This window comes from Psychrobacter aquaticus CMS 56 (assembly GCF_000471625.1).
GTDB classification, from domain to species: Bacteria; Pseudomonadota; Gammaproteobacteria; order Pseudomonadales; family Moraxellaceae; genus Psychrobacter; species Psychrobacter aquaticus.
In genome coordinates this window covers 57672-115342 of the sequence record NZ_AUSW01000034.1, presented here as the reverse complement: position 1 = coordinate 115342, position 57671 = coordinate 57672, and the positions used below count along the sequence as shown (strand labels likewise).

Genomic DNA, 57671 nt, shown 5'->3' with positions numbered 1-57671 from the left:
AGATTGTAGGCAGTAACCGTCATTTAAGCGCTATAACCGGAAGCTATAATAATGGGAAGTCTCATGACAAGACGTTCTTTCTTACAAGAGATAATATGCGGATATCTCTTGTATTATTCAAGTGTGGTTAAGAAATTAGTGATAAAACTTAACAATCGATCTATAGACGGTTAAAAATAGCCTCGTTATGTGTCTGTTTATGAAAAATATAGCAGGCACAGCAAGCAAGAAAAATTTGTATTAGTCCTGCTGTATGTCTTTTATATTGACTTGACTATAGACCCAATCAGCTAAGCAGGATTGTCAATATCAATAAAAGTCACCGGTAACCCAAACTGCTGAGCAATGATATCGCCCAATGCTTGAATGCCACCACGTTCTGTCGCATGATGACCACAAGCAAAATAATCAATGCCAAGCTCACGAGCGATATGCGTGGTACGCTCCGATATTTCACCAGAGATAAAGGCGTCACAGCCCATCACTGCGGCTTGCTCAATCATATCTTGCGCACCGCCAGTACAGATGCCAACGCGTTCGATGAGCTTGTCATTACCTTTTGTAATAGCATTACTGTTAACATGAGCATAATTGGCAGAGATATGTAATGGTGTGCGTCCTAAGGCTTTGGTAATCTGAGCAATAAGACTATCAGCATTCTGCGGTATACAAGTAGAGATGTTACCAACAGGATGTGATTCGCTAGGATAGAGTGCGCCTGTGATGTTCATATCTAGCATCTCAGCCAGTTTTGCATTGTTACCAACTACTGGATGCGCATCAAGAGGCAGATGATAACCAATCATAGAGATGCCATGTTGCATCAGTTTACGGATACGTCGACCTTTCATTCCTGTGATAGGGGCAGGTTCGCCTTTCCAAAAATACCCATGATGCACCATAATCGTATCCGCATTGGCAGCGATGGCGGCATCAATCAGGGCTTCACAAGCGGTGACACCAGTGATAATGCGCTGTACCGCTCGTCCACCGTCCACTTGTAAACCATTGGGTGCATAGTCTTTAAAAGCGCCTGCCGATAAGTAGTCGTCACAAAATTGCGTTAACTCCTGTACGCTAATGGTGATAGGCGGCGCGTCAGTTGCGATATGGTTGGCTGTCATTTTTTCTTTCCTTATCATTATTGCAGTAGAATAAGCACTCATAAACTTTGGATAATTTTTTATCTAACAGTTTTTGTCATGGCCATTTTAACATGAGGCTGTAAGAGTGTAGATAAGGCTAATAACTGAAATGGTACACGATACGTTACAATTTGGCGGTGTTGACGGTTATAATTTACCTACGTGAGCCTATCCAATAATTGCTATATAACGGTGTGGCTTTCGCGAGGGACTTGATTACTTATATTTAGTAAACCATTATTTCTTTATCTAATTTATTTTTGTCTGTTTGTATCAAATTTATAGAGGCTTTATATGTCGTCATCTCGGAACACCAGTAACAAGGCGTCTTTACTAAAATGGTTACCTTGGGTTTTATTGCTGATAGTGATTACAGCGTTTATCTGGTTGTTTACGAGCATGAATAAGACATCAGAGAACGCGTGGGAGCCACCACGGACGACACCTGCTGAACAGCAAGCGTCTGCTCCAGTTGCCGATACCCCAGCACCTATTTCCTCTTATCATAATGCAGTCGCTCGTGCATCGCAGTCGGTCGTCAATATCTATACCACACAAACGATGGCAGAGCATCCTTATATGGATGATCCGGTTTTGCGCCGGTTTTTTGAATATCATGGCGGGCCGTCACAAGAGCAGGGCAATACCAATTTAGGCTCGGGCGTGATTGTGTCAGAAGATGGGTATATCGTTACCAATGCTCATGTCATCGAAAAAGCAGATGAAATTACCGTTGCCTTTAATGATGGTCGTAAGAGCCGGGCTAAGGTGGTTGGTACGGATCCAGACAGTGATTTGGCTGTCATTAAAGTTGATATGACAGGATTGACACCATTAGGGTTCCGTAAAGATCCTATTCGGGTAGGCGATTTGGCATTAGCAATTGGTAATCCATTTGGTGTGGGGCAGACGGTCACCCAAGGTATCATCTCAGCGACAGGTCGTACTGGGCTGGGTGTAAACAAGTTTGAAGATTTTATTCAAACCGATGCGGCGATCAATCCCGGTAATTCGGGCGGAGCGCTGGTCGATGCTCGCGGTGAGTTGGTTGGCATTAACACAGTGATTTTCTCACGTTCTGGTGGCTCAATGGGTATTGGCTTTGCCATTCCTACTGCTATCGTTGAACAGGTCATGAATGCGCTGATTAAAGATGGCAGAGTGAGTCGTGGTTGGCTCGGTATTGAGATACAATCACAGTTGCGCGATCCGACGCAGCTTGAGACGTCCACGGGCGTAGAGGTTCTTAGTGTCGTACCGGAAGGTCCTGCTGCTAAGAGTGGACTGCGCATCGGTGATATCATTTTGACAATCGATGGTGTCGAGATGACAGATGCTAACACTTTGATTCAGTATGTTGCTCGCAAATCACCCAATACCAAGCTGAATGCACAGATATTGCGTCAAGGTAAAAATGCGCAAGTAGAGATATTGTTAGAGGAGCGTCCAGTACAAGAATCGATTGAGCGTCCAGTGGTCATGATGGAAGATGAGGGTATTGGTCAGCAAGGCTTACAAAGTATGCCGCAAGAAGAGGTCCCTATGATGTCAGAAGCAGAGCGTGACCGCATGCGTGAAGAGTTATTAAAGTTGTTTGAAAGAGATGGTGCACCTTTATAAAAACAACATTTAGCTTTTTATAAGCAATAAAAAAGCGCGCTATCTTTTGAGATAGCGCGCTTTTTGTTATAGGTGATTCTAAGTAAAGAAATATAACCATGACAACGTACGGCTAGGATAATATTTATTGTTTGAACCAACCACATTACTTTGCGAGCGGTTCATGATTGATATAAATCACCCCTTGGACACGGCAGCAGCAAGGGAGGATTTCATCTTCCTCAATCATAGCAAGTGGCGCAAATGGATAGTCAACCGTATGTGAGCTAGCAATGCGCTTGACTCGACAGCTGCCACAGTAGCCCTCGCGGCATTGATAGTTTACATCATGCCCTGTGCGTAGCAGTCCATCTAGCAGACTTTCGTCATCATGCAAGTAAAACTGCTTTTTACTGGTCATTACCCAAGTCATAGTTGATCCTATTGGGATATGTCTTTGCTATTACCGCTACTATTAACGCATAAAACGGTTACAGTTCAAAGTCATCAAAATCGCTGTCTGATAAATCAGAATCAATCTGACCCACCAAGTACGAGCTAATCTCGGTCTCTTGCGGCGCAACTTGCACGTTGTCTGATGACAACCATGTATTGATCCACGGAATCGGGTTTGATTTTGATTTCGGGAACGCCGCTGGCAAGCCGACCGCTTCCATACGCAAGTTGGTGATGTATTCGATATATTGGCACAGAATGTCTTTATTCAAACCAATCATCGAACCATCTTTGAACAGATAGCCTGCCCACTCTTTTTCTTGTTCGGCAGCTTTGCGGAAGATTTCGATACTGTCTTCATAGCACTCTGCGGCAATCTCAACCATTTCTGGATCGTCACGACCATTACGCATGAGGTTCAGCATGTGCTGTGTACCCGTCAAATGCAGCGCTTCGTCACGCGCAATTAATTTAATAATCTTGGCATTGCCTTCCATCAGTTTGCGCTCAGCAAAAGCGAACGAGCAGGCAAATGACACATAAAAGCGAATGGCTTCTAGGACATTAACCGCCATGATGCATAGATACATCTGCTTTTTCAGTGATCTCAAATCAACAGTAACTTGCTCGCCGTTGATGTTGTGCGTACCCGCACCGTACAAGCTATAGAGCTGTGAGTTGCGGTACAAATCATCATAGTACTGGGCGATATCAGAGGCACGGCCTAAAATATGCTCATTTTGCATGATGTCATCAAAGATAATATTGGGATCATTGACGATATTACGAATGATATGCGTATAGCTGCGTGAGTGAATGGTTTCAGAGAACGACCATGTCTCAATCCACGTTTCAAGCTCAGGGATAGACACTAGCGGCAATAGCACCACGTTTGGACTACGACCTTGGATAGAGTCGAGTAGGGTCTGGTACTTGAGGTTGCTCAAAAATATGTGCTGCTCATGCGAGGACAGATTGCTAAAATCGATACGATCACGTGACACATCAACTTCTTCTGGACGCCAAAAGAACGACAGCTGCTTTTCAATCAATTGCTCAAAGATCGGATGCTTTTGTTGGTCATAGCGGGCAATATTGACCGGCTGACCAAAGAACATTGGCTCTTTGAGCGCATTGTTTGGCGTTTGAGAAAAAATCGAGTAAGTCATGGGACTGCCTTTATAATTGATACGGTTATTAATGTGAATGTTAAAAATGCTGCTTTAAAAATACTGTGTATCGCTATTTCAAAATAAAATCGATACATGCATAACGACGTGCTACTGGTATAAATATTTCTTGCTTGCTGTTCGCAAGCGCGTGACAGAGGCTACGAAACTTTTATTCTAGAAACATGTATACCAGTAGCACTGTATCGATTTTACAGTGTATTGACGATATTATAGATTCTCTAGTGATATCTGTGAGGATTCTTGTCCATCATTCATATAGGCTTTGAACATCTCGCTCAGCTCACTATCATCTAATGCTTCTAATTCATCAAGTGCGCTCTTGCGCAGTGTACTCACATCAGCGTTTTCCAATGTTTTTTGTACTTCTTTTTTGGTCTGCTTCTTCACCTGCTTTTTGGGTGCTCTTGGCGCGTCTGTCTTTAACTCTACACTTGCGCTTAACTGCTGACGCACGTCGGCAATATCAACCTCGACTTGTACGATATGCGAGCCACCATCGTTTATGTCTGAAAATACGTTTGGGATAAACAAACCACCGTCTTTGATGATTGCGGTATATTGCACATGACCTCCGTTATTCTTATTGCTGTTTACGTGTTTTCATTATGGTTGACGCGTCGCTAGACTGTCATATACTTTGTTATTTTCTCTTTTGCCGACTGCTAATACATAAACGACCACCACGTCATCTTTGACGGTATATACCAGACGATAACCTATGGTGCGTAATTTAATTTTATAAGTATCTGTGTGTCCTGAGAGTTTTGACGCAGGCACATGAGGGTTTGATAATCGTTGCTGTAATTTTTTCTTAAACTGCTGCTGAATATTTGGTGCTATCTTTTTCCATTCTTTTAACGCTAACGGGTGAAACTCAAGACTATAAGTCATCTAAAGTTACCTTTACAGGTATCTGACCATCATTCATCCGGGCGCTAACAGTTTGGCTTAATGCCATATCGTCCATCGCTTCCATCATGCGCTCAAAAACGTCGGTTGAGACTAAGTACGCCACGGGTTTGTTGTGGTTTAAAATAGCAATCGATTCACCATCTGACTGTTTTATCAATGCCGAAGGATTGTTTTTTAGCTCTGAAATACTGGCTGTTTGTGTCGCAAATATTGGTTGCATGATTCATTCTCCGTTAAAATTATGCTCTAAATATAGGGATAATTTTAGCACGAAAATTAGGTCTTATTTGTTAATCTTTTTGCGTGTAATTTGTAGGGTGTGCCTTGCGCACCTTTAAACATAATTTCTATATCATCGGTGCGCTGGGCGCACCCTACAACTAATGCGCTGGTTGTATAATATGTAGTGCTTGGTGAAACATTTTGTGAATTTTTATCCATTTAGATTGACTACATTCAAAACTGGATTTGTGAGAGGAGTGGCGAAAAGACCAATCAAAGCTGTCAGGCAAATTGTCTGAAATGCCAATTATACCTGTTCGATAAAAACAGCTTAATATTTCGAAAGTAACATCATCTTTTTGATATATATCTTCATCTATAAAATTATAAATGACACTCGTGACTTCATCATTAACTTTATTTTTTTTAAATATTTGATAAAGATTTAGAATATTATCTTCTGATAAATTTCGTTGAAAGCTAGTTATGCTTATTACTTCTTCAGAATTTGATAATATATGTGTCATATACTGTAATGATGGATAAATGTCATACCACTCTTCATACAACCCCTTTAGTCTATCTTTAGAGTACTCTTTCTCAGCACGATAAATAGCACTCCATTCGACCAAATTTTTTTCAACTGACTCACTCAAACAGTAGTTTACAAAGTGTAGTATGTCTCTAGGTCTCCAAAAAGTTCTTTTAAGAAGATATTGCCATGCATCACCGTTTCTACTATTAGTTGAAGGGAATAAATGTTCAAATTTAATATCTACATTTGTATATTGATGCATAAATAGAAAAGAAATACGTTTGTTAACTACTTCTTTTAATAATTTATCTGTCCATTTTAAATTATATATAATTGACTGTAGCTTATCTTCTTGGAATCCACTAGATCTTGTCTTTTCCAGTGTTAATTGATATAAATCCACTCTCAAAGATACTAAGATTTTTACATTTTTTATATTTCTAAATTGCCTTATCTCTTCAATCAAACCTTTAATTAAGCTGTACTTCACCTCTATTGAGACCCAGTTTTCATCGAGCCTATCTATCAATAAATAATATGGTTTCTTACTATCGTTAAAAACATGTTTGTCCATTAAGTCGATAACTTTAGATAGGTGAGATATTTGTAGATTATTGACTATTTTTTGAGCTCTATGTTTTACCTGAATTTTTTGTTCTTCAGATAAATTTTGTCCTGCTGCTAAAGATAACTTATTTTCGAGAAATCCTGCTTCGAACTCTCCGCTTATATCACTAGAAAAACTTTTAACTATTTCTTCAATGTTTTCTACAGTCTCTACCCAATACTTGTCAGACCAAGTTTCTAAATAATTTAATGCGGTCTTTTCTTCAGGTCTGCGTATTAAATCTTTTAAGTCATTTATAAATTGAAAAAATTTATTTTTATCTTCTATATGGGGGTATTTTAGTTTGAGAAACTCAACAGTCAGAATATGACGCCAAAGATATTTATAAAACAGATCCAAATTTACATCGTTTTCTGTCAAAAATTTTATTATATTTGAATTGTCAATATATCTTAAAAACACACCTTCTAGATCAAGTAGTTTTGAGTGTTCTTTATCTATCGAGTTATTTACGGTTATTAATGATGCTGTTTTACCTGCTCCAGGTCTTCCTAAAATTAGTGCTTCGCTAGAGCTTGTATCTACTAATATTTCAATAATATTGTTATCAACATAACATTCTGATAAGAATTTAGTATCATTTTCAGCATCTAGTTGACCTATTTTCATATTAGGTCTTATTGTTATATTTTCCATAATAATTATTACCAATTATAAGTAATAGTTCATGTAGCGTAACTCCACTACGTCCATTCCCTAGAAAGTTTCATAGCACTAAACAGCGGACTTAACCCAAGAGCCAAACCCGCCGCCTATCAATAGCTTAAATCTTACAAGCCCCGCCAGCACAATCATCTTCCATATCTGCTTGGGCATCGTTCGCACCATCACGAGTATTATGGTAGTACAACGTCTTCACACCCATTTTATAAGCGTTTAGCAAGTCTTTTAGCAATATCTTCATCGGGACACGGCCGCCTTCATAACGAACCGGATCGTAGTTGGTATTGGCAGAGATACTTTGATCGACGAACTTTTGCATGACAGCGACCAGCTTTAGGTAACCGTCATTGTTTGGCATTTGCCATAGTAGCTCATACTGATCTTTTAGTTTGTCAATCTCAGGCACGACTTGCTTTAGGATGCCATCTTTTGACGCTTTGATAGAGACCAGACCACGTGGTGGCTCGATACCATTGGTCGCGTTGGCAATCTGACTAGAGGTCTCAGACGGCATCAAGGCGGTTAGGGTCGAGTTGCGTAGACCGTGCTCCGTGATCTCGCCACGTAGCGTTTCCCAATCGAGGTGTAGCGGCTCTTGGCAGATTTTATCCAAGTCGGCTTTGTACGTATCAATCGGCAAGATACCTTGCGAATACGTGGTCTCATTAAAGGCAGGGCACGCACCTTGCTCTTTTGCCAATTTGTTTGACGCTTTCAAGAGATAGAATTGCAATGCTTCAAACGTTTGATGCGTTAGACCAAGCGCGCTGTCGTCTGAATAGCGTACGCCATTTTTGGCAAGGTAATACGCATAGTTAATCACGCCCACACCAAGCGTACGACGACGCATACTGCCGTTTTGAGCGGCTTTGACTGGATAGTCTTGATAGTCGAGCAGGGCATCAAGCGCACGCACGATTAGCTCGGCTGGCTCTTCAATGTCGCTAACGTTTTCGACTTTACCCAAGTTGACCGCTGACAGCGTACACAGGGCGATTTCGCCTTCTTCGTCATTGATGTTATCCATCGGTTTGGTCGGTAGAGCAATTTCCATACATAGGTTTGACTGGCGAATTGGCGCAACCGTCGGGTCAAATGGGCTATGCGTGTTGCAATGATCGACATTTTGGATATAGATACGACCCGTACTGGCGCGCTCTTGCATCATCAGACTAAACAAGTCTGCGGCTGGAATTTGGCGGCTACGAATAGCAGGGTCATTCTCATACTTGGTGTATAACTCTTCGAACTTGTCTTGATCTTCAAAGAACGCATCATACAAGCCAGGGGTGTCACCTGGTGAGAATAGCGAGATGTCTTGACCTTTGATGAGGCGAGTGTACATCGTTTTGTTTAACTGGACGCCGTAATCCATATGACGGACACGGTTGTCTTCGACGCCGCGATTGTTTTTGAGTACCAGTAATGACTCAACTTCTAGATGCCATAGTGGATAGAACAATGTCGCAGCACCGCCACGGACGCCGCCTTGTGAGCAGCATTTCACCGCGGTTTGGAACAGTTTGTAGAATGGGATACAACCTGTATGCTGTGCTTCACCGCCACGGATAGGGCTACCAAGGGCGCGGATACGACCAGCGTTGATGCCGATACCAGCACGCTGTGACACATAGCGTACGATGGCACTGGTGGTCGCGTTGATTGAGTCTAGGCTATCACCACATTCGATCAATACACACGAGCTAAACTGGCGTGATGGTGTACGTACACCTGACATGATGGGCGTTGGTAGTGAGATTTTGAACTGAGACGTCGCATCATAGAAGCGTTTGACATAGTCTAGGCGATCTGACTTGTCATACTGGCTAAACAAGCACATACCGACCAGCATGTACAAGAACTGCGGGCTTTCATAGACAGTCTTGCTCACACGATCTTGAACGAGGTATTTACCCGCCATTTGCTCAACGGCAGCATACGCCAAATTCATATCGCGCCAGTGGTCAAGGTATGCTTCTAGCTCGTCAAATTCGGCACGGCTATAATCGGCCAAGATATGCTCATCATATTTGCCAGCGTCGGTCAGTTTTTTGACATGATCATAAAGGTGCGGTGGCGTGAATCTATTGTAAGCAATTTTACGCAGATGGAAGATCGCCAAACGTGCCGCTAGATACTGATAATCAGGCGTCGTTTCAGAAATAAGGTCAGCTGCTGACTTAATAATCGTCTCATGGATATCGCGCGTCTTAATGCCTTCATAAAACTGAATGTGCGATTTTAGCTCAACTTGCGACACAGACACGTTATCCAAACCGTGAGCTGCCCACGCTATGACCTTATGAATTTTATCTAAATCAATAGGCTCTAAACGTCCATCACGTTTGGTTACTTGGATTTTATCAATATGTGTCATGTTGCCCTCTTAAGTGGATTACTTATAATGATGCTGCACGGGTCATACTCGGCAAGCATTCTTTATAACGCTATAACATTCGGTCACGGTAGATGATTTTTTAGGCAAAAAGCTACCGCTACTCATAGTGATGGTTCAAATCACTGAGTACTACATATAGCGTGTTTGTTAGTAGGTAGGCACAATATAGCGGGAAAATTTTGAAAATACTATATTGATTTTAGGAAGAAACTATGTTGCTGGCTGTCCAAAATTTGGCAAAGGACGATGGGGTAAGGGTTAGACGCGATTGACCAAAATAATAAATTTTTTGTAAAAATTGGATGGTCGTTTGCTTTTTATTCTTTGGTAAATCATCGACCGATAGAGGCCGTCATGAGGATAATAATAAGGGCGCAGATTGTACAGCAAACCACAAAAAATCGCCACCCATATGAGTGACGATTTGGATAATGTAGGAAGCCATTTTTTAACTTATAAAACCATGCGTACAGTTTTGGCATTATCAAGTGACGCATAAAGTGCATTAACTTGCTCAGCGTCTGTTAAATATAAATTGACTCGTGCTGAGTGAAAGCGACCCGTTTTAGACGGTTTGACTTCGATAGAGGCCAAATCAAACTCTGGAAACTGACTGCCCAAGATAAGCTTTACTTCATTGAGCAAGCTTTCATACTCGCCTTCGTGACCAATGATGCTCAAAGGATAGTTCATTGGAAAGTCCCAAAGCTCAGGGTTCTGAATGTCTGTCTTTTTGCCCTTTAAAGCGCTTTTATTGGTTGCCAATTCGGTCACGTTAACCGATTTTTTACTCGCTTGTGCTGGGTTGCTGGTGTCTTTTGGATCATCGCTCATAATGTGGTCTCACTTTTTAAAAAATATTAGCTAGTAAACTATCGCTCTTAATATGGCTTTCAATTTAACATTGTTTTCGATAAAGCCAAAACGCTTAGACATGCTCAGTTTTTAAGAACTCAGCGCCCAGATTGTTGTCTTTATCAAGGGTAGTCGTTTTATTTCCTATTTATAGTGGTATATGAGGGATTATTCAAGTGCTGTGACGACTGTAGATTTTTAATAGAGCTAAAGAGGTTAAGTCACACCATTACGGTAAGTAGCCCTTTATCGGTGCGATATCAGACGGAATGTCTGTGTCTCCCAGTGCCTCTAACAAGTTGATCTCGATAGTACGCGACAATGCCGTAAGGGGCAGTTGATTGGCTGCCAAACCGAAAGGCTCTTCAAGCTCCTCACTAAGCGCATCAAGACCAAAAAAGGTATAGGCAATCACCGCGCAGATTAACGGCGTTGCCCAGCCTAGTGAAGCCACCAAGCCAAAAGGTAACATAATACAATACAGATAGGTCGTGCGATGCACCAATAGCATATAGGCAAATGGCAGTGGTGTATTATGAATGCGCTCGCAGGCCGCCAAGACAATGGTCATAGAGGTCAGACGTTCGTCCATGTTTTGTACCATGTGCTCTGACGTCAGTTGCTGACATCGAATGTCTCCAAGCTGTTTACCGAGCAAACGCATCAGGTAATCAGGCAAATTGTGCGCTTGGCGCATGCTGGCATGATGAATAGGGTTTACGAAGCGTTCGATATCCTGCCAAGGCTCAGTACCACGCAGACGATGGCGTACAGCATGAGCAAATGCGATGGTCAGGTGCACCATGCTTTTCTGAGCGGTATGTCCAGTTTCGTCTTCTTCATCTATAAAGGAGAGTAATTGGCGTGTTAGGCCGCGGGAGTCATATACCAATTGCCCCCAGAGTCCTCGAGCCTCCCACCAACGCTGATAGCTCGCGTTGTTACGAAACCCTAAAAACAACGATAAGGCGATCCCTAGTAAAGTAAAAGTTGCCGTACCATAATAAGGGAAGGAGTCGGGAACCCAATGCTGAATAATTGTGATGACAGTACTGAGGATGGTAACCAGTAAAATTTGCGGATAGATTTTTGGAATGATTGAACCGCGAAAAGCGAAAAATATTTTGAAAGGGTGGGGTTGTTGCCGAACAATCATGTCAGTTTCCTAGCGATCAGATATAGCCAATCCAGAATAAAAGAGCGACAGGTTAAATAGCGCCTTGCTGAGATAAATTTGCCTCAGAGGCAAGTGTGCTGCATACAAATCGAGTGACGCAAAACCTTAAAATCAAGATTTAAGTCCCGATAGAATGACATTAAAGGCGGCCAAAGCATTTGGTAATGCTTTTTGTGGATTAGGATTGGAGGCAATCCAAAGTGAGGCGTTCATAGCGGCACCATTTATAAGCATGGACGCGGCTTCTGGATCTACTTCCTTCATCGTTCCTTCTGCGATTAACTGAGTCACAATCTGCTTGGTAGACAATAAGCAGCGATTTTGACTGGGCCAAAGAGAGGGATCTCCTAAAACAGCAGGGCCATCCAACAAGATAATTCTCTGAATTTCTGGATCAAGCGCGCTTTCGATATAAGTCTGTCCCTCAATCATCAATCCTTGCCAAAGGTTATCGCATCCTTCTGTTTTGGTTTTGGCTTTTTCTACCATCTCCAAGTCTATTTCTTCAACGACGGCAGCAAACAACCCTTTTTTGTCGCCAAAATTGTGGTAAAGCGCACCTCTGGTCAGATTTACATCCGCAGTTAGCTTATCCATTGATGTATCTGAATAACCGTATTCAGCAAATGATTTTCTGGCGGCAGCGATTATGCTTCGTTTGGTTTCAGCCATTTTTAATGCACGTTTTGACATAGTGTTGTCTTCAAAATTAAAAATTAAAATTACATACGACACGTATATTAGCTTGACATACGTACCGTATGTGTTAAATTCACATACGTAATGTATGTTACATGATAGTGAGCACCATTAAAAGCGTTGAATGCGTTTCGATCTTAACGCTCAATCCATATTAATCTAAACGTGTTGGAGACTTTCATGAGTCACAGAAAAGCAATATTCCCAGAGGGCAGACATTCTCTTTATGAGAAGCATGGTTACTCTGCCGCCATTCAATCAAGAGATTTACTATTTGTTTCAGGTCAAGTAGGCAGCCTTCAAGATGGCAGTGTAGAGACAGATTTTGAAAAGCAAGTGACACTTGCCTTTGAGAATTTGCGTCATACATTAGAGGCGGCAGGATGTACGTTTGATGACATTATAGATGTTATGACCTTCCATACGGATCCTGAAAATCAACTTGATACAGTTCTGAAAGTCAAAAATAATATTTTCAATGAGTCTCCATATCCGGCTTGGACCGCGATTGGTGTCAACTGGCTTGCTGGGTTTGATTTTGAGATAAAAGTGATTGCTCGATTACCAAATAAAGTGAGCTAAATAGATAGCCCTTAAAAATAAACGCAAGCTTCTAGGGCGTGACCTCATTTTTAGTCCATTTAGATGATTATCGATTGAATTGAGGGCACGTCCTAGTGTAGTAAATTTTACCTAAGCTTTCTCAATGAAAAGGAGAAGAGTTTTGAATACTAAAAATCCGATACTATTTGCAGGTGCAACAGGCATTGTTGGTCAACAAGCAATAGAGTGGTTTCGCACGATTAATCCTAAACAAGCAGTTTATATTGGTGGCAGAAATATTCAACTCGCTGATGAAATCGCTCTCAAAACTGGTAATGCATCATCATTAGCAATCGATGCAGAACAGCCCAACTTAGGGATAGACGATAGTGTTGAGATCAGTGCTGTCATGATGCTTGCTCCAGATTCTGGTTCTCATGGTTTACGCCTTGCGCAAAAACGCAAAATACCTTATATGAATGTCGTGACTGGAATGGTTGAGATTGGTGCTGAGCTGGCAGAGTACGCATTGACCACCTCAGGTCCAGTATTGCTAGCCAGTCATTGGGCGGCAGGTGCTGCTACATTTTTAGCACTACATCTTGCAGAGCAATTTGACTCAGTCTCTACACTTAATATCGCTGTGGTGCTCGATCCAGAAGATATATATGGTCCAGCTGCTTTCGAAGATATGGAACGATTACAAGCAGGCGTCCCATCCGCATTTTCGTATGAGAACGGAAAAAGAAAGTGGTTAACTAGAGATGCCATCCATCATAAAATATCTACGATTGATGGTCGAGATGTTACAGGCACTTCCTTTGCCTCACTTGATACAGTAAGTTTACGAGCCGTAACGGGTGCAGAAAATATCAGGTTTGATATTGCCAGTGATATATCTTCTTTTAGAAAAGCAAAAAATAAGCCTGCTGCCGAAATCATTGTAACGGCAACGGGGAGTCATGGCGGGGCAGAGAGTACTCGCAAACTAGCCATTGAGTTTCATAAGGGTCAGTCTTCATTAACTGGGCTTTGTTCAAGCTTATTGCTGAACGAGCTTATTAAAAAGTGGCAATTAGATAATAGAGCGACATTGTACACACCCGAAAGTTTGGGAATAAAGCCCGAAGTATTTTTGAAGTTGCTTAAGGATTTTGGTGCAAGGATCGTTGAACTATGAGGCTAAATCGCTTCTATAATCACTGATAGTCTTCAACACGCACAAAAAAAGCTGAGACAGGCTCAGCTTTTTTATAGTATTTACCAGCTAGTATTCAAAAATTGTCAAACTTAGTCATTCTCTAAAAAAGAGCGCAAGTGCTCAGAACGTGAAGGATGACGCAGTTTACGCAAGGCTTTTGCCTCAATCTGACGAATACGCTCACGCGTCACATCGAACTGCTTACCGACTTCTTCCAACGTATGATCGGTTGGCATATCAATACCGAAACGCATTTTTAGCACGCGTGCTTCACGCTCAGTTAGATTGCCCAGCACGTCACGAGTCGCCTCACGCAGACCTGCCGCCGTTGCATCGTCTACAGGACTTGAGATAGTACCATCTTCGATGAAGTCTCCTAGATGCGAGTCTTCATCATCACCAATGGGCGTCTCCATAGAGATAGGTTCTTTGGCAATTTTTAGTACTTTACGGACTTTAACTTCGTCCATTTCTAAACGTTCGCCTAATTCCTCAGGCGTTGGCTCGCGTCCCATTTCTTGTAGTAACTGACGTGACACACGGTTGATTTTATTAATAGTCTCAATCATATGCACAGGGATACGAATCGTACGTGCTTGGTCAGCGATAGAACGAGTAATCGCCTGACGAATCCACCATGTGGCATAGGTTGAGAACTTATAACCACGGCGATATTCAAATTTATCCACCGCTTTCATCAGACCGATGTTACCTTCTTGGATAAGGTCCAAGAACTGTAGGCCACGGTTGGTATATTTTTTGGCGATAGAGATAACCAGACGTAGATTGGCTTCAACCATTTCTTTCTTTGCGCGGCGTGCTTTTGCTTCACCGACCGCCATACGGCGCGCCACGTCTTTCATATCGTGAATTTGCATATCGAGCTGTTGCTCGTAATCACGAATTCTGCGTTGTAATAAAATAACATCGTCGGTGACTTTTTCTAGCGTACCAGCAAATGCTGGCTTGCCCTTGATACGTTCAATCAGCCAATCGACATTGGTTTCATTGCTTGGAAAGGTTTTACGAAATTCTTCACGCGGCATACGTCCACGGCGAATGACCAAACGCATGATTTGACGCTCTTGCTTGCGCACGTCATCATAGACATCATGCATGATGGCCATGACTTGATCTGATAAGCGATTGTTGAGCTTCAACATCATAAATCGTTCTGCTAGGAGGGCATAAGCTGCATCAGCTTGTACGCTACCACGGCCATAATCTAATAGAGCTTGCTTGGCTTTGATAAACAGGTTTTCGATCTCTTCTAAACGCAAGCGGACTTCTTCTGGATCGATACCACTGGTTTCTTCTTCGGCTTCTTCTTCAACGTCGTCTTCATCGTCATCATCATCTAACGCCAGCGCTTTGACTTTTGTTTTGATGATCGGCGGATTTTCTTTTTCTTCTTTGATTCGCTCTCTTTCTTCTTTCGCGGCTTCTTTGGCTTCTTGCGCCGCGATTTTATCCTCTTCGGTTTCAGGATCTAAAAACCCAGTAATGACATCAGACAGTTTCTTTTCGCCATCTTGTACTTTTTGGTACTCATCAAGGACGAATTGTACCGTACCAGGCCAGTAAGACATCGCATGCTGCACATCACGAATACCTTCTTCGATACGCTTGGCAATGGCAATCTCACCTTCGCGGGTAAGTAGGTCAACCGTACCCATTTCACGCATATACATACGCACAGGGTCAGTGGTACGACCCGGTTCAGTCTCAACAGAAGCCAGTACGGCCGCTGCCTCATCCGCTGCCATGTCGTCATCACTTGAATCGTCGTTCATCAAGATGTCATCGGCATCGGGGGCTGATTCAAAGATTTTAATACCAACGTCGGTCAGCATTTGCACAATATCTTCGATCTGATCGCTTTCGGTAATAGAGTCGGGCAGTTGGTCATTCACCTCAGCATAGGTTAGATACCCTTGCTCTTTACCCATTTGGATTAAGGTGGCCAGTTGAGATGTGGACTTGGAAACTGACTTATCGTTCATAAATACTCGCTTACTTGCATCGGACATTTTTATATTGTGACTCGCTATCGCTGGCTGGGTGCGTTGATCTTATCAATCGATTGATCAAAATATGGCGTAGAGGTCGTCAGTAATATCAAAAATGAGTTGATATGAATAAAGGCTCAAAACACTACAATAACAATGCTAAAAAACAGCTAAAAATTAGAAAAGCTAAAAAGACTGCAAAATGGTATCTAAAAGCTGATACGTAAAAATAATACCTAAAATTTGTGCTCAACGATGCATGCTCACAATCGTTCACCAAGCAGTGCTGTCAATATACAGCGACACAGTTTAACACAGACCACAGTCGTCAAGCACGAGGTAGTAGTATCTACCGACCATTTTTTACTGATTATTTGCTGTCAGTCAAATGATTTAGGAGCAGCTCATGCTACTGGGTATAATCATTAATAGTGGGGGCAGCAGTGATGCTTTTAAAGGGCGTGCGCTGCAAAAGAAAAAACAAGGCCACAGATTATGATTGTACCGTGACCATCTGCGCTGATTGCTCCGCTTGCTGCGCGCGTAACCAATCGTTCAATAACTGGGATTGCTTACGAACAATCGCCAGTTTAATGTGATCGGGGTTTTTTATCAGCTCTTGCATCTTTTTTTGTAGATGCAGTTTGAGCAGTTGCATCACCAAATTGTCAATCATCTCATCAAGGCTCAAAATATTTCTTGCAGTCAACGTTTTATAAAATCCGCCCCAGCTACGACTAAGGGTTTCTTGGGTCATTGGTTTGACATTCGATAATATAAAATGTGCCGCGGCGTTGGCATCTTTTGGTAGATAATTGAGGCAACGTTTGATGGTGCCAACAATATCAATCAAGGCGCTGTCTTGCAAATCTTCCCAAGCCACTGGGCGCAAAATGTCGGGTGCGGCTTTTTGTTTAATATGTGCAGGCAAGTGTAAGTCATTGATGCCTGCTTGCCGCCAAATCGACTCAATCGGATCGTCTGTCAATGCACGCGGCTGAAACAAAAAACAAAGTTGCAACTGCTGGCTGATGGTCATATCTCCATCAAAATCGAGCAGTGCATCTTTGGCCTCAACGTTCTGACTGCGTTTGCCACCAAGCTTTTGATAAATGTCGTTGTTGAGCAAATAACGAAAACTACTGCCTTTGGGTAAGGCGGTGGTCAAAGCGCGCACTTGCGACATCAGCTTGGCTTTGCCTTCTGCCAGTCTTAGATCATAACGCTCACTCAAATAAGCAAAAATATACTGTGACAGCGGCATGGCATTAGAGATCTGCTCATGCATGGCATCACTGCCCTGACTTTTGATAAATGTATCAGGATCATGATTGTTTGGTAATGTCAAAAACCGCAGCTCTTTATCATCGGCCAGCACAGGGAGCGCAACTTCGAGCGTACGCCAAGCGGCTTTTTGTCCCGCACTATCTCCATCGAAACTTAAGGTCAAAGTCGGGTTAAGCGTCAATAATCGCGATATTTGGCTCTCGTTAATCGCAGTACCCATAGAAGCAATCGCGCCGTAGATGCCCGCTTGATAAAGGGCGATCACATCCATATAACCTTCGACTACCAGCCAGCTATTGGCGCGCTGCTGGCGTGACTCATAATAGCCATACAATACATGCTGCTTATGAAACACTGGCGAGTCGGACGAGTTGATATACTTGGGTTTTACTTCGTCATCAAGCGCCCGACCACCAAAACCAATAGTGCGACCTTGATTGTCTCGAATAGGAAAAATCACTCGATCACGCAATAGATCATAATCGCGCCCAGACTCTGAACTACGTACCAAACCGAGCGCCTTTAGTCCTGCGATATCTTGCGGAAACTGATGCTCAAGGTGCTGCCAGCCAAAAGGCGCATAGCCCAAGCCAAAAGTCTCAAAAATCTCTTCAGTAACGCCGCGTGACAAAAAATAATGCTTGGCGTGAGGATGGATGGTGAGATTGCGTTGATAGAATTGCTGTATTTGTTCTAATAGCTCGTACAGATTGCCATCTTCATCAGCATGGTTGTTCATACTGTGCGAATCTGTGTTCTCATCAGTATTGATCAGCCACGGGGGCGGATACCCATTGTCATTGCTGTTACTACTATCGTTACTGCCGTTTTGATAGTCTGAGCCATACGAGTCGGTTAGATAAGGCGCTGAATCATAAGCGTCTAGTGGTGGATAGTTATCATAGCTGTTATCGTCATTATAGGGAGGCGAGTCTGCATACGCTTGCGGATTCTGATGTATCTCGTGCTGATCTATGTTGCTGCGATTTGCATTGCTGTGAGCTATAGTTGGACTAGGTACAGGCGGCGGTGCAACAGGTTTGGGTGCACTGCGTTGGTAACTGACGTTTTGCTGTTCTTCTTTTGGCACTTCGATACCAGTCTGCTTTGATAGCTCATTGACCGCTTCGATAAACGTTAAGTTTTCATAGTCACGCAAAAAGCTGATGGCATTGCCACCGACACTACAGCCAAAACAATGATAAATGTTTTTTTGTGGGTTGACATAAAAGGATGGTGACTTTTCACCATGAAACGGGCAACAGCCTTTGTACTCATTTCCCGCACGTTTAAGCGTGGTATGACGCCCAATAATACTGATTAAATCAGCTTGGCTATTTAATTGCTCGAGGATATGGTTGGGGATGCTCATACAAAAAACAGTTTACCATAGGTCAATTATGTTGGGGCACAAAGTAGAGACAGAAAAATAAGGCCAACAGAGCGTTGACCTTATTATTTATGGCGTGCGATAGACGGTGTAAAGTCCATTAACGTGATTGAATCTGAGTTAATTAATCATCATTCATATCGGTATCAGAGGGTGTGAGCAAGATGCTATCACGGTCAGATTCAGGCAGCGTCGTGCGGCGTGTTGGGTTGATATTTTGTGGATCAACGTTGGCTTCTCTAGCCGTAGAGCCAGTGCTCGATTGGCTAGTGATTCTTTCCGCTGAAGCTTCAGGCAGGCCTAGACCGATATTGACACCAGTATTAGGAGCGGTAAAGTTATTGGCTGTAGGCGCAGCGTTCGTGCTAGGCAATCTTAATTGACCAGCGTTGCGAATTATTTGTGTCTTGGTTGCGCCATTGTACTCACCAGTCGCAACCGACGTGTCTTCCATGCTTGAGCGACCCAATTTACCAAAGGTGATTCTATTGAGCCAAGAGCTATCACGTTTGGTACTCAGTTTTACGCTACCGTTACTGGTCAGCATGTTTGGATAGTTGATCTGCAATAGTGTTTTATACTCATTTGCCAAGTCCGTCAGACCCAGTTTTTCATTGCTATACGCGAGGACGGCGAGAGCATCAGGGATAGATTCGCTAAGTGGATAGTACTGAAATACCCATTTGGCACGGTTTGCAGCGGCAACATAAGCTTCGCGCTCGATGTACCAATTGGCCGCACTCATCTCGCTTTCAGCAAACTGATTGTAAATAAAAGTCATGCGCTGAGCAGCATCGGGTGTATAAGGGCTGTTAGGATATTTATTAATAAGTTCTTGGAAATTGGCAAAGGCAATTCGTAAATAGGCTGTATCACGCTCGGCTTGGTTTAACTTAAACAGTTTCAAACCTTCAGACGACCCTTCCATATTGGCCACACCGCGCACATAATAGGCGTAACTGACTTGCGGATTAGAAGGATAGAGGCTAATAAATTGCTCAGCGCTGGCAGCAGCGGTTTCAAATTTACCACTGGCGTATTGGGCATACATCATATCGAGCAGTGCTTGTTCAGCATACTGTCCAGTAGGATAAAAAGTGCGTAGATTGGTCAGATCTTCGATGGCTTGTGTATAGCGACTTTTATCAATCTGGGCGATGGCGTCGTTATAATAGCCTTGCTCTGACTTTTCGGCAGTTTCCACCGCATCGACATCTTTACCGCCAGTCAGATTACTGAAAGTCTGACAGCCCACTAGGTTTATGCTTAGCGCCAGTAGGGTGATAGAGGACAGTTTGATAAATGTATTGCCAACAGCTTGCATACTTCTTCTCCGACACAAGTCGCATAATAGCAGCAGCGCTATTATGCTATATATTAATAATAAAAAATGATGCTTATGGCATCAGGTAACTGTCTAGTGTGCTTATCGTTATAAGCGGACTCATCATCAACATAATCTTTGCCAAATGCCGCTGTGCTTTACTTGGGCATTCAGTAAAAATCACATCTAATACCAATAAAACCATGGCCAATACTAATAAAATACAGTTATTTTAAAGATGTAGTGCCATAGCATACAGTAAAATATGGCTATACTTTATAGAATAACGTTTGCTTCGTCTATTTTTTCGCCATCTATATTGTAGTTAGGATATGTTAAACACGCATAAATAACTTATTTCAGCTTGGCATTTTAGCATGGGCAGCTGTTGTGAGCGATACAGAATGTCGCTGGTATTGGCAAATATACAGTAAATTACAGCAATGTCATGTTTTAGAGAGTTAGGGTTTGACGTTTGGCGCAGTGCTTTATCATCAAAAAACGACAGATAACAGACACCTTCTATAGGGCTTAAGCGCTCGGCATGGTACACTATCGCGATATTGCCTCCGTTTTTTGCCGACGATTATTTTATAATACGCCATGAATCAGCGAACGGCAGTCTTTTTTATAATACTACTTTTTAAAGTTGCCCTTTAGAGCTGCCTTACAAAATTCTGTTAGAAGTTTCACCATGTATAAATCCGCTATGAATAATAATACTATGACCACCAATTCATCACCGAATCAATCGCTAGATACTGATTCATCAGCACAAGAGTCACCAATGCCAAATGACGTTTTAAATAATAATGAATTACCTGACGACAATCAATCAGCGCTCGATGAACAAGCATATGACGATGTCCTTTCAAAAGAAGCGGTGTCAAAAGCTGCGATGCTAAAAGAGAGTGATGAGTTTGACGAAAGTACAGTCGATGAAGATGATGATGGTGATAGTGATGACATTGCTGATATAGACGATGATGAAGTATCCATCGCTGGTCAAGCAGTGCCAGTGGTTATTGATATGACGCATACAGTCACAGAAGATCAGGCAGGTCTGCGTATCGATAAGTTAGCATCATTGATATTCACGGATTTTTCGCGGGTTCAGTTACAAGGCTGGATCAGCGATGGCAGCTTGCTCTACAACGGCAGTGTGCAACGACCAAAAGTTCGCGTTAAGGCCGATGATGTTTTGCAGTTATCAACGACGTTGCAACAGCATAGCGAAGATCAGCCAGAAGACATAGCGATTGAAGTGGTTTATGAAGATGATGAAGTATTGGTCATCAACAAGCCTGTGGGTATGGTGGTTCATCCTGGCGCGGGCAATCAGACAGGCACTTTGGTCAATGCATTACTGTATCACTATCCACAGCAGCACCATCTGCCGCGTGCGGGTCTAGTACACCGGATTGATAAAGACACCTCTGGGCTGTTGCTGATTGGTAAAACCAAGCCCGCCCAAATGGCATTGATGGAGCAACTAAAAGATAAATCAGTCTATCGCCACTATCAGTGTGTGGTGGCAGGCGATCAGGCAAGCTTGATGCGCCATCGCCGCATTGATGCACCGATTGGTCGCCATCGCACCCAGCGTACCAAAATGACTGTCATGACGGCAGGACGTGAGGCGGTCACGCATTTGTTAAATGTCACTCCTCTTAATGGCAATTATTGTTTATTAGATGTGGGACTTGAAACTGGGCGAACCCATCAAATCCGTGTGCATTTAAGCCATATTACTTATCCGATAGTCGGTGACCGTATCTATGGTGGTCGTCGTCAATTACGCTCAGGTCTAACAGAAGCACAGCGCCAAGCGATCAGTAACTTTCCGCGTCAAGCCTTGCATGCTTATACATTGGGCTTCGTTCATCCAACGACTGGCGAAGACATTGAAGTTACAACACCACTGCCTGAAGATATGCAGCAACTAATTGCAGTGCTAAGTGACGGTTACGACGACGAATCCTTAATAGGGTAGATCAGCCATGATTAACACGCTTCCTATGACATTGCTCGCACAAATTGATGATGTGGCTATTTTTCAAACGGCTGCTTTTATTAGTGATAGTATTAATGAGCCTGACGCAAAGCATGACTGTATAAAACCCCAAAGTCAGGCCATTTATGGGGCGCTAAATCTGGGCTTGCATGTCAATGATGAGCCGGCAAAAGTATTGGACAACCGCATGCGTCTGCTGGCTGCCATCAATGAAAAATTAGCACACTGGTCATCAGAAAGTAAACCGCCTTTATGGATTAAAAGCTTGCATTGGGTCAATCAAGTTCACGGTAAGCAGATTCATGATATTGATATCACTGCGCTGAATATGAAACCCATGGCTGCTGATGCGATGATCAGTCAACAAGACGGTCTTGGACTTGCGATAATGACAGCGGATTGTGTGCCCATTGTCTTGTACCAACCAGCAAGCGGTCAGATAGCAGCGATTCATGCAGGTTGGCAGGGGCTGGCGTGTGGTGTAATACAATCGACTGTTCAGCGCTTTACCCAATCTGGATCTGTTAAAGCTTGGATAGGCGTTTGTATCAGTCAAGACAATTATGAAGTTGGCATGCATGTTCGCGACCAACTACTCAAAGGTTGTATAGACAATAAATCATTGACACCAGACGGTATCGACAGTTTTGATCGCTTGTATGTAGTGGATTCTGATATACCTCTAAACCATGATGACAATGCTCAGCATTTACATAAGACAGTTGATAAACCATCAAGTTGTGCTACATTAACCTCGGATAAAATTAAGCTAAACTTACCGAAATTAGCCGTAGACCAGTTAAGCGCCGCTGGCGTGATGTTAGGCAATCCATTACCCATAAGCTGTAGTTATGCTGATGAACATTATTATTCTTATCGGCGTCAGACGCATTTGCAGCAGCCAGCAACAGGGCGCATGGCACTGGTTATCGTGCGCGGTGCTGCTACATAAGAATTCGCTATCGACCAGCGGGAAATATCACACATGATTCATTCTTCATTCTTGTTACCGTTATTCAACCATTTACAGCCATTATTAGAGTTTGTATGAATATATCTGCCAAATCGTCTTTAACACCCACACTTACTGATAACATGCCTAATGTGTCCATTGCCGTTATTTTTCATAGCAATTATGGTCATACGAAGCGGGTTGCCGAAGCCATCGTCCAAGGTGCTCATCAGCAACTTCCAAAATCACAGGCCAAAGCTGTTGATGTTCACGATGTTGATTGGGAATATTTGGATCAGGCCGACTTGTTGGTTTTTGGTAGTGCCGTATACATGGGTAGCGTGACTGCTGAATTTAAGACCTTTATGGATGAGACCTCTAAGCGTTGGTATCAGCGCACATGGGAAGGTAAGTGGGCAGCTGCTTTTGCCAACTCTGGTGGTCTAAGCGGTGATAAGCTGGCGGTGCTACAGCAGATTTCTCTATATGCGATGCAGCATGGTATGAACTGGATAGGATTACCCTTGATGCCAACGGGTCATGAGCAACATGATTTGAACCGTCTATCCAGTTTTTTGGGTTTGATGACGCAGTCGCTTGATGGGCCACCTGAAGAAACGCCAGGATCTGGTGATATCGATACGGCCATATGGTTTGGGGATCATCTCGCTAAAACCATCATCAAACATCAACCGACTGTGTTAAGAAGCTAGAATAAGCGGATATTCAATCACTAAACATTGTTTATGGAACGCCAAAAAACAGACATCAAATTGATGTCTGTTTTTTTGTTTGTCTTATGGAGTGGTATTTTGATTGATAACCATTGGCGCGGGATGGGCTGTAACAGGAATGGGACTTTCAACAAATTGAAACGATTGACAACCTGTAGATAACAGTGCTGTTGTCAGTAAATAGACGAAGGTTAATGACTTCATAGTGGTATCTCGAGACAGTCGGCGAAATTAAAGCAGCGTTCATCATAAAAACGGTGTATTGCAAGTCTCGCTAAGGTATTAACATTATCGTTGAATTGCGCCTTGTGTGGAACAGTTTTCGCAATCAGTAGTGCCTATTTGTGAATATCAAACATACCTTAATAAAAAGCGCCTGACTATTTATCAAACGCTTCTTACAGTCTGACGTTTTATTCATTTATAAATCTTATAAGATAAAGCGTCTATTGAGAACCCGAAGACCATACTGGAGAACGGATAACACCTTGCCCAGATTTACCGAACGATTCGCCACCATTAAGCGATTTGATGGTCAGAACGCCTTTACCACCTTGCTTCGATGCGTATACCACACGCTTACCATTTGGAGAAAAACTTGGTGCTTCATCAATACCGGTATTGCCTAAATTGGCAGTTACCGCACCGCTGCTATTCATGATGGCGGCTGAGCGACCACTTAAAAAAGCAATTTGTGAGCCATCGCTATTAAACTGCGGGCTGGTGGCATAACCGCTATTAGATACCTTGGTCGTACGTCCTGAGCCAAACTCGTAACGATAAATTTGCGGTTTATTGAATCCTGCTCGATCACTGACGAACACAAAGGATTTACCGTCAGGGGCGTAGCTTGGCTGTACTTCACTACTTGGCCAGCTGGTGATTTTTCTAGGTTGGCCACCGCTGGCGCTCATCTCATAAATATCAGCACTGCCCTCAAAGCTGCTGGAAAATAGGATTTTGCTGCCATCAGGTGAGAATGAAGGGCTCAAGTTATTTCCGGCAAAAGGCGTCAAAGATGTGGCACCGCCACCGCCAACATTTTGTACATAAATTACAGGATATGATTTATCGCGTTGTACCGAATAGGCAATACGGTTACCGTCTGGTGACCATGTTGGCGAGAATATCGAGCCTGCAACTTCAGTAATGGTTTTGGCGTTTTCGCCATCAGCATCCATGACTTTTAAGCGAGATACTTTTTCTTTCCCAACGCCAGTTTCTTCTATATAGGCAATACGTCCCGAAAAATCACCTGGAATACCTGTAATCAGCTCATATACTTTGTCGGAGATGACATGACCTGCGTAACGCATGCTTTCTTTGTTATTGTCAGCCGTCAAGCTTTGCTTACCTTCGATAACTCGACCAGATTTGACATCAATCACTTCATAGTCGGTCACTATTTTGCCGCGATTACTGCGCGTACTACCAACGACCAGATAAGGAATCCCCATACTTTGCCAAACGGGGAGAGTGCCTGCCAACTCACTGCTACTACGTGGTTGCTGTGGTAGGTTTTGGCTGGTGACGGTCAGCTCTGTTTTGCTTAAATTGTTTAAGATTATAGGCGATAAAACAGAATCACCAGCGAATGGTACAAAAGCGACTTGGTTCTTTTGGACAGGAATTTCATAATCCAGTTCTAAGACAACAGGTGCTGCAAGTAAGCTAGGAGAGGCAAGGAGAGCTGTGGCACTACCAAGCAAAGAGAGGAATAGTTTCTTGTGGGTATGCATGAGTTGATTGAGCTCCTAAAATGGTGTGATATAAGCCGTTTAATATAACATTATCAATAATATAAGGCGTGAGCAACTGATTAATTGCTGCCTCTAAACTGTACGGTAAAAGTGGGGTATTTTGGGTCGTCAGCATCGATTGGTAGTCTGCCAGTATCTAACACGGCTTTTTTGGCTGCTTCGTTGACGGCACTATCAGGCCCTGAGGCAGAGACATTGACAATATTGCCGCTGGCATTGACAGTAATGGTTAAAGTGGCGCTTTGAGTCGAGCCTTTCGCTGCGGTAGGCGGATTGTAGTTGCGTTTAATTAAGCCAATGATTTCACTATTGCTGGCACCGCGATTGCCACCTGCAGCAGATCGGCTGCTGCCTTTAGAGAGGCTAGTCGTGGCTGTGTCGCCAGAAATACTAGACTGGCCATCTGATAGGCTAAAGTTCTTACCCGAGCTACCAGTATTGATTTCTATATTACGATCATTCGCGGTAGGACGTGTAATCTTAGGAGGGTTATTTTGTTTGCTACGGAAATCTCCAAGCCTTTGCTGGTCTTCTATGCGCTGCTCTCTTTTGTCCTGTTCAATTTGATTATGCTCTTCTGTTACGGATTCATCTAGCTGTGCTGCCCATTCAGCCATCCGCTGCTCATATTCTTGATTTTGCTCAAGCAAGCGCTGATGCTGTTCTTCACTCATGAGCATAGGGCGACTGGCAGGTTCGTCAGAACGTGTAAAAACAGGCACGCGCTGAGAGTTTGTTTGGCTGGAGTTTTGGCTACTAACGCTACCATCAAAGGTTTCTGCTTGCATCGTGCTTGTTGAGCTACTGGCACTACTTTCAGCTTGCATGGCACTGGCAGCCGCTGCACGATTGGCCAAGATTTGTCCTTGCATTTCAGCAAGTTGTTCAGGTGAGACCATGACCGTTTCGATAGTGCCAACAGGCTCTGTTTCGCTATTATAGTAGTTATAAACGAGTAACCCAACCACAAGGCCGTGTGCCAGCAAGCTGAGTAACGTCGGCAACGTTAGCCCATTACCTTCAGGTTGGGTTGGCACATAGACGGTAGGAGCATTATGCATGATAAGGATACTCAATGACGACGTTCATCAGATTTTCTACTCTATTATAACAAGCAGAACTATAGTAAATTTACTTTAAAAAGAAAACAGTACGGCTGGGATGGATTTTTCGATGCTTTTGGCGTGCGAAGCGCACAGCAAGCGATGAAAATCTATACCAGCAGAGCGCTATTTCTGTTGACGCTCTTTTATCCTGAACTGATTATAGGAACAGAGTTAATTACAACGATGGTGTGGGCAAAGGGGCACCTGTCAATAGGCCGACCTTTTGAATACCTGCTTGTTGCAAGGTTGCCATAAGTGTCATGATGGCACCATACTGATTGTTTTGGTCAGCATTAATCATGACTTGTAAAGGCTGCGCACCCGCATCGCTACTTTGGTTTTGTAGCGTGGTTAAGGTATCAATCAATTCTGGCTCACTAATTGGCAAGTCGACATTATCTTCATAACTGATAAAAATATCACCGCTATCGGTTAATGATACGATGACGGGCAGCTGGCTTTGGCTCATGGTATTGGTCTGCTCTTTTGGCAAATCAACATCGACGCCCGTAATCAGCATCGGTGCGGTGACCATAAATATCACGAGTAATACCAACATGACGTCGATATAAGGAACGACGTTCATCTCCGCATTCAGTGCCTTTTTTTCACGGCGATAGGGACTTTGTTTCATAGCCCTTTAACCTGATTAGCATTGACTTGAGTTTCTCTGTTAATAATGTTTTCTGCACTGGTCTCACGCTGGAGCATGCCTGTCATCTCATCGCAAAACAATGCACGTGAATCATATAAGCGACTCGACTTGGCTGTAAAATGATTATAGGCGAGTACCGCAGGAATAGCGGCAAACAAACCCATAGCGGTCGCGATTAGGGCTTCAGCGATACCCGGAGCGACAGAGGCCAGCGTTGCTTGCTCCGTTTGAGACAGTCCCAAAAAAGCATTCATGATGCCCCACACGGTGCCAAACAAACCGATATAAGGCGCAACTGAGCCGATACTTGCTAGTGTTGTCAGTCCTGATTCCAATAATTGCTGCTGACGTCCTAGACCGACTCGCAGCTTACGCTCCACACCATCGATGATGTCATCTTTGGGTTGGCGTTTTTTATGCATTCTCAAATATTCAGAAAACCCAACATAAAAAATTTGCTCAAGTCCTTGGCGTTCAGGCGAGCCTTGTACACCTTGATACAGTTTGGCCAAATCTTCACCCGACCAAAACCACGTCTCAAACTGTTGATCGAAGTTTTTGGCCGTACCGAGCCGCGCACTCATACGAAAAATAATCACCCAGCTCAGCAGGGAAGCCAATAACAATAATGCCATCACAATCTGAACTAAGAGGCTGGCTTGGGTAATAAGGTCGATAATATTTAAGGATTCAGGCATGTATGAGACTCATGGATAATGGATAATCACTGGTATGGCGCGACACAAAAACCAGATAAGAGTTGTGCTAGGGCGTGTCATCAATTAGCACATCTATATTAGCCGCTTAGTGTACTGTTAAATGCAGAAAATATCATTTATTAAAGTGTTAAATATCAAATAGGATCTTTGCGATTCATGTTATTAATGGTATGTCGCTGACTGAGTTGTTTACTAAGAGAACCATTCAGTCACTATCACTGTTTTGTGACAATGAATCGACTATCGCTGAGATATCGTTAGGCCAATATTGATTGAGCCAGTATGAATAGTACATTTATACCCATGCGGCACTGGTAATGATTGAATTTATACCGTAATTTCTCTAGAATGTTGCACTTTGTCACCCCTGCCGTTTGATAATGACGTCGCAATTTTTTGCTGGCGTCATCTTTATTTTTGGCAGCAATAAATTTGTTCTTTCACTAGCAAGCTGGGCGCGATACTTATGAATGCAATTGAACGCTATTTTGGGATTAATGGTGAAAACACCACGATCAAAACGGAAATTCTTGCTGGTATTACCACCTTTTTGACCATGGTTTATATAATCTTTGTAAACCCAAACGTATTGGCTGAAGCTGGTATGGATAAAGGGGCAGTGTTTGTTGCCACCTGTTTAGCTGCCGCAATAGGCTGCTTTATCATGGGTATTTATGCCAGACTGCCTGTGGCGTTGGCACCTGGCATGGGTTTGAATGCTTTTTTTACTTATGGCGTTGTACTAGGCATGGGTTATGCATGGCAAACGGCACTAGGAGCGGTTTTCCTATCAGGTTGTTTGTTTATCATTTTAAGCTTATTTAAGATTCGTGAGTGGATTATCGATGCTATTCCAACAAGCCTTAAGCAGGGTATTGTGGCAGGTATTGGAGCGTTCTTAGCATTTATTGCGTTGCAAAGCTCTGGCATTATTATTGGTCGTGACGCAACATTGGTGATGCTTGGTGATATGAGCTCATTTGCGCCTATGATGGCCGCTTTGGGTTTCTTTATTATCATTGGTTTGGTTTATAAAAAAGTGCCAGGTGCTGTCACGATTGGTATTTTAATCATTACTTTGATTAGCTTGTTTACAGGTCATACCCAATTTGCTGGCATCATGTCCGCGCCGCCATCTATCGCACCAACGCTAATGCAGCTTGATATTGCGGGTGCATTCGACGTTGGGATGATCAGCGTTATCTTTGCCTTTTTATTCGTTGACTTGTTTGATACGACGGGTAGCCTAGTAGGCATTGCTAGTAAAGCAGGTCTAATCGATAAAAATGGCAATATTCCCAATATGGACAAGGCATTACTGGCTGACTCAACGGCCACGGTTACGGGCGCTATGCTGGGTACATCATCGACGACCAGCTATATCGAAAGTGCTTCTGGTGTTGCCTCTGGTGGCCGCACGGGTCTGATGGCTGTGACGGTCGGCATATTGTTCTTATTGAGTATTTTCTTCGCACCGTTGGCTGGTATGATTCCGGCTTACGCCACGGCAGGGGCGATTTTTTATGTATCTGTACTAATGCTATTTACCTTAAAAGACATCAATTGGGAAGATTTAACCGAGGCTGCGCCAGTGGCTGTGGTGCTATTACTAACGCCGCTTACTTATTCTATTGCTGACGGTATTGCGCTTGGTTTTATTACTTTTACTGCGGTAAAACTGATGACTGGTAAATTCTCAGAGATTACCATTCCAGTATGGGTGTTGACGATTATTTTATTGGCCAAGCTGGTGCTTTTGTAAGCTTTTAACGTCATTGTTTAGGCAGTTATTGCTACTTTTAACCCCTTTTATTCTGAACTGATAAAGGGGGTTTTTTGGGTATAGAGCGTGACTCAATGACTTCTGATTTTCTCAAGTATTTGATTTAAAAATAATTAATCTGCTGTAGTAAATAGAAAAATATAACCATAGCGTCACAGTTGATAAAGTGCTTATAACTGGTTGTTTTTTAGAATGATATTAATTTGTGAAAATGGTAAATATCGTTAGTTTGAAAATTTTTTTCATGCTAACATGCCCAAGTTAAGCGCATCACCTCAATCAACGCCGTAGAGGTTTTTCTTACAGTGAATTTGCGTTATATAAGATGACAGATTTAGGCTCAGTCAAAATGATTTTTTAATTAGCATTGTTTTGATCAAGCGGTAGACATATCTGACCATCTCACTCCTTTCACTACTGACAAGAAGAAGGCACTAATGCCGCTTAACTGTTTGTTGTTGCCTTTGTATTGTTAACGTAGCCCGTTTAACACTCGAACGATTTATCTAACGATTTCCAGCCTGTGCTGGATTTTCCCGTTTTGTGATGGCGCTGTTTGGCGTTTTGATTATTGCTGTGAGTATCCATTCATGACCACTATTTCAGATAATGGTAGTCATAGTCGGTCAAACAGAACGATCAAACTTCCTAAAGCACCATTTATTATGGTTTTTAAACGATAGTTATGGAGTTGTTATGAACCCAGTAGATCAGTTTACCCCGAAGACGCCGATTTTATTTAATCCCGTTGATTTGTTGTCGCCAGAATATATTACCCAGTCGTCAGAAACATTGCACGCGCGTATTTCACCATTGTATAGCGTCGATGAAACCAGCTGGTTGTCTGAATTATTATCACTTGCCAAACCCAGTAATGAAGAGCGCAATGCAGCTGCTGAGCAAACGCGCCAGTTGGTTGAGCATGTGCGTAATGATGGCAAAGCGGTCAAGATGGTTGACTCATTATTACTCGAATACAGCCTTGATACCCAAGAAGGTATCTTGCTTATGAGTTTGGCAGAAGCTTTGATTCGAGTGCCAGACAATTATACAGCTGATGCGCTGATTCATGACAAGATGAGTGTGGCTGACTGGAAAAAGCACATCAAGAATGACAATGGCTTTATGGTCAATGCGTCGTCGTGGGGCATGATGATGACGGGTCGCGTCGTCAGTATTGATAGTAACACCACCGCGACAGGCTTCTTGGATCGCATGACCAAAAAAATGGGTGAACCGGTCATTCGTAGTGCGATGCAAAAAGCCATGCGTATCATGGGGCATCAGTTTGTATTGGGTGAGACCATTGAAGACGCCAATAAAAACAGCCAGCCATATCGTAATAGAGGCTATACCTATTCGTTTGATATGCTAGGCGAGGCAGCGATTACCCATAGGGACGCTGAGAAATATTTCAATGACTATCTGCACGCCATTAGAGCTACTGCCAGCATCAAAGTCAAAGAAGGCATGCCGAAGCCTTCAGTATCTATCAAGTTATCTGCACTACATCCTCGTTATGAAGCCACGCAAGAAGCACAAGTGATGGGGTTATTACGTCAACGCTGCATGTTGCTTATCGAAGCGGCGCGTGAAGTCAACGTTGATCTCAGTATCGATGCGGAAGAAGCCGACCGTCTTGAGATTTCTTTGAAGTTATTTGAATCTCTGTACCGTGACAATTTGACGGCTGACTGGGACGGTTTGGGTATCGTTGTGCAGGGTTATTCTAAGCGCGCTATTGCTGTTTTGGCTTGGCTTGCTCGTTTAGCGACCGAAGTGGGTGACCGTATTCCAGTCCGTTTGGTAAAAGGCGCGTATTGGGACACTGAAATTAAGCTTGCCCAGCAAAAAGGTTTGTCAGGTTATCCTGTTTGGACGCGTAAAGAGGGCACGGATACTGCTTATCTGGCGTGCGCGCGCTTCTTATTGTCAGACCATTTGCGTGGATTGATTTGGCCGCAGTTTGCTACTCATAATGCGCACACACTTGCGTCAATTATGACCATGAGTAAACACAGAGACTTTGAGTTTCAGCGTCTGCACGGCATGGGTGATGCGCTTTATGATCATATCTTACAAGCTTATCAAATTCCTGTACGCATCTACGCGCCAGTGGGTGCACACAAAGACTTACTGCCATACTTGGTACGCCGTTTGCTAGAAAATGGTGCCAATAGCTCATTTGTCCATCAGCTATTAGATAAATCGTATCCAATTGATAAACTGACGGTGCATCCTTATGACAAGCTGCTGACCAATGCTACGTTGCACAATCCAGATATTCCATTGCCATTAGAAATCTATGGTGCAAGACGTGCCAGCTTTGGTCCCAATATATTTGTAGAGTCGCAATGGCTTCCGTTTAAGTCGGCTATTGACAGCCATTTGCACAAAACATGGTCCGCGACCTCTGTTATTAATGGTAAAACAATTAATGACTATGAGGCTGATGGCGCAACCCAGCAACTTGACAGTCAAACCGTTCGTGCGCCTTGGAATCATGACGTTAGCGCAGGTGATGTCACCTACGCCAATGCCGCATTGGCGCGCCAAGCCATCGATGCCGCAGTGGCAGGACAAAGCATGTGGCAAGCAGTGCCAGTTGCCAAACGCGCGGCTATATTGCGCAAAACAGCGGATATTTTTGAAGAAAATTATGCTGAATTGATGGCGCTATGCCAAGTCGAAGCGGGTAAAACCATGCAAGACAGTATCGATGAAATCAAAGAAGCCGTTGATTTCTGTCGCTTTTATGCTGATGAAGCAGAGCGTCTCGATGAGACTGTGCATGAGTTTACAGATCTAAGTGGCAAACAATCGCGCCAAGTTTATAAAGCGCGCGGTACTTTTGTTTGTATTAGCCCGTGGAACTTTCCATTGGCCATTTATACCGGTCAAATCATGGCGGCATTGGCAGCTGGAAATACTGTCGTAGCCAAACCTGCCGAACAAACCAGTTTAATTGCCCATTTTGGGGCACAACTGATGTATCAGGCAGGCGTACCAGTAGAAGCGTTGCAGCTAGTGCTTGGAGCAGGGGACGTTGGCGGTGCACTAACCGCCGCTGACAATATCGCAGGTGTTATTTTCACTGGTTCAACCCAGACCGCGCAACGTATTAATCAAAGTCTAAACGATCATGCACAAGTCAGCGGCGAGCTACCGGTATTTATCGCTGAAACTGGTGGTCAAAACGCCATGATTGTTGACTCAACTGCCTTGCCTGAGCAAGTGGTTAGAGATGCTGTATTGTCTGCCTTTGGTTCAGCGGGTCAGCGTTGTTCAGCTTGCCGCATATTATGCGTGCAAGAAGAAATGGCTGATGATTTGATTGAACTGTTGCAAGGGAATATGGCTGAACTATCGGTAGGCAACCCGCTGTATGCAGCCACGGACGTGGGGCCAGTGATTGATGGCGATGCCAAGCAAGGCCTTGAGGCGCATATCGAGCGCATGAGAGTTGAGCCGACAGCGACTATTTTGGCACAAACACCAATGAGCTCAAGCTCGGTTGTGAGTGAAGAGCAGTCTACCTTTGTATTGCCAACCGCAATTGAGGTAAAAAGCATTGAAGTCATCGGTGGTGAGCATTTTGGTCCAATCTTACATGTACTACGTTATCAAGCCCGCGATTTAGATAAGCTGATTGATGCGATTAATGGTACAGGTTTTGGTTTGACTCTAGGAATTCATAGCCGTATCGAAAATACTGCTGAGCACATTGAGCGTCGTGCTTTTGTCGGTAATACTTATATCAACCGTAACCAAATTGGCGCGGTTGTGAATGTACAGCCGTTTGGTGGTTGTGGTCTGTCTGGTACAGGTCCAAAAGCAGGTGGCCCGCACTATGTTGCACGTCTGATGCAATTAAGTACGGAATCATCAGTAAATGAGCTGTTAGCGACTGAGCAAACACTGATTAATAGTAATACAGCAACCTCAATCACCCAAACAGAAATCGCATAAGGAGTAGCAACATGGCGACTGAATTCAAAAAAAATCATGCCCAGGTTTGTGAGTCTTGGCGACTACTTGGCGCAGTCAATCGTGCCGCTTATCTACAGGCAGCCGTTGCAAAACTGGCTTTGCTTACAGGTGATGCCAATAAAGCAAAGCGTCTATTCAATCATTTATTGAGTGCTGCGCCTAGCTTGGATGAGGTGCACCGGATGACTGGTGCGACTGGCGAATCTAATGATTTGTATGTCACAGGCCGTGGTAAAACCATGGTCATCGGCGGTGAGTCTGCTAGAGCAATGGCAGTACTAGGGCAACTGATCGCTGCCTTATTGACAGGCAACGAAGTAATCTTACATTGCCCGAGCCAAGACGAGATGTGTAACGAAGCAGCAAAAATACTTTATCAAGCAGGAATCAGTGATGATGTGTTGAGCGTGGCTAATGATTCTCAAACCATCACGCTATTGTATATTGACCGTCTTGCGCAAGTTGCCGTCGCTGGTAGTCGTAGCGAAGTTCAAGCCATCAGCCAAGAGCTTGCCAATACTGATGGTATCTTAACGCAGGTTATCAGTGTGACTGATATGGAAGGCTTGTCAGAGATGTTGACGCCTGATTATTTGCATCGCTTTGTGACTGAGCGCGTTAAGACGATCAATACCACCGCTATTGGTGGTAACGCCAGTCTGCTTGAGCTTGGTACGGAGTAAGTATTTTAATTATAGTGCCACTTGGTTTTTATAAAAGCTAAGTGGTATCTGGCACAAGTATATAGTCGGTGAAAAGTAATATCGATACAACACTTACTGCTGGTGCAAATTTTTCTTGCTTGCTGTGCCTACGCAGACAGAGGCTGCAAAAAATTTACACCAGCAATACTGTAGCGACTTTAAAGTATTTCAACTATAAATGCCGAATATAAGCGTTTAAGTATAGCCAAAAAAACCGATATCTGACTAACAATCAGATATCGGTTTTTTTGTTTGTGCGAAAAATTGGTTTAAGCAAGTGGATTAACGCTTACTCTGCAAAATCAATCCATACCCAACCATTTTCTAACCATTCACTTAAATCATCTGAATCAATCTCTTTGACATCTGCGCTGTACAATTTTTCTCCATTTGCCAAACGTATCAGTACAGCCATTGCCGTTTCATCAAGACCATCGATGCGCTGACCATTTGCATATAACACAAAACCATCGCTCGTTTTGCTATAGAGTAGACGATTACTATAATCCGCTTGCAGCGTTGCACCTTCTGCCAAGGCTTTCATCAACTCATCAGTATCTAATGTCTCTTCTGGCATAAGTGCATCGTATTGACGTTTGCTTACCACTTCAGATACGGCTTGGCGAATAATGTGGTCACCACGCTCAGACTGTAGCATTTGTAATAATTGGGTTTTAATTGCATCGATACTGTCTGTTTGCAACTCACCTGACGCTTGCAACGCTTGCGGTAGCAGCATTGGGACAAACAAATCGCTATCATTGGTGGCGATATCAGCCATACTATCAATGATTTGCATTAAGTTCGGGCGACGACAACCAAATGAAAAGGTTAGGCAATCATCTTGTGCAACACCAAAGTGGGACAGTTTTGGCGGTACATAAAGTACGTCACCCGCTTCTAGTATCTCATCAAAAATAATCTCACCCATATCATCAAAAAGCCGAATCGGCTCGTCAGCGACAAACTCCGTGTCTTTATCACAGAATTTGCCCAATTGCCAACGGCGTTGTCCATACCCTTGCGCCAAAAATACATCATAATCGTCATAATGCTTGCCAACCGAGCCACCTTTAGGCGCATAGGAAACCATAATGTCATCACGTTGCCACTGCGGAATAAAATCAAACGCTTGCCACAATTGCCCAAGCTCAGGCGACCATTGTTCGAGGTTTTGCACCAGCACTGTCCACTGTTCTGGCAGGTTAGCAAAGTCCGCTTCAGTTAATGGACTTTTTTTAAGTTGCCACTGCGGTTGACCATTTTGCTTACTTGCTGCTTGGGTTAATAGGCGCGCTGATGCATCTTCTTCTAGTGCCAGACCAAGCATGTCTTCTGGCTCAAACATATCGATTAATTGCGGTAAACCTTGCTTGATAAGTAGGGGTTTTTTTTGCCAATATTCTGCCAAAAACTGCTCAGGAGTCAAGGAATCGGGTAAACAAAGAGGTAGAGAAGTCATTGATAAATCCATATTTTGAAATGGGTATGAGATTAATAAAAATGGATACTTTATAGGAAGGGTTTAATAGTTTATGATTATCACCTATGTGATGACTATCAGAGCATCCAATCACTCTTAGGAAGTTTATGAAAAAGCTGCATTTTATCGTCATTATCGCTAGCATGTTTTTACTACAAGCCTGTGTCCACAAGATCGTGACAGTACCAGTTAAAGTCGCTTATAAAACCACCAAAGGTGTGGTCAAAGGTACAGTCGCTGTGGGCAAAGCTATTATACCGGGTGATAGTGATGATGATAAAAAAGACAACTAATCTATGGTTTGACTGTCATTTAATTTTACGTGTCTGAAATAAAACAATCCCTGCTGCAATCAGCCCACCGAGTAGTGCTAAAGCCATGTCTTTGTGGGTATCCCAAACATCACCTTGTTGACCATTATAAGCCTCCGCCGCTTCTGGCGATAAAGTTGTTGCAATGCCCCATTCAAGTAGCTCGTAGAGCAGAATTGACGACATATTCATCATAAGTGCGACAGCTACCAACAGCTTTGTTGATTGAATGGTGAAGATAGATTTTGCGCTTTCAACCATAGCAATAAATAGCAAAAGCCCGTAGCTAAAATGTACGAGACGGTCGTACATATTGCGCTGCCAACCAAATAGCTCATTTAAGCGTACACCAACTAGCTGCTGCGTCCAATCATCGTAAGGCACATACGAATATAAATACCGTGCGCCTATAACATGAATGATTAAAAACAACGAAGCGAACACATAAGAGCGCGAACTAATATAACGATAGTGGTAAGCGCTCAGCATCAACGCTAAAAAAAGCAACGTGCCGAGCTGATGTAGCAGGTAGCTTGACCACTCTAAAGGCTCAATACTTGCCAGCACCATAACGATGAATATCGTGATAGTACTGACAGTAATAGCATTAAAGCGACTATACATATACATGGCAATGCATTGTGAGCACCTACTTATTCATTCGCTATTAAAGCTTAGCTATCCACTCTTTAATCGTACGTGCTTGTTCAGCAGCATTACCGATATAGGTAGCAGGAGTCATTTCACGTAAGCGCGTTTTATCAGCATCGCTAACAGCAGACAACTCATCACTTTCAACGAAGGTCAGCATGGCTGCACGAGTCATGGCATTGCCACGCGTCAAGGCTTTTAGTTTTTCGTATGGATTTTCCACACGGTAGCGACGCATGACGGTTTGAATGGGTTCTGCCAACACTTCTTGCGCTTGATCCAAATCATCGTTTAAGCGCTGTGCATTCAACTCAAGCTTGCCAACCCCTTTTAGGCAGGCATCAAAAGCAATCATGCTTTGTGCCAAACCAACACCGATATTACGTAGAACCGTTGAATCTGATAGATCGCGCTGCATACGTGAAATCGGTAGCTTTTCACCCAAGTGTGCCAACATCGCATTAGCTACGCCCAAGTTACCTTCAGAGTTTTCAAAATCAATTGGATTGACTTTATGCGGCATGGTAGAAGAACCAACTTCACCGTCTTTTAGGCGCTGTTTAAAATAGCCTAAGCTAATATATTGCCAAATATCACGATTAAAATCGATTAAAATAGTATTAAAACGCTTGACGGCATCAAACAGTTCAGCGATATAATCGTGTGGCTCAATTTGCGTAGTGTACGGGTTAAAGGTCAGCTCCAGACGCTGCTCAATGAACTGTTCTGCATGGATCTGCCAATCAACGTCAGGATACGCTGAAAAATGAGCGTTATAGTTACCGACCGCGCCATTGATTTTACCCAGTAGTTCCACTTGACTGATTTGCTTGATTTGACGGGCAAGGCGGTAAGCCACGTTTGCCATCTCTTTACCCAGGGTCGTTGGGCTGGCCGTTTGACCGTGCGTGCGCGACAACATAGGTTGGTCAGCGTGCGCAATGGCCAAGTCTACGATACTATCGGTCAGTTGCTGCATTTTAGCCACTACAATTTCGCGGCTGTCTTTGAGCATAAGAGCATATGATAGATTATTAATGTCTTCACTGGTACAAGCAAAATGAATGAATTCTAGTGACTCAATGAGTGCATCCTGACCACGGAATTTATCTTTAATAAAATACTCGACCGCTTTGACATCATGATTGGTCGTCGCTTCAATGTCTTTAATGGATTGCGCATCCGCTTCACTAAAGTCATCAACGATACTGTTTAAAAAAGCATTGGTATCTGCATCAAACGCTGCCAACTCACCAATTGCCTCGTTATCCGCTAATGACTGTAACCAGCGAATTTCAACGGTGACGCGCGCCTTAATCAGACCGAATTCAGAGAGATAAGGGCGCAAGCTGTCGGCTTTGGACGCATAGCGACCGTCGATGGGGGATAGCGCGGTAAGTGGAGTCATGATATCGCCTTTTGATGAACAGAAAGTAAATGAATGCTTACTACAGCAGGAAAATTTTGGTCGCGCAATTATAGCAAAAGTTGACATAAAAAAGTCAGCCTTAATACCTGCATCCATTGATTACTCATGAGGGATAAGGTAAATGAAGTATTCAAGGTATCATTGAATCGTTAGGCAATAGGACTTTTTGAAATTTTCTTATAAAATAAGCAATTTATATTTGTAACAGTATTGTTTTTTAATGTAAAAATACTTTAGAGCTGTATAAGGAAAACGACAACCAGCCTTTGGCAGGTACTGTGAAGCTATCACTAGATGCAGTTATGCCTGCAGTGTTACTTGATACCTCAACTTTGAGTAAAAATACAAAGTTATATGCTCACTTGGACACAGGCGGCAAAGTGCCTGAAAGTCCTTATGTGTTTGTTAAGTGGGTTAATAATCAAACGGGACAAGTGCTGTTATTTGAGAAAAAGACATCGTTGCCAACAGCAATCAAAACTGGGTAAGTTTTGAGCCGTATGATGGTTGGACGCAGGGTAGCTATGATATTCGATTTTATCAATTTACATCAGAACTACAGCCTGTTGCGCAGTTGACTTATCAGATTTATAACGTTGATGATGCCAATCCAAGTAACGGTAGGACGAGCGGAGCAGTAACCGCTACTACCGCCGCGGTCAAAAACTAAACCATCTTTAAAATCCACATGGCGCGTCGATAGACTCAATCACGCCACCGCCCAAACATACCTCATCGATATAGAATACCGCCGATTGACCTGGGGTTACAGCGCGCTGTGGCTCATCAAATACCACACGAACTTCGCTACCATTGGCATTCGTCGCAAACACATGGCAAGCTTGATCGGGCTGGCGATAGCGAGATTTTGCCATGCAGCGTAGACCTTCATCGCTAAAAATGGCTTTTGGTGGCAAACCATCTATCCAATCAAGCTTATAAGCTTTTAGCTCGTTGCTCATCATCATAGGATGCTCATGCCCTTGACCGACGATTAAGCGATTTTTATCTAAGTCTTTTGCCAGTACAAACCATGGCTCTTCAGGACGGTCTTTGACGCCGCCAATACCAATGCCGCCGCGTTGACCTAATGTGTAGTACATCAATCCGTCATGAGTGCCAATAATGTTGTTATCATCCGTGACGATATCGCCTTTTTGAGCAGGCAAGTACTGCTGCAAAAAGTCTTTAAAACGGCGCTCACCAATGAAGCAAATGCCGGTAGAGTCTTTCTTTTTTGCGGTAGCCAAATCATGCTCTTCAGCTATTTGACGTACAACAGGTTTTTCAAGCTCACCAACTGGGAATAGCGTCTTAGCAATTTTATCGCCGCCAACCGCATGTAAAAAGTAACTTTGGTCTTTATTGTTATCAAGGCCGCGTAATAACTGCGCAACCTCAGTGCCATTTTCATTTTTATAATTTACGCTGCGGCGTGTGTAGTGGCCAGTGGCGATATAATCGGCGCCAAGGGTCAAAGCATAATCCAAAAATGCCTTAAACTTAATTTCTTTATTGCACAAAATATCAGGATTGGGGGTGCGACCCGCTTTATATTCGGCCAAGAAGTGCTCAAAAACCCGATCCCAGTATTCCATTGCAAAGTTGGCTGTATGCAATTTGATACCGATTTTGTCACATACCGCTTGTGCGTCTGCTAGATCATCCATCGCTGTACAGTATTCAGTACCGTCATCTTCTTCCCAGTTTTTCATAAATAGGCCTTCCACCTTAAACCCGGCCTGCTGGAGCAAAACGGCTGATACAGAAGAATCGACACCACCTGACATACCAACAATCATATGCTTGGCGCTAGGATTGTCGATATCGGCAAGTGTCAAAGGGCGATGGGCAGTAAAAGAATTTGAGTTTGGTACGATGGCTGACATAGAGTGGCTCAACTATTTATACTTTGTCCAAAAGTTATAATGGTTCTGAAAATCAATACAATGACAATTGACAATCTCAGCAAGCTGACAGTTCCCGTTTTTCTTTTGGATTTGGTATTATGATAAAATAAGCGTCATATTATACCAGTTAATTGAAACTGGTGGCGACCGATGGCATTTTACTGTAAGCAAAACTGCTTTAAAAATTCAGAGAGTAGTTTTGAATTATTTTAATCAAGCTTAATTAATTTGGAATGATAATGATAAAAATTGGTCAAGGTATCGACGTTCATGCTTTTCATAATAATGGTCAGCAGCAGCAATATGTCGTATTAGCGGGTGTGCCTATTGAACACACTCATAGCTTACTGGCGCATTCAGATGGCGATGTGGTGCTACACGCGCTGGCAGATGCGCTACTTGGGGCACTGGCGCTTGGTGATATTGGTCAGCATTTCCCTGACACAGATGCCGCGCATGCAGGTTTGGACTCGCGGATATTGTTACGTTACGTTTATAGTAAAGTACAAGAAGCGGGTTATAGTTTAGGTAATGCAGATATTACCGTGATGTGTGAGCGTCCAAAATTGGCATCCCACAGTCAGGCCATGCGTGACAACATCGCTAGTGACTTACAAACGGATGTTAGTAATATTAGCGTTAAAGCCACCACGACGGAAAAACTGGGATTTACGGGTCGACAAGAGGGCATCATGGCCAATGCCGTGGTATTATTAGTGCCTAATGTTGCCTAACCCAAATAGATTCGCTACGACGCCGTCTGCTAAAACAATATAAAATAGTGCTTGTAATACAGTGGCAATTGCCCCATGTATCAGTCATATCTTTACTTAATTATTTTGCAATACAAATAATATTTTAACGAACCGCTATTATTAATAGGAGCTTTTATGAGTGAGCAAACCCCAAATACCGCTGCAAATGATGTCGAACAGCTGATTCGTGATCAAATCAAAGACAATAAAGTTATTATCTATATGAAAGGCACGCCGCAATTTCCGCAGTGTGGTTTTTCTGCACGTTCAATTGAAGTGTTGACTCAGATTGGTCGTCCATTTGCCTTTGTAAACATCTTAGAAAACCCAGAAATTCGTGCAACGTTACCAAAAATCGCTAACTGGCCAACATTCCCGCAATTATGGATCAACGGTGAATTGATGGGTGGATCGGATATTATTTTGCAGATGTATCAATCAGGTGAGCTAAAGCCACTGGTCGAAGACAATAGCCCTGCTGCTTAATAGTGAAGACGGTTTTCGGAATTCCTCTGACGTTGTAATGAGTGAGTAATACATAAATAAGTTTTACTATTAACGCACAACGAACCCAAGTGGTCTTAATTGGCTATTTGGGTTTTTTTGTGGTCTTTATACTTGATTGTTTTTATAGGTTTTGACCCCATACAGTGTTCAATATAAACAGAATGATAAGTACAATTATCAAAAAGAGAGTCTTATGAATACTCAAGAATCTGACCAGCAAAAAGCGCAAAAACAAGCTGCCGAGCAAGCGCTTATCGAAACACGTCGTGAGCGCTTAAAAAGTGAATCTTTACGTATCATTGAGATTGCAAGCAGTGAGGCAAACTCAGCACTTAAATGCATTCACCAGCTTAGTGTGGCAGGCGGCGCAACGGAAGCGACTTATGTTGCGATTGAGCAGCGTATTGTTGCCGACCAAGATCCTGCGGGCGCTTATCATTTGGCATTACTGGCACAAAGCACGCCAGATTTGCCAGTTGATGCACGTCAGCTTATTGAGTTGGTGGTCAATAAAGGTGACAACCAACAGCGTTTGGCCTTGCTCAAAAACTTACCATTACCGCCAGTTGATATGATTAAAGAGCAAATTTTAGCGAGTGATGATGGCGATGCGATTGGTCAAATGAATGCGTATCTACAGATCAATCCAGAAGGCTATGGGAGTCATCATATGGTGACGAGTGGTCATTCAGATCAGATCGTACCGCTAAGCCCCGGCAACCGTAATAATTAAAATAGCAACCAAGATAATGGTGGCTAAAATAGCGTCGAGCACGACATTAATTAACAATGCTGTTAAGGTTTAATCGAACTTATCGTTATTGATGTAGGTGTCTTTTCGCTTAATTCTAATAGTTTTTGTCCTAACGTCTTTTAAGCGTTAAAAAATTGTTATAATGATGAGTTATTCAACCAACTATGAACGACTTATCTGGTCGTTATCTTTTTTATAAATTCGACTGACGTTTATTTGCTGATGGCAATGTTCTTTGAAATAGAATATAGGAATCGGCAGCGTTATGAGTCAAGTGAGGCATACATGCAATACCCAAAACATTACGACGTGATAGTGATCGGTGGTGGTCATGCTGGCACAGAAGCGGCTTTGGCTGCTGCACGTATGGGCGCGCAGACCTTGCTATTGACGCATAACATCGAAACGCTGGGGCAGATGAGCTGTAATCCGGCGATTGGTGGCATCGGTAAATCACATTTAGTACGTGAGATTGATGCGTTAGGCGGTGCGATGGCATTAGCGACAGATAAGGCAGGTATACAGTTTCGTGTCTTGAACAGTCGTAAAGGGGCGGCAGTGCGAGCCACTCGTGCCCAAGCAGATCGCATTCTTTATAAAGCGGCTATTCGTCATACGTTAGAGAACCAGCCAAATTTGGATTTATTTCAGCAAGCCGCTGATGATATCTTGGTAGAGAATGGACGTGCCGCGGCAGTTGTGACTTCTACGGGGATTATCTTTAAGACCGAAACGGTTGTGTTGACCTCAGGAACTTTCTTAGGCGGGGTTATTCATATTGGTCTTGAAAACTCAAATGGTGGACGTGCAGGGGATCAGCCCTCTATCAAGCTCGCTGACCGTTTGCGTGAGCTTAAGCTGCCAGTTGGGCGTCTCAAGACAGGTACGCCAGCGCGGATCGATGCGCGTAGCGTGGATTTTAGTGTGATGGCGGTACAGCCGGGTGATACACCGCTACCAGTCATGAGCTATATGGGTGATGTGTCCATGCATCCAGAGCAAGTTAACTGTTATATCACTCATACCAATGCGCGTACTCATGACATTATTCGTGAGAATCTTGATCGTTCACCGATGTTCTCTGGCAAGATCGAAGGTGTTGGCCCCCGTTATTGCCCGTCTATTGAAGATAAGATACATCGTTTTGCGGACAAAGACAGTCATCAGATATTTATCGAGCCAGAAGGCTTGACGACACACGAGCTATATCCAAATGGTATCTCAACCAGCTTGCCATTTGATGTGCAGCTAGAATTTATCCATAGTATGAAAGGGTTAGAGAATGCCCATATTACCCGTCCAGGTTATGCGATTGAGTATGATTACTTTGATCCACAAAATTTAAAACCGACACTTGAGACCAAATCTATCGATCGTTTGTACTTTGCAGGTCAAATTAACGGCACGACGGGCTACGAAGAAGCGGGTGTACAAGGGTTGCTAGCAGGTACCAATGCCGCATTGGTCACTACTAACAATAGTGAGTTTGAAACGTGGACACCGCGTCGTGATGAAGCGTATCTTGGCGTGCTTGTTGACGACTTGATTACGCATGGTACCACCGAGCCATACCGTATGTTTACGAGCCGCGCTGAGTATCGTCTATTGCTACGTGAAGACAATGCGGATCAACGCCTAACAGAGACTGGTCGTAAATTGGGCTTGGTGGATGACGTACGCTGGCAGGCTTACCAAGAGAAAATGGATGCGATTACGACAGAAACGTCACGCTTGAAAGACATGTGGGCAACGCCTGTTAATGCCTTAGGAAAGCAAGTGACTGAGCAAACTGGCGAGGTGCTTTCTAAAGAATCAACCGCCTTTGATTTGCTAAAGCGTCCGCAAATACATTTTGCTGATATCGCTGCTATCACTGACTCAAAAGTTGATGCACAAGTGGGAGAGCAGATAGAGATTTCTGTCAAATACGCAGGATACATTGATCGCCAGCAAGAAGAGATTGATCAAATGAAGCGTCTAGAAAACACGGCGCTGCCAATGGATTTTGATTATAGCGTGGTGTCTGGGCTATCAAATGAGATTGTACAAAAGCTGACGCAAGTACGTCCAGCCACGCTCGCGCAAGCAGGACGCGTCAGTGGTGTGACGCCTGCTGCGATACAGTTATTAGCGATGACCGTTAAAAAACAGAAAAAAGCGAAGGCAGCGCTAGACTCATAATGGCAAACTGATAAAGATTTATGATAAAAAAGCCTGTAACAAAGCCCGCAACGATGTCTCGTTGCGGGCTTTTGTTTATGATAGAGTACTATATTTATCAAGAGAGATAGCGCTCATCAAAAGAAAATAACATACGACCTTGTCTTACTTGTCACTTTGTCTTTATACTGGGTCAGAAAATTTTGTTGCTATTTATTAATTTATTTCGCTGATGCTCATATTATTATGGGCTTGTCACCGAATCGAGTTTATTTATGATTGAAGCTATTATTTTTGCCATTACTATTGTATTTCCCAACCTTGCTTTAATGGGGTTGGGGTTTTTTATGCAGAGGCGCGGTGAGGCAAGCCAAACTTTTATTGATCAGTCATCAAGCTTTGTATTCAACTATTGCTTACCGTGTTTACTATTCTTTAGTGTGGTCGATAGCGACGTCGACTATGGTAAGCAAATCACACTAATCTTGGTTGGTATCTTAGTCACGTTCGTTCTGTTTATTGGGGCAGAGCTTTATGCCAAGCGTTATGTCAAACGACCTGCTGACCAAGGGGTTTTTGTACAAGGTATTTTCCGTAGCAACATGGCTATTATAGGTCTAGCGACCGTTTACAATGCTTACGGAGACGCAGGTTTAAGTATCGGTGCTGTCTATATGGGAATAGTCACGATACTGTTTAATATTTTAGCTGTCATTACCCTAAGCCGCGTATCCAAAAGTGCGGATGATACTTGGGTCAGTCGCAGTACTATGATTATCAAAAAAGTATTTACAAACCCGCTCATACTGGCATTATTAGCAGCATTTGCCTATAAGGCGCTGCCATTGCCACCGCTGACGGGTGTGATTCACACTACTGGTGATTTATTGGCAGCGGTAGCGTTGCCTTTAGCACTGATTTGCGCTGGTGCTAGTATTGATTTGAAGTCAATGTTGAATGCATCAGGGCTGTCCATGCAGGCCAGTATCGGTCGTATCGTGGTTGCACCATTGGTAGCTATTGCGATTGGGTTAGCGTTTGGCTTATCAGGTGTACATATGGGCGTACTATTCTTGATGGTGGCATCACCAGCCGCAGCAGCCAGTTATGTCATGGCAAAGGCTATGGGTGGTAATGACGTGCTTGCGGCAAATATTTTAGCATTTACCACTGTGGTAGGGATGTTTGGAATGGCGTTTGGTGCCGCAGCGTTGCGGGCGCTTGGTTTAATGTAATAATAGTTTTAGTAAGGTGATTTAATAATTTTAACTCGATATAAGAATTAAATGTCGGCATGTTCTTATAGCACTAAAAAAGCCCTTTTCTCCAATTGAAGAAGAGGGCTTTTATTATCTTACATTATCATGATTGCGCTTGTCTTCTCGGCGCTGTTTGCGCTTTGGGCTAGTACGATATGTTACATAACCAGCAATAGCCATCACGACGATAAACGCTGCAATGTATAGAAATATCGATGAACCGATAAAAGTAGAGGGTTCCATGACCTTTTTCTCATTGTTGTTTATCAATAATTATGCGGTCTCTGTTTGAGGTTGTAAAGTAAATAAGTTTAGTTGAGATGTAAGCTCAAGTGAACGTAAACGTGCCGTTTGATCATATATATTGGCTGTAACGATGAGCTCATCAGGCTCATGTGTGGCTAGAAATGCAGCCAGTCTGGGCTTGACGGTCTCAACAGAACCGATAAATGAGACTGATAAGGCATTGTCTACCATCATTTTCTCTGCTTGACTCCAGATACTATCCATATCGTGAGTTGGCTTTGGCATTTGACCCGTTTCACCACGGCGCAAACGTACAAAGCTTTGTTGAGCGGAAGTAAAGTGATAATGAGCAGTAGCATCGTCATCAGCAAGTAGCAAGTTTGCTGCCAGCATCACATAAGGCTTGTCTAAATAGACGGATGGTCTGAACTGCTCACGATAGGCAGTAATTGCTTGAGTAAGCATTTGCGGGGCAAAGTGCGAGGCAAAAACATATGGCAATCCTAAATGTGCTGCTAAAGTGGCCCCAAAAAGCGAAGAGCCTAATATCCAAATAGGAATGTTTGATTTTGCCCCAGGGAATGCCTGTACAGGGCTATCATCAGTGTTATTGCCTAAGAAATACATTAACTCTTGTACGTCTTGTGGAAAACGCTCAGCATCTTTCATTTGACGACGTAGTGCCTGAAAGGTTGCTCCATCCGTACCAGGCGCACGGCCCAAGCCCAAATCAACACGGTCGCCATATAATGCCTGCAATGTGCCAAATTGCTCAGCGATGACAAGTGGGGCATGGTTGGGTAGCATCACGCCACCAGCACCAATACGTATGCGCTTGGTTTGGCTACCTATATACGATAGCAGTACTGAGGTTGCTGCGCTAGCGATGCCGGGCATATTATGATGCTCTGCCATCCAATAACGGTTTAAGCCAGATTTTTCTGCTTGCTGAGCGGTTTCTACGGTTTGGGCAATGCCTTCAGCAATGGTTCTGCCTTCAGGAACAGGGGCGAGGTCTAAAAAAGATAAAGGGATTGTGTTATTCATAAAGCATCCAATAGAGTTATTAATTATTTTCTCTTGATATGCTCATTATCAATATCGATTTCAAGTCGTGTTACTGAGTAGTAATAATTCATAACAAATTAGCATGAGTTGCTTTTAAGCACTCTAATGGATAAAAAAACCGAGGTTGATTGTTGGTATTTCATAAAAAAAGCAGGCAACCTAAGTTACCTGCTTTTTCGATTGGCTATTACTAAAGCGGCAATGAATCAAATCATTAATGCTTTATCAATATGGTTTTATTTAGATTGGTCACTAAGCTTATAGGCCATGACATAATCGCCAATGGTGGTACCCACTGAACCATGTCCACCAGCAACAAGTACTACCATCTGCTCGCCTTTAGAGTTCAAGTAAGTCATAGGCGTGGCTTGACCACCTGCTGGAATACGCACATTCCATAGCACATCGCCATTTTTCAAATCATAAGCACGGAAGTTGTTTTCGGTCGCCGCTGATAAGAATGCTAAGCCGCCTTTAGTGATGATAGGTCCACCGATACCAGGGACACCCAACTCCAATTTTAATGGAATAGGAGATAAGTCTTGTACGGTACCATTTTTGCGTTGATAAGCAATCTCGCCTGTAGCCAGATCAGCACCTGCTATCGTGCCCCATGGTGGCTGCTGACAAGGTACGCCGAGCGGTGATAAAAACGGTCCCATTTCTACCGCATAATCTGCGCCTTCATTGGCATTAACCCCTTGCTCACCTTTATTGGTTTCAACATCTCCAAGTGTTTCTTTGGGAATAAGTTTCGAGGTAAAGGCAAGGTAAGTTGGCATACCAAACATCACGCCATTTTCAGGATCGACTGCGATTCCGCCCCAGTTAAAGGTACCAAAGTTACCAGGATAGACTATGCTGCCATTCGTTGATGGTGGTGTATAACGACCATCATAATTAAGCTGGTTAAATTCAATCCGGCACATCATCTGATCAATCAGGCTGGCACCCCACATGTCTTTTTCTTTCAACATCGGTGGCTCAAAACTCAAACCAGAATAAGGCTGAGTGGGTGCGGCGTGTTCACCTGCAATGAGATAGCCTTGCGGTGCATCACGTTCTTTGATTGGCACAATAGGCTCGCCTGTTGCGCGGTTCAAGACATAGACATCCCCTTGTTTGGTCGGTATAACCAAAGCAGGTTGGACACCATCAGCGGTATCTAAGTCAAGCAACGTTGGCTGAGCAGGTGTATCCATATCCCAAAGATCATGATGGACAAACTGTTGTACCCAGCGCGCTTCACCTGTTTCAAGATCTAGCGCGACAACAGAGGTTGCATATTTTTCTTCAGCTGCGTTTCGATAGCTTCCCAATTGATCGGGCGTGCGATTGCCCATAGGGAAATAAACCAATCCAAGCTCTTCATCAGCACTGGCTATCGACCATGAATTTGGGGAGCTGGTCTTGTAGGTTTGAGTGGGATCATTGACATCGAAAGGTGCTGTATTATCAGGATCGCCTGAATCCCAATTCCACATGAGCTCGCCAGTATTGACATCATAAGCACGGATAACACCAGAAGGAGAGTTAACGTCATAATTGTCATTAACGGAACCAGCTACAATAATAACATCACCAGCTACAATCGGTGGAGAAGTAGAATAGTAGTAGCCTGCTTGTTGAAATGGCATATTGTGCATCAAATCTAACGAACCATCTTCACCAAAATCTTGACAGCGTTGTCCAGTATTTGGATCGAGTGCATATAGTTTGGCATCAGAGGTTGGGATAAATATTTTAGCATCGCATTGTTTAGATGCGCTTTCAAAGGTATTACCAGCCACTTTTTGTGCCATCACATTACTGGTCGTAGTCGCTTGGTTGGCAACAGCTACATTACTGGCGCTATTATTGCTTGCCTGATCATTAACTGCTGGAGAAGTACTATCCGTGCCAGCTTGACCAGCATAATAAGACACACCGCGACAGGTCTGATGCTGACGTTGAAGGTTTTCCCCAACTTTAGGATCAAACTTCCACAGTGTCTCGCCAGAGTCTGCATCTAGTGCCAGTGCCCAGTTATGAGGCGTACACATATAAAGAGCGTTGCCGATTTTTAATGGCGTTGCCTGATAAGTGGTCTCACCAATATCGTTAGGGCCTTTAACATCACCAGTTTGGATTTGCCAAGCCAGCTCTAAATCTTTGACGTTGTCAGTGGTGATTTGAGTCAGAGGAGAGTAGCGTTGCCCATAGTCAGTACGACCATATGCGCTCCACTCACCATCAGCCGTTTGTGCACCATTTGATAGTGGGTCACCAAGATTTGCAGAAGTATCCGTTGAAGTGGCGCTTAAATCGAGTTCGCCTAACTTGTCTGTGGCATTGTTTGCTAAGCTCCCAAAAGAAAGGAGTGCGCCTACAACCACACTAGCGAGCAATCCCCAATAATAAAGAGGATTCTTTTTAACTGTGTTTGCGGTTATTGCACTATTAGTATCAGTGCTTGTAGTATCAGTGCTTGTCGCTACTTGAGCGCGCTGCCCACGCATCTTATTAGGTACCCAAGGCAATAGCATCAATAAACCAAAAATGAGTGGGAAGCCAACACGAGGTGCTAGCGCCCACCAATAAAAGCCGGACTCCCAAAGAGCCCAGACAATGGTCGCTACTATAAAAATAGCGTAGAGCCCGTAAGCACTCCAATGTTTTTTGAACAATAAAAATGCTGTCGCTAGCATGACGATGCCAGCAAAGAGATAGTATGGACTACCGCCTAAAGAGAGCAGATAAGCGCCGCCGATAAGCAGAGGGGCGGCAAAAACTGCCATAATAATCGCTACGAGTTTTTCCATGAGCGGTATAACCTATTACATAAAAGCAAATGGACATGCAGTGATCGACACCCAGTAACAATTAACTGTCTAGGCGTCCAGCAATACATGCATAAATAAAAAACAAATCAAACGTTGAATAACGTTCTAGATTGTATTTTATCACTTATACATAAGCTCGGTAAAGGTAGGGTAAGGTAGGGCCAGCGGTTTAGCAGCCCTATTTAGTTGTCAAATTGTTTCTGACACAGCTCCATAAAGGCACGACCGTATTGTCGAATTTCCGCATCATCACGTACCGCCATCCAACTGGTAAAGCGTCCAAAATGATCCACTGGAATCGCTGTTAAGTTTTGATAATGACTCGGCTCAAATGCCATTTCTGCGATGATACCAATGCCCAAACCAAGACCCACGTACGTACTGATGACATCAGCATCAAGCGCGGCCAATACGATGTCAGGCTCTAAACCTGCCTCTTCAAAGGTTTTATCAATCGCGCCGCGCCCCGTAAAGCCGCCGTGATAGGTGACAATTGGATAGCTGGCAAGGGTTGGCAAGTCAACACTTTCTTGATTCGCAAGTTCATGATCGCTGGGTACAATGACGCGATGCGTCCAATCATAATAACGGTAGCATCTGAGATAATTATTGTGTAGTAAGGACTCAGTGGCAATACCGATATCAGCCTGACCACGAATCACCATTTGTGCGATAGTCTCAGGATCTGCCTGTTGTAGAATTAAATTGACCTTAGGAAAACGCGCTTTAAATTCTTTCACCACTTGTGGCAACACATACCGCGCTTGTGTGTGAGTGGTCGCAATCGTCAGCGTGCCGATATTTGGGTTGTTAAAGTCGAGGCTAAGGTTTTCAATGGTGCGTATTTCAGCGAAGATAGATTCGATATGCGGCATAAGAGCCGTACCCATGGTCGTAAGACCCGTCAGTCGTTTGCCTTGACGAATAAAAACTTCGGTTTTGAGTTGATTTTCGAGGGCAGCAATGTGCTTGGACAAGCTCGATTGACTGGTGTGTAGTACGGTTGCGGCTTGACTTAAGTTATAGCCATTGATCACCGTATGCCATACTGTTTCCAGCTGTTTAAGCTGAATTTGTAAATGCCGCTGATTGACTACTACGTCGATTGCCATAACTTAATCCTATTGTATAGGTATACAGACCCTGTCTGTATGTGAAAGTAAAAATGTACGAATATGCTGTAAGAGCGTAGTGTAAAACAAAGCTATTATTCTTGTATATAATAAATAGCTATCAATTTATAATATTTAGGAATATAGAGTCTTTTATTTGAAATATACTCACTAATGCTTTGAAATAGGGATACATCATTAAACAAAAAAACAGCTACCTTCTAAAAGATAGCTGTTCGTAAGTTTTGTATAGTTGATATTAAATAGAATGGATACACAATATTATGACGCGAAACTGGTACAAATTTTTCTTGCTTGCTATGCCTTCGCAGCTCGATGCTGCAAAAAATTTATCCTAGTCTCACTGACCATTTTTTATGTTCACCTGACCATATCTAACCAGCGCTATTTGACCTAATAAAAAGAGATATTAGGGGTATTAGGCATGATCAAAGCGATCCGCATTCATCACTTTGCTCCAAGCATTAACGAAATCATGAACGAATTTTTCTAAATTGTCGTTTTGTGCATATAGCTCAGCGTAAGCACGCAATATAGAGTTAGAACCGAACACCAAGTCTACACGGCTGGCTTGCCATTTGGTGTTTCCGGTACTGCGCTCACGTACTTCATAAGTGTTTGCGTTACTGCCTGTGTCGTTTGTTTTTACTGGATGCCACGTGTAATTCATGTCCGTTAGATTAACGAAAAAGTCATTGGTAAGGATGCCAGCACGCTCAGTAAAGACACCATGTTGGCTCTGACCATGATTGGTATCTAGGACGCGCATACCACCGATTAGTACCACCATCTCAGGCGCGGTCAATCCCATCAATTGCGTGCGATCAAGTAGCATCTCTTCGGGGGAGACGGCGTAGTCTTCTTTGACCCAGTTGCGATAACCGTCGTGTAAAGGCTCCAAATCGCCAAAAGACTCTGTATCGGTCATTGCTGCTTCAGCATCACCGCGGCCAGCTCTAAATGGTACAGTGATGTCTACGCCAGCATCGATTGCTGCTTGCTCAATGGCGGTATTACCAGCCAACACAATGAGATCTGCCAAGCTAATGTCTTTGTCAAATGCAGTTTGAATGCCTGTCAATGTCTCAAGTACACGTTGCAGCTGTTCTGGCTCATTACCTGCCCAGTCTTTTTGCGGTGCAAGACGAATGCGTCCACCATTAGCGCCACCACGATAGTCTGAAGCACGGAAAGTACGTGCGCTATCCCATGCAGTGATGATCCATTCACGGCGGCTAATGTCGCTGTCTAATACTTTCGATTTTAGCCTCGCAATATCATCAGCCGTCAGATCAGCATTGCCTGTAGGAATAGGATCTTGCCATATAAAGTCTTCGCTTGGTACGTCTGCCCCTAAGTAGCGAGATTTCGGGCCCAGATCGCGGTGCGTCAGCTTGAACCAAGCCTTAGCAAATACTTCATCAAAATACGCTGGCTCTTGATGAAATTTCTCTGAAATCTCACGATAGATAGGGTCTTTAATCAAGGCCATATCCGCATCGGTCATGATTGGGTTGCGGCGTACATTTGGATCGTGTGCATCTAATGGACGATCTTCTTCTTTGATATCGGTCGGTTCCCACTGCCAAGCACCTGCTGGACTCTTAGCCAATGCCCAGTTGTGCCCTAAGAGTAGCTCAAAATAGCCGTGATCCCATTGAGTGGGATTGGTTGTCCATGCGCCTTCAATGCCGCTCGAAACGGTATCACCTGCGTTGCCACGACCTTTAGGATTACGCCAGCCTAAACCTTGCTCATGCACATCGGCGGCTTCTGGCTCATCTTCTAATATAGTTGCATCGCCATTGCCATGACACTTACCCACGGTATGTCCACCTGCTGTTAATGCTACGGTTTCTTCATCATTCATGGACATACGGGCAAAGGTAGTACGCATATCTTGGGCAGTTTTTAGCGGATCAGGGTTGCCATCGACACCTTCAGGATTGACATAAATCAAGCCCATTTGCACCGCTGCCAGTGGGTTTTCGAGTGACGTGCGGTCTTCATCATTTTCATAGCGGTTTTCGGTGGGGGCAAGCCATTCACGCTCAGAGCCCCAGTAGATGTCTTTTTCTGGGTGCCAAATATCAGCGCGACCACCCGCAAACCCTAAAGTTTTAAAGCCCATTGACTCATAGGCCATATTACCTGCCAAAATCATCAAGTCAGCCCACGACAATTTGTTGCCGTATTTTTTCTTGATAGGCCATAATAAACGGCGTGCTTTGTCAAGGTTGACATTGTCTGGCCAGCTATTTAGTGGCGCAAAGCGTTGATTGCCCGTATTAGAGCCACCGCGTCCGTCAGCATTACGATAAGTACCAGCCGAATGCCATGCCATGCGGATCATCAAACCGCCATAATGACCCCAATCTGCTGGCCACCACACTTGTGACTCAGTCATAAAGTCTTTTAGGTCTTGTTTAACAGCTTCTAGATCGAGCTGCTTAAAGGCTTCAGAATAATCAAAGTCTGCACCCATCGGGTTCGTTTTTTGGTCTTGCTGATGCAAGATATCTAAATTTAAGCTGTTTGGCCACCAATCGGTGGCGGCAGATGCAGTGGTGGTATGTGCTTGATGCATAACAGGACAGCCACCCATACTAGGGCGCTGCGGTGCGTGCGTTTGATCAACGTTTTCACTATGAATCGTCGGTCCTTTATCGTCACCTTGATCGTAGGTTGTGTTGGTCGGCGCATCATTATTGTTATTACTGTCGTGATTTACTGGGCAACGTCCCGCATCTGGCGTCGCGTCTTTGTCAGCTGGGGTGGGGGTTGAGTCGGACATAATATAACTCCTAGGCTGTGGTAATAGGGATAATAAATAGTCAATCGTGGTAACCATTGCTTACATACACAGCATAACTAAGTGCTATGAATTCATAAAACTAATATATAAGGATTATAAGTTTTAAATTACCAATCATAAAGATGTGAGGGGTTGCCTTATCCAGCGTATTATTGATGCCATTCTTCACTCTCGATAATGATAATGAAACTCGCACGACTTTTGTGTCTACCTACATATTACAATATTACACGGAAATAAATGAATTACCATATACCTTTAATGAGAGTAATAAAGAAAGAAAAGAGCAAGAAAAATAAGGGTCAATTTAACTTCGATGAAACACTAGTCTACGCTGCGTTACATGGCAAAAAATAAGCCCTCTCTGAGATTTACAATCAAGCAGTTAATGCAAAAATATCTAGTCAAGGTAGACGTTCTCAAGTACCATAATTGAATTTTGTTGTAACGGTCGTATTTGTGCAACGTTAAGCAATTTTTATCGATCCCTTTTATCGACAGTTGATCTGAATGATTGATAAAAATTGTGCGCAGTTGTGTTCTTTGTCTCAAGTGTTGGTGAGTTATTATGTCTGCTGTCAAATCTGTGCCACCCAATCAACCCGTTGCCAAAAAATCGTGGGGAGATGCGGCAAAAGCCTATCTCGATCGGCGTGCTATTATCATGTTGTTTTTGGGTTTTGTTGCTGGCATTCCAATTCTGCTTATTTTTTCGAGTCTCTCATTATGGCTACGTGAAGCAGGCATTGATCGCAGCGTGGTGACCATGTTCAGCTGGGCGGCTTTGGGCTACTCGTTTAAGTTTATTTGGGCGCCTTTAGTCGATGCTGTACCGTTGCCCATATTGACCAAACTATTGGGTCGTCGTCGCAGCTGGATATTGGTCGCTCAGTTATTGATTATTCTCGCCATCTGTCTGATGGCTAGTGTCAATCCAATCGATGAAAGCAGTCTGGTTTGGATGGCAGTTGGCGCTGTACTGCTTGGTTTTTCTTCTGCCACCCAAGACATCGTCATCGATGCATATCGTATTGAGCTGGCACCGCCAAGTCTGCAATCGGTACTATCAGCGATGTATACGGCTGGCTATCGTTTGGGTATGATTGTTGCGGGCGCGGGTGCACTGTATTTGGCTGACTATTTTGGCTCTACAGAAACGCTTTATAGCTATGAAGCATGGCGCAATACCTACTGGATCATGGCAGGGGTTATGGGTATTGGTGTGGTGACTACTCTAGTTATTCATGAGCCAGTGAGTGAACAGGTACGTGTGCCACGACAAACATCAGATTATACGCGTTTGGTCTTGGTATTTGCCTTGTCAGTGGTTGGTTTTGTCATGGTATTTGCCAATGTTGGTGCCATACTGCCTGAAACTGAGAGCGCGCTATGGGGCTTCTTGATTGAAATTGTACATTTGGCGTTGAGTTTGATTACAGCGTTAGTCATTGGTTATGCGCTAGTAAAAGTCGGATTGGTCAAAGAAGAGGTAGCAAAGGCGACTTGGGTTGAGCCTATTGCAGATTTTTTCCGCCGTTATGGCAAAAAAGCGCTGTTATTACTGGCGTTGATTGGTCTTTACCGTATCTCTGATATCGTCGCTGGCGTGATTTCTAACGTCTTTTATCTCGATATGGGCTTTACCAAAACCGATATTGCCAATGCTGTGAAATTGGTTGGGGTCATTATGGTGATTGCCGGTGGGTTTTTGGGCGGTCTGATGGCACAAAAGCTGCGTATGATGCAGGCGATGATGGTTGGTGCGATTTTGGCCTGTGTGACCAACTTATTGTTTGTGCTATTGACCTATCATCAAGGCAGCTTGCCAGTGATGTACGTAGCTGTGATTTTTGATAATCTAGCCGCAGGTCTGGCCAGTGCGGTGTTTATCGCTTTCTTATCAGCACTGACTTCTATTCGTTTTACGGCGGTACAATACGCCATATTTTCTTCACTTATGACCTTATTGCCCAAGGTTTTGGGCGGCTATTCGGGCACCATTGTTGATAATATGGGCTATCCGTTTTTCTTTATCTTCACCTTTGCTATTGGTATTCCAATTTTAGTGCTGATTTATTTGGTGGATAAACATATCGTCATTGGTGATAACGATGATATCTACGGTGACAGTGATGACAAGTTAACCAAAGCTAATCCAAATCTGACGGATACCAAAGAACCACCGCGAGCGTCAGAGTAAATTAATCGGTATTTTTTTATGTATTCCAAATTCCAAATATTCTAAAAGCAAGAGCAAAAGCAAGTTATGACAGCATTGACCATTCGGCAAATAAAGCAGCAAATTCAGCAGATGACGAGCAGTGATACAGCTATGCTACCGTCATTTTGGCTAACAGATTGGTTGTTGTATGTTATTGATAAGCCAGCGCTATTTTTGATTACTGATGAAAGCTATGAGCTGACGGACAGTGAGCTGGCGCAATTCAATGCAGGTGTGAGTCAGATGCAGCAGGGTACGCCGTTGGCCTATTTAACAGGTCAGCAAGCATTTTGGTCGCTTAGCTTTACGGTCAATGAGCATACTCTGATTCCGAGACCTGATACTGAGGTGCTGATTGAGCAAGTATTAAATTGGATAAATACCCAGTCAACCCACGCCAGTACTAAGCGCTTATTGGATTTGGGCACAGGCTCAGGTTGTATTGCCATCAGTCTGGCGCATGAATTAAAACATGAGTTGAAACATGACAATTGGCAAGTGGTCGCTGTCGATTTATCGCTAGAAGCGCTCACAATCGCTCGGCATAATGCTGTTATGAATGATGTCGCTCATATTGAATTTATACAAAGCAGCTGGTATGACAAGCTCTCTACTCATGAGCCACAGTCATTTGATGTGATTGTCTCCAATCCTCCCTATATAGATGAAGCAGACGAACATCTAGCACGGCTAGTCGCTGAACCTATTAGTGCATTGAGTGCGCCCAATCAAGGTTTGGCTGATATCGAGCATATCGTTCGGCAGGCTGCGCCTTATCTGAGCGCGGGAGGACTGCTAGCGATTGAGCATGGTTTTGATCAAGGCGCTGCTGTCCGTCAACTTTTTGCAGACAATGGCTTTGAATCCGTAACGACAGTGCAAGATTATGGTGGTAATGATCGTGTGACGCTTGGTCAAAGGCAATAGCAAGATATATAGGCAAACTTTCTGTTTATAGGCAAGCTCTCTAGCAGTCAGATTTTGCAACAATGAGCTTTTTAATCATAGGTTTTGAATGAATATGGCGCAATCGTCGGATACAGAGCAACTATTAGACAGTGAGCTGCTGTGTTATGCGCGGCAAATATTACTTGATGGCTGGGATATGGATGCTCAGTTAAGACTCAAGTCGTCTCGTGTGGTCATCATTGGCGCAGGCGGCCTTGGATGTCCAGCATCTGAGACCTTAGTACGTGCAGGACTTGGGCAAGTTCATTTGCTTGATGATGATGTGATTGAGGCGAGCAACTTACAGCGGCAAACGCTGTTTTTGCCTGAAGATATTGGCAAACCTAAAGCCTTGACAGCTGCGACCATATTAGAGCGTATTAATCCCTTGATAGCAGCGCGCGGTACGGTGGCACGATTGAGTGAAGACAACGCTTATGAGTTGCTCGATATCGCTTCTGGTAAGCCAAACTTGATATTAGATTGTACGGACAATTTTGCCACGCGTGACGTTATTAATCGCATTAGTGTGCGCTATCAGATTCC

Annotated in this window: 46 protein-coding genes (1 of these 46 only partly in view); 19 read left to right on the top strand and 27 right to left on the bottom strand. The window is 43.5% G+C overall.

The window, feature by feature from the left end; all coding sequences use genetic code 11:
* Positions 1-290 precede the first annotated feature (290 nt).
* The gene (locus M917_RS10075; protein WP_021814733.1) at positions 291-1124 is read right to left on the bottom strand and encodes a Nif3-like dinuclear metal center hexameric protein; all 834 of its coding nucleotides are present in this window, start codon (positions 1122-1124) and stop codon (positions 291-293) included.
* A 315-nt stretch (positions 1125-1439) separates the two neighbouring features.
* On the opposite strand from M917_RS10075, the gene M917_RS10070 reads away from it, so the two are divergent.
* The gene (locus M917_RS10070; protein WP_021814732.1) at positions 1440-2765 is read left to right on the top strand and encodes a S1C family serine protease; all 1326 of its coding nucleotides are present in this window, start codon (positions 1440-1442) and stop codon (positions 2763-2765) included.
* 145 nt (positions 2766-2910) lie between these two features.
* Here the strand turns inward: M917_RS10070 and yfaE are convergent, their stop codons facing one another.
* The 10 genes from yfaE to M917_RS10020 all read right to left on the bottom strand — a co-directional run bounded on the left by yfaE (position 2911) and on the right by M917_RS10020 (position 12476).
* Positions 2911-3177 (bottom strand): class I ribonucleotide reductase maintenance protein YfaE, encoded by a 267-nt coding sequence (yfaE, locus tag M917_RS10065; protein WP_021814730.1) that lies wholly within the window; start codon positions 3175-3177, stop codon positions 2911-2913.
* A gap of 58 nt (positions 3178-3235) precedes the next feature.
* Positions 3236-4369, bottom strand: coding sequence for a class Ia ribonucleoside-diphosphate reductase subunit beta (nrdB, locus tag M917_RS10060; protein WP_021814729.1), 1134 nt, complete (start codon positions 4367-4369; stop codon positions 3236-3238).
* A gap of 231 nt (positions 4370-4600) precedes the next feature.
* A complete protein-coding gene (locus tag M917_RS10055; RefSeq protein WP_021814728.1) occupies positions 4601-4957 on the bottom strand; it encodes a hypothetical protein in 357 nt (118 codons plus the stop codon).
* 39 nt (positions 4958-4996) lie between these two features.
* On the bottom strand, positions 4997-5284 hold the full coding sequence (locus tag M917_RS10050; RefSeq protein ID WP_021814727.1) for a type II toxin-antitoxin system RelE family toxin: 288 nt from the start codon (positions 5282-5284) through the stop codon (positions 4997-4999).
* Positions 5274-5525, bottom strand: a complete 252-nt coding sequence (locus M917_RS10045; RefSeq protein WP_021814726.1) for a type II toxin-antitoxin system Phd/YefM family antitoxin — start codon at positions 5523-5525, stop codon at positions 5274-5276. Before M917_RS10045 ends, M917_RS10050 begins: the two co-directional genes overlap by 11 nt.
* A gap of 160 nt (positions 5526-5685) precedes the next feature.
* Positions 5686-7326, bottom strand: a complete 1641-nt coding sequence (locus tag M917_RS10040; RefSeq protein ID WP_021814725.1) for a P-loop ATPase, Sll1717 family — start codon at positions 7324-7326, stop codon at positions 5686-5688.
* Positions 7327-7453: 127 nt separating this feature from the next.
* Entirely contained in the window at positions 7454-9730 is a 2277-nt protein-coding gene (nrdA, locus tag M917_RS10035) for a class 1a ribonucleoside-diphosphate reductase subunit alpha (protein WP_021814724.1), read from the bottom strand.
* Positions 9731-10204: 474 nt separating this feature from the next.
* Positions 10205-10585 (bottom strand): YbeD family protein, encoded by a 381-nt coding sequence (locus tag M917_RS10030; protein ID WP_021814722.1) that lies wholly within the window; start codon positions 10583-10585, stop codon positions 10205-10207.
* Between the two features lie 250 nt (positions 10586-10835).
* Positions 10836-11762, bottom strand: coding sequence for a bestrophin family protein (locus M917_RS10025; RefSeq protein ID WP_021814721.1), 927 nt, complete (start codon positions 11760-11762; stop codon positions 10836-10838).
* Positions 11763-11894: 132 nt separating this feature from the next.
* Positions 11895-12476 (bottom strand): TetR/AcrR family transcriptional regulator, encoded by a 582-nt coding sequence (locus M917_RS10020; protein WP_021814720.1) that lies wholly within the window; start codon positions 12474-12476, stop codon positions 11895-11897.
* 186 nt (positions 12477-12662) lie between these two features.
* Between M917_RS10020 and M917_RS10015 the strand changes: the two genes are divergently transcribed.
* Both M917_RS10015 and M917_RS10010 read left to right on the top strand, forming a co-directional pair.
* Positions 12663-13064: a RidA family protein gene (locus tag M917_RS10015; protein WP_021814719.1), complete on the top strand. Its 402-nt coding sequence runs from the start codon at positions 12663-12665 to the stop codon at positions 13062-13064.
* A gap of 142 nt (positions 13065-13206) precedes the next feature.
* Positions 13207-14205, top strand: a complete 999-nt coding sequence (locus M917_RS10010; protein WP_021814718.1) for a hypothetical protein — start codon at positions 13207-13209, stop codon at positions 14203-14205.
* Positions 14206-14315: 110 nt separating this feature from the next.
* Here the strand turns inward: M917_RS10010 and rpoD are convergent, their stop codons facing one another.
* The 3 genes from rpoD to M917_RS09995 form a co-directional block, all read right to left on the bottom strand.
* A complete protein-coding gene (gene rpoD / locus M917_RS10005; protein WP_040642582.1) occupies positions 14316-16229 on the bottom strand; it encodes an RNA polymerase sigma factor RpoD in 1914 nt (637 codons plus the stop codon).
* Positions 16230-16728: 499 nt separating this feature from the next.
* Complete coding sequence (locus M917_RS10000; protein ID WP_021814716.1) at positions 16729-18894, bottom strand: DNA primase; 2166 nt, start codon at positions 18892-18894, stop codon at positions 16729-16731.
* 142 nt (positions 18895-19036) lie between these two features.
* Positions 19037-20236 (bottom strand): outer membrane protein assembly factor BamD, encoded by a 1200-nt coding sequence (locus tag M917_RS09995; RefSeq protein ID WP_021814715.1) that lies wholly within the window; start codon positions 20234-20236, stop codon positions 19037-19039.
* A gap of 724 nt (positions 20237-20960) precedes the next feature.
* On the opposite strand from M917_RS09995, the gene M917_RS09990 reads away from it, so the two are divergent.
* The 3 genes from M917_RS09990 to M917_RS09980 all read left to right on the top strand — a co-directional run bounded on the left by M917_RS09990 (position 20961) and on the right by M917_RS09980 (position 23915).
* Positions 20961-22229 (top strand): RluA family pseudouridine synthase, encoded by a 1269-nt coding sequence (locus tag M917_RS09990; protein WP_021814712.1) that lies wholly within the window; start codon positions 20961-20963, stop codon positions 22227-22229.
* 7 nt (positions 22230-22236) lie between these two features.
* Entirely contained in the window at positions 22237-23202 is a 966-nt protein-coding gene (locus M917_RS09985) for a polyphenol oxidase family protein (RefSeq protein WP_021814711.1), read from the top strand.
* Positions 23203-23297: 95 nt separating this feature from the next.
* Positions 23298-23915: a flavodoxin family protein gene (locus M917_RS09980; RefSeq protein ID WP_021814710.1), complete on the top strand. Its 618-nt coding sequence runs from the start codon at positions 23298-23300 to the stop codon at positions 23913-23915.
* Between the two features lie 467 nt (positions 23916-24382).
* On the opposite strand, the gene M917_RS09975 is transcribed toward M917_RS09980, so the two are convergent.
* The 4 genes from M917_RS09975 to tolQ all read right to left on the bottom strand — a co-directional run bounded on the left by M917_RS09975 (position 24383) and on the right by tolQ (position 28155).
* On the bottom strand, positions 24383-25675 hold the full coding sequence (locus tag M917_RS09975; protein WP_021814708.1) for a PD40 domain-containing protein: 1293 nt from the start codon (positions 25673-25675) through the stop codon (positions 24383-24385).
* An 80-nt stretch (positions 25676-25755) separates the two neighbouring features.
* Complete coding sequence (locus tag M917_RS09970; protein ID WP_021814707.1) at positions 25756-26757, bottom strand: cell envelope integrity protein TolA; 1002 nt, start codon at positions 26755-26757, stop codon at positions 25756-25758.
* Between the two features lie 220 nt (positions 26758-26977).
* Positions 26978-27436: a protein TolR gene (tolR, locus tag M917_RS09965; RefSeq protein ID WP_021814706.1), complete on the bottom strand. Its 459-nt coding sequence runs from the start codon at positions 27434-27436 to the stop codon at positions 26978-26980.
* A complete protein-coding gene (gene tolQ, locus M917_RS09960) occupies positions 27433-28155 on the bottom strand; it encodes a protein TolQ (protein WP_021814705.1) in 723 nt (240 codons plus the stop codon). The genes tolR and tolQ overlap by 4 nt, the downstream gene beginning before the upstream one ends.
* A gap of 487 nt (positions 28156-28642) precedes the next feature.
* On the opposite strand from tolQ, the gene M917_RS09955 reads away from it, so the two are divergent.
* The 3 genes from M917_RS09955 to M917_RS09945 all read left to right on the top strand — a co-directional run bounded on the left by M917_RS09955 (position 28643) and on the right by M917_RS09945 (position 34632).
* Positions 28643-29938 (top strand): NCS2 family permease, encoded by a 1296-nt coding sequence (locus M917_RS09955; protein WP_021814704.1) that lies wholly within the window; start codon positions 28643-28645, stop codon positions 29936-29938.
* A gap of 717 nt (positions 29939-30655) precedes the next feature.
* The gene (gene putA, locus M917_RS09950) at positions 30656-33928 is read left to right on the top strand and encodes a bifunctional proline dehydrogenase/L-glutamate gamma-semialdehyde dehydrogenase PutA (RefSeq protein ID WP_021814703.1); all 3273 of its coding nucleotides are present in this window, start codon (positions 30656-30658) and stop codon (positions 33926-33928) included.
* A gap of 11 nt (positions 33929-33939) precedes the next feature.
* Entirely contained in the window at positions 33940-34632 is a 693-nt protein-coding gene (locus M917_RS09945; RefSeq protein ID WP_021814702.1) for a Proline dehydrogenase (Proline oxidase), read from the top strand.
* Positions 34633-34942: 310 nt separating this feature from the next.
* Here the strand turns inward: M917_RS09945 and M917_RS09940 are convergent, their stop codons facing one another.
* The gene (locus tag M917_RS09940; protein ID WP_021814701.1) at positions 34943-36115 is read right to left on the bottom strand and encodes a cupin domain-containing protein; all 1173 of its coding nucleotides are present in this window, start codon (positions 36113-36115) and stop codon (positions 34943-34945) included.
* Positions 36116-36243: 128 nt separating this feature from the next.
* On the opposite strand from M917_RS09940, the gene M917_RS09935 reads away from it, so the two are divergent.
* The gene (locus M917_RS09935; protein WP_021814700.1) at positions 36244-36429 is read left to right on the top strand and encodes an NF038104 family lipoprotein; all 186 of its coding nucleotides are present in this window, start codon (positions 36244-36246) and stop codon (positions 36427-36429) included.
* A 15-nt stretch (positions 36430-36444) separates the two neighbouring features.
* Here M917_RS09935 and M917_RS09930 read toward each other — a convergent pair whose 3' ends face one another.
* Both M917_RS09930 and purB read right to left on the bottom strand, forming a co-directional pair.
* Entirely contained in the window at positions 36445-37077 is a 633-nt protein-coding gene (locus M917_RS09930) for a DUF2238 domain-containing protein (protein WP_227500833.1), read from the bottom strand.
* Between the two features lie 37 nt (positions 37078-37114).
* Positions 37115-38506 (bottom strand): adenylosuccinate lyase, encoded by a 1392-nt coding sequence (gene purB, locus M917_RS09925; protein ID WP_040642579.1) that lies wholly within the window; start codon positions 38504-38506, stop codon positions 37115-37117.
* A gap of 299 nt (positions 38507-38805) precedes the next feature.
* Between purB and M917_RS13740 the strand changes: the two genes are divergently transcribed.
* A complete protein-coding gene (locus M917_RS13740) occupies positions 38806-39015 on the top strand; it encodes a hypothetical protein (RefSeq protein ID WP_152513975.1) in 210 nt (69 codons plus the stop codon).
* Between the two features lie 189 nt (positions 39016-39204).
* On the opposite strand, the gene mnmA is transcribed toward M917_RS13740, so the two are convergent.
* Positions 39205-40416, bottom strand: coding sequence for a tRNA 2-thiouridine(34) synthase MnmA (mnmA, locus tag M917_RS09915; protein ID WP_021814696.1), 1212 nt, complete (start codon positions 40414-40416; stop codon positions 39205-39207).
* Between the two features lie 254 nt (positions 40417-40670).
* On the opposite strand from mnmA, the gene ispF reads away from it, so the two are divergent.
* From ispF to M917_RS09890, 5 genes are all read left to right on the top strand, one after another.
* Positions 40671-41171 (top strand): 2-C-methyl-D-erythritol 2,4-cyclodiphosphate synthase, encoded by a 501-nt coding sequence (gene ispF, locus M917_RS09910; RefSeq protein WP_040642577.1) that lies wholly within the window; start codon positions 40671-40673, stop codon positions 41169-41171.
* 156 nt (positions 41172-41327) lie between these two features.
* On the top strand, positions 41328-41678 hold the full coding sequence (grxD, locus tag M917_RS09905; protein WP_021814694.1) for a Grx4 family monothiol glutaredoxin: 351 nt from the start codon (positions 41328-41330) through the stop codon (positions 41676-41678).
* Positions 41679-41892: 214 nt separating this feature from the next.
* Complete coding sequence (locus M917_RS09900) at positions 41893-42432, top strand: hypothetical protein (protein ID WP_021814693.1); 540 nt, start codon at positions 41893-41895, stop codon at positions 42430-42432.
* Positions 42433-42738: 306 nt separating this feature from the next.
* Positions 42739-44634 carry a tRNA uridine-5-carboxymethylaminomethyl(34) synthesis enzyme MnmG gene (gene mnmG / locus M917_RS09895; RefSeq protein WP_021814692.1) on the top strand — a complete coding sequence of 632 codons (1896 nt, stop codon included), beginning with the start codon at positions 42739-42741 and terminating at the stop codon, positions 44632-44634.
* Positions 44635-44888: 254 nt separating this feature from the next.
* On the top strand, positions 44889-45848 hold the full coding sequence (locus M917_RS09890) for an AEC family transporter (RefSeq protein WP_021814691.1): 960 nt from the start codon (positions 44889-44891) through the stop codon (positions 45846-45848).
* Positions 45849-45962: 114 nt separating this feature from the next.
* Here M917_RS09890 and M917_RS14225 read toward each other — a convergent pair whose 3' ends face one another.
* From M917_RS14225 to katG, 5 genes are all read right to left on the bottom strand, one after another.
* On the bottom strand, positions 45963-46115 hold the full coding sequence (locus M917_RS14225) for a hypothetical protein (RefSeq protein ID WP_021814690.1): 153 nt from the start codon (positions 46113-46115) through the stop codon (positions 45963-45965).
* A gap of 30 nt (positions 46116-46145) precedes the next feature.
* The gene (locus M917_RS09885) at positions 46146-47165 is read right to left on the bottom strand and encodes an LLM class flavin-dependent oxidoreductase (protein ID WP_021814689.1); all 1020 of its coding nucleotides are present in this window, start codon (positions 47163-47165) and stop codon (positions 46146-46148) included.
* 257 nt (positions 47166-47422) lie between these two features.
* Entirely contained in the window at positions 47423-49987 is a 2565-nt protein-coding gene (locus M917_RS09880) for a membrane-bound PQQ-dependent dehydrogenase, glucose/quinate/shikimate family (RefSeq protein WP_021814687.1), read from the bottom strand.
* A gap of 203 nt (positions 49988-50190) precedes the next feature.
* Positions 50191-51120, bottom strand: a complete 930-nt coding sequence (locus M917_RS09875; RefSeq protein WP_021814686.1) for a LysR substrate-binding domain-containing protein — start codon at positions 51118-51120, stop codon at positions 50191-50193.
* A 439-nt stretch (positions 51121-51559) separates the two neighbouring features.
* Complete coding sequence (gene katG, locus M917_RS09870; protein ID WP_040642692.1) at positions 51560-53746, bottom strand: catalase/peroxidase HPI; 2187 nt, start codon at positions 53744-53746, stop codon at positions 51560-51562.
* Positions 53747-54524: 778 nt separating this feature from the next.
* Between katG and M917_RS09865 the strand changes: the two genes are divergently transcribed.
* From M917_RS09865 to M917_RS09855, 3 genes are all read left to right on the top strand, one after another.
* Complete coding sequence (locus M917_RS09865; protein WP_021814684.1) at positions 54525-56156, top strand: AmpG family muropeptide MFS transporter; 1632 nt, start codon at positions 54525-54527, stop codon at positions 56154-56156.
* Between the two features lie 66 nt (positions 56157-56222).
* The gene (gene prmC / locus M917_RS09860; protein ID WP_021814683.1) at positions 56223-57104 is read left to right on the top strand and encodes a peptide chain release factor N(5)-glutamine methyltransferase; all 882 of its coding nucleotides are present in this window, start codon (positions 56223-56225) and stop codon (positions 57102-57104) included.
* Positions 57105-57198: 94 nt separating this feature from the next.
* Positions 57199-57671, top strand: partial view of a HesA/MoeB/ThiF family protein gene (locus M917_RS09855; protein WP_040642690.1) — the 5' portion only. Its footprint extends 322 nt past the window's final position; only the first 473 of its 795 coding nucleotides appear in the window; its start codon is at positions 57199-57201; the stop codon falls past the right edge of the window.

Excerpts from the sequence above, each read along its gene's own strand:
- M917_RS10075 (WP_021814733.1), bottom strand. The coding sequence starts at position 1,124 with ATGACAGCCAACCATATCGCAACTGACGCGCCGCCTATCACCATTAGC.
- M917_RS10070 (WP_021814732.1), top strand. The coding sequence starts at position 1,440 with ATGTCGTCATCTCGGAACACCAGTAACAAGGCGTCTTTACTAAAATGG.
- yfaE (WP_021814730.1), bottom strand. The coding sequence starts at position 3,177 with ATGACTTGGGTAATGACCAGTAAAAAGCAGTTTTACTTGCATGATGAC.
- nrdB (WP_021814729.1), bottom strand. The coding sequence starts at position 4,369 with ATGACTTACTCGATTTTTTCTCAAACGCCAAACAATGCGCTCAAAGAG.
- M917_RS10050 (WP_021814727.1), bottom strand. The coding sequence starts at position 5,284 with ATGACTTATAGTCTTGAGTTTCACCCGTTAGCGTTAAAAGAATGGAAA.
- M917_RS10045 (WP_021814726.1), bottom strand. The coding sequence starts at position 5,525 with ATGCAACCAATATTTGCGACACAAACAGCCAGTATTTCAGAGCTAAAA.
- M917_RS10040 (WP_021814725.1), bottom strand. The coding sequence starts at position 7,326 with ATGGAAAATATAACAATAAGACCTAATATGAAAATAGGTCAACTAGAT.
- nrdA (WP_021814724.1), bottom strand. The coding sequence starts at position 9,730 with ATGACACATATTGATAAAATCCAAGTAACCAAACGTGATGGACGTTTA.
- M917_RS10030 (WP_021814722.1), bottom strand. The coding sequence starts at position 10,585 with ATGAGCGATGATCCAAAAGACACCAGCAACCCAGCACAAGCGAGTAAA.
- M917_RS10025 (WP_021814721.1), bottom strand. The coding sequence starts at position 11,762 with ATGATTGTTCGGCAACAACCCCACCCTTTCAAAATATTTTTCGCTTTT.
- M917_RS10020 (WP_021814720.1), bottom strand. The coding sequence starts at position 12,476 with ATGTCAAAACGTGCATTAAAAATGGCTGAAACCAAACGAAGCATAATC.
- M917_RS10015 (WP_021814719.1), top strand. The coding sequence starts at position 12,663 with ATGAGTCACAGAAAAGCAATATTCCCAGAGGGCAGACATTCTCTTTAT.
- rpoD (WP_040642582.1), bottom strand. The coding sequence starts at position 16,229 with ATGAACGATAAGTCAGTTTCCAAGTCCACATCTCAACTGGCCACCTTA.
- M917_RS10000 (WP_021814716.1), bottom strand. The coding sequence starts at position 18,894 with ATGAGCATCCCCAACCATATCCTCGAGCAATTAAATAGCCAAGCTGAT.
- M917_RS09995 (WP_021814715.1), bottom strand. The coding sequence starts at position 20,236 with ATGCAAGCTGTTGGCAATACATTTATCAAACTGTCCTCTATCACCCTA.
- M917_RS09990 (WP_021814712.1), top strand. The coding sequence starts at position 20,961 with ATGACCACCAATTCATCACCGAATCAATCGCTAGATACTGATTCATCA.
- M917_RS09985 (WP_021814711.1), top strand. The coding sequence starts at position 22,237 with ATGATTAACACGCTTCCTATGACATTGCTCGCACAAATTGATGATGTG.
- M917_RS09980 (WP_021814710.1), top strand. The coding sequence starts at position 23,298 with ATGAATATATCTGCCAAATCGTCTTTAACACCCACACTTACTGATAAC.
- M917_RS09975 (WP_021814708.1), bottom strand. The coding sequence starts at position 25,675 with ATGCATACCCACAAGAAACTATTCCTCTCTTTGCTTGGTAGTGCCACA.
- M917_RS09970 (WP_021814707.1), bottom strand. The coding sequence starts at position 26,757 with ATGCATAATGCTCCTACCGTCTATGTGCCAACCCAACCTGAAGGTAAT.
- tolR (WP_021814706.1), bottom strand. The coding sequence starts at position 27,436 with ATGAAACAAAGTCCCTATCGCCGTGAAAAAAAGGCACTGAATGCGGAG.
- tolQ (WP_021814705.1), bottom strand. The coding sequence starts at position 28,155 with ATGCCTGAATCCTTAAATATTATCGACCTTATTACCCAAGCCAGCCTC.
- M917_RS09955 (WP_021814704.1), top strand. The coding sequence starts at position 28,643 with ATGAATGCAATTGAACGCTATTTTGGGATTAATGGTGAAAACACCACG.
- putA (WP_021814703.1), top strand. The coding sequence starts at position 30,656 with ATGAACCCAGTAGATCAGTTTACCCCGAAGACGCCGATTTTATTTAAT.
- M917_RS09945 (WP_021814702.1), top strand. The coding sequence starts at position 33,940 with ATGGCGACTGAATTCAAAAAAAATCATGCCCAGGTTTGTGAGTCTTGG.
- M917_RS09940 (WP_021814701.1), bottom strand. The coding sequence starts at position 36,115 with ATGACTTCTCTACCTCTTTGTTTACCCGATTCCTTGACTCCTGAGCAG.
- M917_RS09935 (WP_021814700.1), top strand. The coding sequence starts at position 36,244 with ATGAAAAAGCTGCATTTTATCGTCATTATCGCTAGCATGTTTTTACTA.
- M917_RS09930 (WP_227500833.1), bottom strand. The coding sequence starts at position 37,077 with ATGTATATGTATAGTCGCTTTAATGCTATTACTGTCAGTACTATCACG.
- purB (WP_040642579.1), bottom strand. The coding sequence starts at position 38,506 with ATGACTCCACTTACCGCGCTATCCCCCATCGACGGTCGCTATGCGTCC.
- mnmA (WP_021814696.1), bottom strand. The coding sequence starts at position 40,416 with ATGTCAGCCATCGTACCAAACTCAAATTCTTTTACTGCCCATCGCCCT.
- ispF (WP_040642577.1), top strand. The coding sequence starts at position 40,671 with ATGATAATGATAAAAATTGGTCAAGGTATCGACGTTCATGCTTTTCAT.
- grxD (WP_021814694.1), top strand. The coding sequence starts at position 41,328 with ATGAGTGAGCAAACCCCAAATACCGCTGCAAATGATGTCGAACAGCTG.
- M917_RS09900 (WP_021814693.1), top strand. The coding sequence starts at position 41,893 with ATGAATACTCAAGAATCTGACCAGCAAAAAGCGCAAAAACAAGCTGCC.
- mnmG (WP_021814692.1), top strand. The coding sequence starts at position 42,739 with ATGCAATACCCAAAACATTACGACGTGATAGTGATCGGTGGTGGTCAT.
- M917_RS09890 (WP_021814691.1), top strand. The coding sequence starts at position 44,889 with ATGATTGAAGCTATTATTTTTGCCATTACTATTGTATTTCCCAACCTT.
- M917_RS14225 (WP_021814690.1), bottom strand. The coding sequence starts at position 46,115 with ATGGAACCCTCTACTTTTATCGGTTCATCGATATTTCTATACATTGCA.
- M917_RS09885 (WP_021814689.1), bottom strand. The coding sequence starts at position 47,165 with ATGAATAACACAATCCCTTTATCTTTTTTAGACCTCGCCCCTGTTCCT.
- M917_RS09880 (WP_021814687.1), bottom strand. The coding sequence starts at position 49,987 with ATGGAAAAACTCGTAGCGATTATTATGGCAGTTTTTGCCGCCCCTCTG.
- M917_RS09875 (WP_021814686.1), bottom strand. The coding sequence starts at position 51,120 with ATGGCAATCGACGTAGTAGTCAATCAGCGGCATTTACAAATTCAGCTT.
- katG (WP_040642692.1), bottom strand. The coding sequence starts at position 53,746 with ATGGGTGGCTGTCCTGTTATGCATCAAGCACATACCACCACTGCATCT.
- M917_RS09865 (WP_021814684.1), top strand. The coding sequence starts at position 54,525 with ATGTCTGCTGTCAAATCTGTGCCACCCAATCAACCCGTTGCCAAAAAA.
- prmC (WP_021814683.1), top strand. The coding sequence starts at position 56,223 with ATGACAGCATTGACCATTCGGCAAATAAAGCAGCAAATTCAGCAGATG.